The sequence below is a fragment of the Flavobacterium sp. GSP27 genome, assembly GCF_003970395.1.
Lineage (GTDB): Bacteria > Bacteroidota > Bacteroidia > Flavobacteriales > Flavobacteriaceae > Flavobacterium.
Genome location: NZ_RYDP01000012.1, coordinates 1 through 54254 on the forward strand (window position 1 = coordinate 1; position 54254 = coordinate 54254).

A 54254-nucleotide genomic window follows, 5' to 3' on the forward strand; every position below is an offset into this window, starting at 1 on the left:
AAAGGAGCAAAAAACTATAGTTTTCTACTCCTTTTTATTAACAATTAATTTTTAAAAAGACTTTTTCAGTGCCCTCTTATTTCAGCGCCGTTTTTCTTTTTAATAACCAGAAAAAAAAATGTTTAACACCGTTGGGGATAAATCATCGGCATTCGTTAACCATAGCTTAAACTCCTTTCGAATCCCAGCTTGTTAAAATTGATTTCATTTGTAGCAACTACTACAGCATGAAAACAACACTACTGCTATTATCCGATACGGAATTACAAACAAGATTGCAGCACCAGGATCAGCTTGCCTTTGGCATCTTATTTGACCGTTATTGGAAAAGATTGTATACCTATGCTTTTAAAATCTACAAAGAGGAAGCCATTTGCGAAGATATTGTTCAGGAAATATTTATTAGTCTCTGGGAAAAATCAGCCAATACATTTATTGAAAATTTAGAAGGTTATTTACTCCGAGCCGTCAAATACAAAGTTGCCAATCACATTCGGGATTTAAAATTTGATTCCGGGCATCTTGAAATACTTCAAAACATCCCGAATCCTTCCGGAACCGACAAGCATTTAGTATACCAAGAATTTGAATCCGAAATTTTTAAGCAAATAAAGAAACTCCCTCCCAGAAGCCAAGAAGTCATAATCCTGAGCCGATTGGAACATTACACCAATATTGAAATTGCCCAAAAATTAAACATTTCAGTCCGCACCGTAGAAAAGCACATCAGTGATGGATTGAAATTGCTTAAAATGAAGATTGACCCCTGCCAATTCTCGATTTTTATTACGGGAATGTTGCTGCAATGTTAATCCACGCCCACTTCTGTTACCAAATCTTTAAGACTGAATTTCCCACTACGTAAAAACAATACCAGCGGGTACTTATAGTAAAAAGACCCGTTTTGCAAAAAGAAGACTTCCTCACATTAGCCCAAAAATATGTTCAAAATAAATGCACGCTATCCGAAAAAGAGGCTGTAGAAACCTTCTTCTTTAAACAAACAGAGAAAGAACAAAACATCATAATCTTTTCTTTAACCCAAGAGAAAAGAAATGCAATCCTGCATAAAATAAATACTACCATTAACAAGCCCAAAGGAAAGCTGCAAAAACGCTATTCGAATATAGGCAAAATAGCTGCCATTGCACTTCTTTTTATCGGAATTTCTTTCGTAATAACCCAATCTACCAGTACAAATCGCATCACACAATCCGCTACCAAAGGGGAAATAAAAACACTCTTTTTGCCTGATGGCAGTCAGCTGGTTTTAAATGGCAACAGCAGCGTTACTTACGCAACCAATTTCAAAAACAACCGAAAACTAGACCTTAAAGGAGAAGCTTATTTCAAAGTAGTTCGCAATCCAAAAAGTCCTTTTACAGTAGAAACCCCTCAATTCAAAATCAAAGTTTTAGGAACTTCTTTTACCATTAGCGCGTATGAAAATTACCCCAATACCATCCGTGTGCTATCCGGAAAAGTAACCGTGAATTCTAAAGAAAATCCCAATCACAACGTATTGCTAACTAAAAATCAACAACTGCGTTTTCATACATCACAGCTTCCACTGCTCACAAACAATACCCGGGAAGATTTCTTGGCTTGGACTAAAAATATTATAGTACTCGAAAATACAAGCCTTGGCGAAACAGCCGCAATTTTGAAAAATAAATTTAATGTGACCATTCTTTTTGAGCATCCGGAATTAGAGGAACTTCGGATTACCGGAAAATTTAAAAACGAAAATATCACTACTATCCTCAACAGTATTGCCGAGGTAAAACAATTAGAAATTCACGTTCAAAACCAAAACACCATTTTTATACGAGAAAAACCAAAGAAGTAAATGCTGGAATTCGCTATTAAAACCAATACTTAAGTGGCATTCGAATTGAGATCCCATTAAAACAAAATAAATATTTAAAACCTATTAAAATGAATTTGAAAATCCAATTTCTTTTTTCCCTAAAATTAAAAAAATACCTGTACCTGTTCAGTTTCCTCTTCATATTTTCTGCAATGGCTGCAATGCCTTATACAACTATAACTACCGAGGAGAAAAATTTCTCTATCGACATCAAAGAAATCCAAATCAGGGAAGTCTTTGATATCTTAGAAAAAAAGACTCCTTACACCTTTGTTTTTGACGAAGCAATCGCCTCTTCAAAACAACGTTTGACTTTAGTGGTAAACAAGGAAAGCATACATACTATTTTAAATAAAATTACCGCCCAAACTGGCTTTCAATTTCGCCGCATCAACAATACCATTTCTGTAACCAAATCTCCTTCAATCCAGCAGCTCACCCGCGGCACAGTAAATGATTCTCAAGGCTTGCCTTTACCTGGAGCAAGCGTTTTAGAAAAAGGAACTACAAACAGCACCACAACTGATTTTGACGGAAAATTTAGTCTGACCACCTCCACGGCTAATGCGATTTTAGTAGTTTCCTATATGGGTTTTGATAACAAAGAAGTATCCGCAAATAATTCTGCGCCACTGGTAATCCGCTTAACAGCGAACACTAATGCGCTGAACGAGGTTGTGGTAACTGCTTTAGGAATTAAAAGACAGGAAAAACAATTGGGTTTTTCGCAACAAACTATCAATGCCGATAATCTGGCACAAACCGCTCCAAATAACTGGTCTTCAGGCCTAAAAGGAAAAGTGGCCGGTTTAAATATCGTTTCCTCAGGATCCGGGCCTCTAAATTCCCAACAAATTACCTTAAGAGGAAATAATTCGTTGAATCCCAATGGGAATAATGCCTTAATTATTGTAGATGGTGTTCCCCTAAACAGTAAAATAACCAGCTCAGGATCTGACAGTGCGTATATGGGCCGCGATTCTCCAGTTGATTTTGGTAACGGTATTTCAGACCTTAACCTTGATGATATCGAAAACGTAACAGTCTTAAAAGGACCCGGAGCCACTGCACTTTATGGAAGTCGTGCCGCAAATGGTGCGTTAATTATCACTACCAAATCCGGTAAAAAGAACAAAGGCCTTGGGATTAGCTATAATACAGGAGTCACTTTTGACGTCATTCAACGTTGGCCAGATTACCAATATGAATATGGTCAGGGTACCGGAAAATCATTTGATCGAAATGGAAATCCGTATTATTCCTATTTAAGTTCTGCCGATGGAAACAATACGGGTTCCACCAGTAGCGCCTGGGGACCAAAATTTGACGGACAATCCTATTTTCAATACGATCCCGTAACGCAGACTCAAGGAACCGAAAGAACACCTTGGATTCCCTACAAGAATAATATTAAAGATTTCTGGCGTACCGGAATTACTATAAACAACAACCTCACGCTTCAAGGCGGGGACAAAAATGGTTCCATGAGAATGTCTATTGGTCATTCTAAAAATGAATGGATCATGCCTAATACCGGATTTGAAAGAATAACAGCCTCTGTGAATGCGGATTATAAAATATCGGATAAAATTAAAATTGCTTCGGTGATCAATTACAACAACAGAGACAGTGACAATTTACCGAGTACCGGTTACAATAATGGCTCTATCGCCTACTTTACGATTTTCCAAAATCCAAATGTAGATCTCGATTGGTACCGCCCTATTTGGAGACAAGGTCAAAACCAAATCCAACAGCTGCAACCCTTCAGTAGTTATATTGATAATCCCTATTTAATTGCCAATGAAGCTACAAATTCCTTAGCGAGTAACCAAATCGTGGGAAATCTGAACGCCACAATCCAGTTGGCTCCCAATTTAGATCTTTTATTGAGAACTGCTTTAAACACCTACCATCAGGATCGGGAGCAAAAAAGGCCCTACAGTATCAATCGGTATGCTAAAGGATTTTTTAGAACACAGGATGTATTTATGCAGGAAGTAAATTCTGATTTTTTATTGACTTACAAGAATAAGCTGTCAAACGATTTTTCCTTTTCTGCGTCAGCAGGTGGAAATGCGATGAGCTATAAATACCAAAGAATGGATGCTGCTGTCGAAGGCTTAGTAGTTCCTGATGTTTATAAATTGGCAAATGGGATCAGCAATCCAATCATAAGTGTAAATGACAGTTATAAAAAAGTCAATAGCTTGTACGGACTGTTCTCCCTTTCTTTTAAAGATCAGATTTTCTTAGATGTTACGGGCAGAAACGACTGGTCCAGTACTTTACCAGTACAAAACAATTCTTTCTTTTACCCTTCTGTAAATACCAGTTTTATTCTTTCTGAAATATTCAACTTACCCAAATCACTGGAATATTTTAAATACCGATTGTCTCTTGCCCAAGTGGGTAATGATACTGATCCGTATAGAACCAGTAAATACTACGATCAATCTGCCTTTGCAAGTTCAGCAGTAGCGCCATCAACCTTGTATAATGCCAATTTTAAACCGGAAATCACCACCAGTATCGAAACCGGTTTTGAAGGGCGATTATTCAAAAACAGAATCAATTTTGACGCGACGGTCTATCAGACAACAACTAAAAACCAAATTATTTCTGTTCCCTTAGACATCACAACGGGATTCAGTTCCGGCATCATGAATTCTGGCGAAGTTCGAAATCGAGGAGTTGAACTCACCCTAACCGGAAAAATTGTCAATATGGATAAATTTAAGTGGTCAACCACTTTAACTTGGTCTAAAAACTGGAATCGCGTCATGGAACTTGCCGATGGTATTCAGGGACAACAAACTATTGGTTCAGGAGGTTCAGCCACATTGATTGCCAAAGAGGGTGGGACAACAACCGCAATATACGGCTACGGTTTTGTACGATCTCCTGACGGTCAGATTGTATATGACAATGCGGGTTTACCGGCCTATCCGGATGAAATTCAATACATAGGCGATGCCACTCCGGATTGGAGAGCCGGATTATACAACAGTTTTAAATTTGGAAACATAGGTTTAAATGTCATGTTGGGTGGTCAACTTGGCGGTATCATCTATTCCCAAACCCATCATAAACTATCTGAAATGGGTAAAATCAGATCTACCATAAAAGGACGCGAAGAAGGAGTGATTGTAGGCGAAGGAGTAGTATTAAATTCCGATGGTACGTATTCTCAAAACACTACTGAGGCACTGACTCCGGACTGGTACGCCAGGTATTACCGCAGAGCCAATGTCGAGTCCAACTCTTTTGAAGCTTCTTATGTAAAATTGAGAGAAGTAAGTCTGCAATACAGTTTCTCTCCAATATGGCTTAAGAATACCGGCATTACAAGTTTAGATGTATCGGTTTTTGGTCGAGACTTAGCGGTTCTTTCTGACTTTCCTATTTTCGATCCGGAAACGGCAGCCTTAAATGGAGATACTATTTTACCCGGTATCGAAATGGGTCAAATGCCCACTCCTGCTACCTATGGTTTTAATTTAAAAGTGAATTTCTAAACTATTATTTAAAGATGAAAAAGATACAAATTTTTACTGCAACTTTAGTTCTAATACTGCTAAACTTTGCTTGCACGGGCGATTTTAGCGAGCTCAATGAAGACCCTAACCGGATTGCCCAGATAAGTCCGGGAACATTAATTAATCCTATTATTTATGGTCTGGCTACACACAACGCGACTAGAAGTGCGGGTGTCACGTTCGATTTGATGCAGGTATCGCTCCCCTTTCCCAGCGTTTCCGGAGGGCTTCACCGTTATGATTTAAGTCAGGAAATAGGGTATTCGTCCTGGGCTAATTACTACAAATGGCTCAATAATATCAAGGAAATGAAAACTGCGGCGATACGGGCAGAAGATCGCAATTATGAAGCCATTGCACTGACTCTAAATGCTTGGGTGTATGCCAATCTTACGGATATTTTTGGACCGGTTCCCATGACCGAAGCTGTAAACGGTGAGGAAGGCAACCTTTATCCCGCATTTGATTCTCAGGAATTAATTTACACCACTATTTTAGCCGATTTAGAACGAGCAAATGCCCTTTATAATTCCGCTACACCTATGATTTATGCCAGTGACATCCTCTTTCAAAACAATGTCACGAAATGGAGAAAATTCACTAATTCCCTTCAAATGCGTTTGTTGTTGAGAATATCCAACCGTACCGAAACCAATTCTTTTCAAAAGTTGGCAACGATGATTCAAAATCCAACACAATACCCTGTTTTTGAAAACACATCCGAATCTGCCATCCTGAAAGTAACTGGGGTAACCCCTAATGTTTCTCCTTGGGGAAGACCGCAGGATTTTAGTTTAAACGTAAAAATAGCCTCTTTTTTTATAGACAATCTAAACACCATGGCCGATCCCCGAAGACCTGTTATTGCTGGTGTTGCAAGAGACTTGAACAATGTTTCCATAGGCTACAAAGGAATTCCCAGTGCCTATGCAGGAGCTGAATCTCAGTTTGCTTACAATGCTTCTACGTTTAATGCAACTCAGATAACCAATCCCATGAATATTTTCTTGATGACGTATGCCGAAGTAGCCTTTATAAAAGCCGAAATGGCGCAAAGAGGATTCACCACGGATGCCGAAACGCATTATAAAAAAGGAGTTCAGGCCGCCATGGAGCAATTGGGAGCCACAATACCCAGTACTTATTTTAATAATTCATTAGCAGCTTATGATGGTACTTTAGAAAAAATCATGCTTCAAAAATATTATGCCCTTTATTTTATCGATTACCAACAGTGGTTTGAATACCGCAGAACTGGATTCCCAATTCTTCCAAAAACGACTGCCATGGAAAATAATGGAATTATGCCTTCCCGTTTTTATTATCCAACGAGCATTCAAATCAACAACCAGCAAAATTACCTCAAAGCAGTTGAAATGTTGGGTACAGATGATATTAACACTAAAGTTTGGTGGGACAAATAAAATCTTAATTTAAAATAAATAAACAATGAAAAAATCAACATTCTCCATTTGTGCCTTGCTGTTTTCAATAGGAATTATGGCACAAACCAACGTTCAAGGTTGTGTTTTTGAAGACCACAATCAGAACGGCAAAAAAGAACGAAATGAAAAAGGAATTGCTAATGTTTCCGTAACCAATGGTCTGGAAGTGGTCCTTACCGATGAAAAAGGTAAATACATCCTGCCTATTAGCGACGATGCAATTATAGCCGTAATTAAACCCACCAATTATAAAGTAGGCGTGGATGAAAATAATCTGCCTCAGTTTTTTTACAATCACAAACCCAATGGCTCTCCTCAATTAAAATTCAAAGGAGTAGACCCCACGGGAAAATTGCCTAAATCAATCGATTTTGGTTTGGTTCCCCAACAGGAAAATCAAGAGTTCACAGCTCTTATTTTTGGTGATCCGCAACCTTATACCCAGGCTGAAGTTGACTTTTTTGCCAAAGGGATTGTAGCCGAAGTAGAAGGAATTAAAAATGTTCCTTTCGGATTGAGCCTAGGAGATCTAGTAGGAAATGACCTTGCTCTTTTTAATCCTTACATTAAAGCGGTACAAAAAGCGGGGATTCCGTGGTACAATTTATTGGGAAATCACGATCTTAATTTTGATGCCACCACAGATGAAATGGCCGATGAAACCTACGAAGCCCATTTTGGCCCAGCAAATTATGCCTTCAATTATGGTAAAGTCCATTTTATCGTCATGGATAATGTGCTCTATCCTGATCCCCGAAATCAAAAAGGATATTGGGGCGGTTTTACACCAAAACAGTTGCAGTTTATAGCCAATGATTTGAAATTGGTTTCAAAAGAACATTTAATAGTGCTGGCTTTTCATATTCCAATAAGTGAGCCTACCGATGAAGATACTTTCAGAGATGCAGATCGGGATCAGTTATTCGAGCTTTTAAAAGATTTCCCAAACACACTTTCTCTTTCTGCCCATACCCACATTCAACGCCAGGATTACTTTGACAAAACCGATGGCTGGTTACAGGAAAAACCACACCATCATTACAATGTTGGAACCACTTCCGGAGATTGGTATTCCGGAAAACTGAATTCTGAAGGCGTTCCGGTTTCGACCATGCGTGATGGAACACCAAAAGGATATGCCTTTATTAATTTTAAAGGAAATAAATACAGTCTGGATTATAAAGTGGCGGGCAAACCTAAAACCTATCAAATGGAAGTTTTTGCACCCAAAGTAGTGGAAAAAGGCCGTCCTACCCGATCCGGAATTTATGTGAATTTCTTTATGGGAAGTAAAAACGACAGCCTCGAATACCGTGTAGACCAAGGCGAATGGAAAGCAATGGACTATGTAAAGGAAATAGATCCTTCGTATGCCACTGAGGTTTATGAATGGGATCTAACCGAAGAATTAATTCCTGGTAGACGCTCGTCTAATCCTATAGAAAGCAAACATCTTTGGAAAGGAAAAATTCCTACGAATCTGGAAATAGGCGTACATACGATCGAGATTAAAGCCACAGATCAATTTGGAAAAACCTACACTGAAACAACTTCCTACCGCTTGGAGAATCAAAAATAAGTTTGTTTGTTTTTTATTTTTTAAAAGGCTCGCTAAAGATTTTAATCCAAGCGAGCTTTTTTTTATTCAAAATAAATAGGAGTACGCTGCACCCATATAACAGTACGGCACATTCCTTTTTCTGGATTTCAAACTAAAATCAACTTTTTTCTTTCAAAACAGTCTGAAATCATAGTCCTATACCAACGTATCACCATCCTTTCCGATATTGGAATGAAGTAAGTGAAGCTAGTTTATCGTTTTTCTTTAGCAACCGAGAAATTACACCAATTGAACCAAAAAATACCAAAACAACAACGTGATAAAAGATAGTGGTATTCCAAAACCAATCATCATACTGCTCAATCGAGGTTTTAAACCGTGCGTAGAAGCTAAAATACAAGCTGTAATCATTGGGGCCATAGCCGACTCTAAAATAGCAACTTGAATAATTTTAGAATGCTGCTGCAAAATCAACACATACAACACATAAATAAGAGCCGGGGTCAAAATTAATTTATACAAAAGGCCCAGTCCTAAAAACTTCCAGTGCTGGCTTTTCCGTTCAAAACGCAATTGCAAACCAACCGATAGCAAAGCCAAAGGAGTTACTGCACTTCCCATTTTTTGAAATAAAACTTGGATGTACTCATGGAAATCCACATTACAAACATTCATCAAACAGGCTACTAAAAAAGTTATAAAAGGTGGAAAAAACAGAATCTTCTTGGCAATTTGAACACCATTTGGACTTCCGGTAGAGTATACTGTTGCCACCAGAATCCCTAAGGTCGAAAGCACTACAAAAGAACCGGGCTGATCTACTAAAATAGCCGTTTTCAAACCTTCTTCACCGTATAATGCTTCAATTATTGGAAAACCTAAAAAAGATGTGTTCCCTAAACCAGCCGTGATAATTAAACACCCAGTGAGTTTCTTAGACCAGCCAAATTTGTTTCCTAAAAAACTAAAAAACAAATAGGAAACTACAAATCCAATCCAGGCTACCCCAATAGGGAATAACAATTCAGGACTCCAGTCTATTTTTGGAATATAATACAAGGCCAGAGCCGGAAGGCAAATATAAATAACAAGCTTATTTAACAGCTTGTAAACACTAATAACAGGGAATGCTTTTATATTTTGCAGCACAATACCGAGGAATAAAAAAACAAAAATCAAGATAAAATTATTCATAATGGTGCAAAGATATTGACAAATCCTTTATAAACTCAATTCAAAAAATAAAATTATTGATTTAGCTGTGCATCAAAAGCCTGATCACGATCAATTTGATATTTTATGCAAATCACCATTCATTCACCATCCTTTTTTATTAATTTTACTTTTAAAAAAAGCTGCTTTGTCAAATAAAAAACTACTTCATTCTGCCCTTAACGAAAAACCTGGGGTTTCTTCTCCTGAAGCTATCAGTGCTGCAGCGGTGGAACATATCCAGCAATTTAGAAAAATACAGCCTTCATCTAACGAACTCTTTAGCGGTATATTAGCGGGAAATATCACAGCTTTGAGTCGTGCCATTACGTTAGTAGAAAGTACAAACACCAACCATTTAGCGAAAGCCAATGAAGTCATAAATGCTTGTTTGCCTCACGCCAATAAATCCGTCAGAATAGGAATAACAGGGGTTCCCGGAGTAGGAAAAAGCACTTTTATTGAAGCCTTTGGTTTGCACTTGACCAGTTTAGGAAAGAAAGTAGCTGTTTTGGCAGTAGATCCGAGCAGTACCATTTCGCACGGAAGTATTTTAGGTGATAAAACCCGAATGGAGGAATTGGTTAAAGACAAAAATGCATACATCAGACCATCTGCTTCTGGGGAAACCCTAGGTGGAGTAGCCCGAAAAACCAGGGAAACCATCACGCTTTGTGAAGCCTGCGGTTTTGACACTATATTGATCGAAACGGTGGGTGTTGGTCAAAGTGAAACCGCAGTACACAGCATGGTAGATTTCTTTTTGTTGTTAAAAATTACCGGGGCTGGTGATGATTTACAAGGAATAAAACGCGGTATTATGGAAATGGCTGATGCTATCGTAATTAATAAAGCCGATGGAGACAATATCCGAAAAGCTCAATTAGCCAAACTGGAATTCAAGAGAGCTCTACATCTTTTTCCGGCTAAAAAATCAGGCTGGATCCCTACCACTTCTACCTGTAGCTCCATAAGTCACGAAGGAATCGCGGAAGTTTGGGAAACCATTCATAAATTTCTGGAACTTACTAAAGTCAATAATTATTTCTTTGAAAAACGGAAAGAACAAAACCAATATTGGATGTTAGAAACCATCAACGAACAATTAAAAACTAATTTTTACAATAATCCGGAAATTCAAGCATCAATGAATGCAACTAAAAAAGCGGTGCAAAATGATGAAATTTCACCCTTTGCAGCCGCTCAAAAATTATTAGAAACCTATTTTAAAAAATAGATTTACTCCTCGTAAAGTTTGATTTCTCTATCGTAAAACTCATTGGCAAGAACAATTAATCCTTCCATTTCTGCATTTAGTTCGCCTTCATCCAGATCTTCGGCTTCTTCGATAAATTCGACTTCATCATCTTTCAGATTGATAATAAATCGGGGATAATCCAAATGAATGATAAAAATATCTTCAGGAAAATCGGTGTTGTCGCCCAGTAAAAATTTTGGTAATTCCATGAATTTAATAGTTAAGTATTTATTGTTTTATTTATTCTCGCTTTGCATTACCAACTTTCTTGTCAATCTCGCAAAGCGAATATACAAAAATAAAGCGGCTGCCGTCAATCCTGCCAAAAGCCCGATCCAAATTCCAACTGCTTTTAGATTGGTATAGTTTCCCAGATAGTAGGAAATTGGAAAACCAATAACCCAATAGGACACAAAGGTAATATACATGGGGATTTTCACATCTTGCAAGCCACGTAAAGCACCAAGAACAACAACTTGAATTCCATCTGAAATTTGAAAAACAGCGGCTACTAACAGTAATTTTGATGTGATAGTGATAATTTCAGAATTATCAATCATTTGAGCCGAATCAGACATATTCAAAAATAAATGTGGCAGGTATTGATGAAACGCCACAAAAATAATGGCAAAAAATGTTTCTAAAATTATAGCCAGTAAAAAGATAGAACGGGCTACAACAATCAATTCTTTGTAATCATTCATTCCCTTGGTATGACTCACGCGGATCATGGCGGCAACACTCAATCCCATAGCGACCATAAATGTTGATGATGACAGGATGAGGGCTATTTGATTGGCGGCCTGACTGTTTTTTCCAATCGAACCTGAAAGCCAAATAGCAGCGGTAAACAATGCTACTTCAAACAGCATTTGCATGGCTGAAGGCAACCCAAGATTGATGATTTTTTTTAACACTGATTTTCGTATTTCCTTGAAACTGAAATTTTTGAAATATCGTTTTAATGCTGCATTTCTTTTTATTAAATAATGCATAAAAACGACCATCATAATTCTTGAAATGACAGTTCCTAAAGCCGCCCCAAGAATACCTAATTTAGGAAAAATCCAAATGCCATAAATAAGAACATAGTTAAAAAAAATATGCACCACATTAGCCATAAGTATGGCATACATAGAATATTTAGTTTTTGCTAAACCATCCGCAAATTGTTTGTATCCTTGGTATATTATTACCGGAATCAAAGAAAAAGCAACCCAGTCAATGTACGGAGCAGCCATGTCAGCCACTTCTTTGGGTTGGTGCATCAAGTACATAATTTGTTTGGACAAAACGGTCAGAATAAATAAAGCGACTCCAAGAACTGTACATAAAAGCAATCCATGGTGAAAAATAGAACGGATTTTATCCTCCTCTTTTTCCGCATCAGCTTCTGCAACTAAAGGAGTAATTGCTGTTGAAAATCCTATTCCTATCGATAACGCAATAAAGATGAAACTGTTTCCCAGTGATACCGCCGCCAGCTCCGTAGACCCTAATTTTCCTACCATGAAATTGTCAACAATCCCTATTAAGGTATGTCCCAACATTCCTAAAATTATGGGATACGCTAATCTTATATTATAAGAAAACTCTTTGAAGTATTGGGAGAAATTCACTTTTTGCTTTTTTGATGGCAAATATAATTAGAAGCTTTCAATTGCATCACTACTATTTGATATATATCACTACTTTTTTAGTGAAACAGGCTGCAAGTTATAAATTCTATAACAAAACGAAATAATTGTATAACTTTTTCAGCATTGGTACTGTTACTTTTGATATGTTGTTTTGGGGGCAGTTTAACCTACAAAACAGAATATAAATTTAAAAAATACAATTATGAAAATCACAGAAAAAATGAAAATCGCATTTGCATGTACCATCGTAATGATGTTTGCAAATAATGTACAAGCTCAAGAAACAACCAAAGTAGAGCACTATGATCAAGGATTCCGTTTAGGAGTTGGTGTAAATGGTGGATATTCCGTAAATGATCCATACAAATTAACTTTAGGAGCCGATGCCAGATTACAATATGATTTATCAAAACGATATTCTGTAACCGTAACAACTGGTTTCAACAACTTATTTGTAAGTAAAGCTAACGGATCTGATCTAGGGTTTATTCCGGCAAAAGCAGGTTTTAAAGCTTTTATATGGGACGATCAATTTTATGTAATGGGAGAAGCCGGTGCTGCTTTTGCAGTGACTAACGGTTATAATGAAACCTCATTAATCGTAGCGCCAAGTATTGGTTACGCTACAAAATACATTGATATCTCTTTGCGATATGAGCACTATTCTGATTTTCCTAGAGTGAATAACAATGGAACTCTAGGAGAAGGTGTAGGACAAGTTGGCGTTCGTGTGGCTTATGGTTTCAAACTATAATGTTATTTTGCATTCGGTTAAAAACTGCAAACTTCCCGAATCAGGCTACACTTAACGATGTATCCATGCCTTGCAAACAAATCAAAACCCGAACCTGTTGTGCGCATGCATCACATCCTGCAACTCGCTCCATTTTGCCAATCACTTTAAAATCATTGGGATTTATAGATTTCATAACAAATAATTTATCTTTGCAACTCAAATGTAACAAACTATAAGGATTAATCCTGATGAATATCAGGAGCATATTCCAGCTATTCGTTGCAATCTTTTATTATTTTAAAGGAAAATAATAAAAGGATTTCCACTATTATCTGGGCTAGGCGGTTGTTTTCAAAACACATACAATGGAAAAATTCACACTCGAATTACTGTTTCAAATTATCGGCATTGGTTCCGCATCAGGACTTGTTTACAAAGACAATTCGCTACTGATTATTGGCGACAACAGCGGCTTTCTTTACGAATATCACATCGATTCCAAGGATTTAAAACGCTATCCGCTACTGGAAAATCCTACAGAGAACACGCCAAAAAAAGACAAAGCTGATTTTGAAGCCATAACCCATTTTGAAGACAGCGTGTATGTTTTTGGCTCCGGTTCCACCGAAAAAAGAAACAAAATAATTCAAATCAACTCCAGCCATAAAAGAGTAACTGCCACAAATGATATCACTAATTTATATGCAGCGCTGCAAAGTTTCGGGGAAATAAAAGCCGAAGATTTCAACATTGAAGGTGCCATCTACAATGGCAAAAGTTGGTTTTTAGTGAATCGTGGCAACGGAAGCGCCAATAAGAATGTCCTTTTTACCATCGAAGGAAAAAACCTCACTACTGATTTCGCTATTCTTTCAAACAACTACAAACTCCCAAAAATACAAGGAGTACGAAGTAGTTTTACCGATGCCGTTTTAGTCGACAACAGCATTTATTTTTTGGCCACAGCCGAAGATACCAAATCTACTTATGAGGATGGCGAAATTTTAGGAAGTCTTATTGGAAGCATCAACCTGACAACCATGAAAATCGATTTCACACAAAAAATTAGCAGCACCCATAAATTCGAGGGGTTGACTTTATACGCCAATTCAAAAGAAAAAATAGAATTCCTGCTCTGTGAAGACAAAGATACCGAGGTTTTAGAAACCGAAATTTACAAACTGACATTGGACAAAAAATAAAGTCCATTTGATTAAAAAATGTTCGTTCCTGTCAAAATAACAGAACGTTAAATTTAGATTAAATAGAAAATCAAAATAGATTTCAAATGTAAAACGGACTACTTTTACAGTAAACTTAGCCTTTTATTGGCCTAAAATAATTCTCCAAATGACAGATTTAAAAAATAAAAATGCCCTGATCACCGGCGCAGGAAAAGGAATTGGTAAAGCAATCGCTTTGGCCCTAGCCAAAGAAGGTGTTAATGTAATTTTGATTGCCAGAACACAGGATGAAATAGACAGCGTAGCGGCAAAAGTGCGTTCGTTGCGCGTAAAAGCACTTGCAATAACTGCTGATGTTGCTGATATCAACTCGGTAAACGCTGCCGTTGAGCAAGCATTGGCTGAATTTGGAACCATTGATATTCTAATCAACAATGCCGGTATAGCCGCTTTTGGAAAATTTTTAGAATTAGAACCTACGGATTGGGAACGCATCATTCAGGTAAACTTAATGGGAACCTATTATGTAACTCGCGCCGTTTTACCCAATATGATCGAAAGACAAACCGGGGACATCATCAACATTTCTTCCACAGCCGGATTAAGTGGCAATGCATTGACAAGCGCTTACAGTGCCTCAAAATTTGCCGTTTTAGGATTAACGGAATCGTTGATGCAGGAAGTGCGTAAACACAATATTCGTGTAACGGCCTTAACCCCAAGTACGGTTGCCACGGAAATGGCCAAAGATTTAAAACTGACCGACGGGAATCCGGAAAAAGTCATGCAAGCAGAAGATATGGCAGAGTTAATCATCGCACAACTCAAACTTAACCGACGCGTTTTCATTAAAAACAGCAGTATCTGGTCTACAAATCCTTAAAAGTAGTCGGAAGTCATAAGTCTTAAAGTCGAATGACCAATATCTAGTAAAAAAAAAGCATTAAGGGATTAAGAAAATTAAGCGTTTAACTTAATGAACTTAATCCCTTAATGGTTTTTAATCTTTTGCTTATATGACTTATATGTTTAAAAACTAATTAAACCAAAGTTGTAACAAATTCCATTCGGACACTACCGTCTTCATCAATTTTTGTCAAATTGATTTTTTGTAATGTATTTACTAATTCCGGATTCCAGGGGGTTTTTACTTTCACATAGTTTTCCGTAAACCCGTGAATATAACCTTCTTTATTTTCACTTTCAAACAAAACGGTTCTATTGCTTCCCAATTGACTTTCGTAAAAAGCACGGCGTTTTTTGACGGATAAACTGCGCATCATTTTACTGCGTTTGGCCCGAACATTAGCAGGAACAATACCTGCCATGGTTGCTGCCTCAGTATTATCACGTTCAGAATAGGTAAAAACGTGCAAATACGAAATATCCATATCATTCACGAAATGATAGGTTTCCAGGAAATGCTCGTCTGTTTCTCCAGGGAAACCCACAATCACATCCACGCCAATGCAAGCATGCGGCATCACTTCCCGAATTTTATTTACCCTTTCAGTATAAATTTCACGTTGGTACCGACGCTTCATTAATTTCAAAATATCATTGCTTCCAGACTGCAACGGAATATGAAAATGCGGCACAAAAGTTCTGCTTTTTGATACAAATTCAATCGTTTCATTTTTCAATAAATTCGGTTCAATAGAGGATATTCGCAATCTTTCTATTCCTTCTACTTTGTCTAATTCCCGAACCAATTCCAGGAAAGTATGTTCGTGTTTTTTATTACCAAATTCCCCTTTTCCGTAATCACCAATATTTACGCCGGTAAGCACAATTTCCTTGATGTTTTGTTTCGAAATTTCGGCTGCATTTTTCAATACATTTTCCAGTTCATCACTTCTGGAAATCCCTCTTGCTAATGGAATTGTGCAATAAGTACATTTGTAATCACAACCGTCCTGTACTTTCAAAAACGCACGGGTTCTATCCCCAATCGAGTAACTTCCCACATAAAAATCAGCTTCGGAAATCTCGCAGGAGTGTACTTCACCAAAATCATTTTTGGACAAATCATTGATATAATCGGTCAATTTAAACTTTTCGGTAGCACCAAGAACTAAATCCACACCATCAACAGCCGCTAATTCTTCCGGTTTCAATTGCGCATAACAACCCACCGCCGCTACAAAGGCTTTATTGTTCAATTTCATCGCTTTTCGCACAACTTGCTTGAACTGCTTATCCGCGTTTTCCGTAACGGAACACGTATTAATCACATACATATCAGCCACTTCCTCAAAACCTACCCGATCAAAACCCTCGTCTTGCAGGGTACGGGCAATTGTTGACGTTTCTGAAAAATTCAGTTTACAACCTAGTGTATAAAAAGCAACTTTTTTTCTGTTTTCCATAAGATAACTCAATTAATGAAATCGTTGTCAAAAAATTAAGAGTGCAAATTTACGAACAATATTCTGGAAAATGAAATCAATAATTTTCTATATACTAGCATCGTGAAGTAGACTACTTTAGACTCAAAAGATGAAAAAAATAATTTTAATTATATTCCTTTTTAATGCAATTCAAGCAAATGCTCAAAACATTGTTGAATGGCATGATAAGTACCAAATGCAGCTTTCCGATTTTCAATCTAGCGCTACTCAAATTGGGAATATAAAATCAATAGTATTCATAACGCTTCCAGTCCTGATTTTGCGTTTCAAATGAGCAATATTGAGTTCCTGTTTACCAAGGATTTTAATTCAAAAGTGCTACGGCATCCATTATTGCAATTAAAACTAATACAGCAAACCATTTAGTGAATTTTGCTCAGTATGAATTTAATTTATCTGTACTCTATGCATAAAATTGCTAAAATAAATTTACAACCCAAAAGGAATTTTTTCTGACACCACCTTTTACAAGTGCTTTTTAACGCCGTTCAGAAACAATACAAGAAGGAATATGCAATTGCTTCAAAAACTACTGAACTGAGACAAAAAGAGAAAAGCTTTTAGAAATTCGAACAGGTCTCCTACAAAGATTACAACAATACCTTGATTTTTATATTAGTTGTAAAACTCCTAAAAAAAATCTTAGTTCAATATAAACCGTCTTACCACCTCAGCCACTCCATGATTATTATTTGATGCCACGATAAAATCTCCTCTGTGTCTTAATTCAGGATCCACATTATCCACCCAAATACCCAATCCAGCATATTCAATCATGGTTAAATCATTCCCTGCATTTCCAACAGCAATAATTTCACTTTGCAGAATATTTAATTTTTTGGCTAAAAATTCAATACTGGCTCCTTTATCAATTCCATTTTGTGCTACTTCCAGAAAAAACGGCTTAGACATGCTGACACTTAGATGCGGCATAGCGATTTTCAGGTCTTTTTCTACTTCTTTAAGATAACTTGGCTCTTGCAATAAAATACATTTTACAGCTGAAGACTGCACTTCCTCTTTAAAACTCACCACTTTATTATGGGCTAAACCGGTAATTTCCTTTTCAATTTCTATGTATTCAGAATCCGTTTCACTTACAATTTTACCATTAATATAGGTAATAATATGTGTCTTACTTTTTATACTATAATCGTACAATTCATGGATTTGCTTTTGTGTCAACATTTGCTCAAAAATAATTTTATCTTCCTTTAAATCGGTAATTACTGCCCCGTTGTAGGATATCATGTAGGAATTATCCAATTGTAGCTCTTTGGCGTAGGCAATCATTGCAGGTGTAGGTCGCCCAGAAGCCAGAATAACATAAACCCCTAATTCCTGCGCCTTAGCCAACATCCCTTTATTCTCGTCTGAAATGGTATGATCATCGTTCAACAATGTGTCGTCCATGTCCAAAACCAACATTTTATATTTCATTTTTATTTTTTAAACGTAGTAGTTTCAATTACTGCGGATTCACAAATTACTTTTTCAATTTGATTGAATTCTGACGATTGTCAAAAATTTGAAGAATACGAATTTTCATTTCAGAATGAATTTTATAAATAATTTTATACGTTAGAATAATCATTCTTCTGTATGGTTCTCCCAAGAATTCATCAAGTTGATATTGTTCCACAAAATGAATATTTTTACTTTGAATTACAATATCTCTGATACCATTTCTCGCTCCTTGAAGAGATTTTAATTTAATCAATTCAACTATTAATTTTAAATCGGCTTTCGCTTCATTATACTAAAGTATGGTAATTGGCTTTTGCATATTACCATTTCTCCATTTCTTTCTCTAAATCCTCAATAGTTGTATGTTTTTCTGATAAAATTCATCTATCAGCTTCTTTATAAACTGTATAACAGCTATAGTATGAGCAACAAATTTCTGGTCTAAAACAGATTTAAACACTATTATTTTCTCAGTTTACGTTCATGATCGATGTGAAGTAATCAATCCATCAATTCTATTTTTTTTCGCAGTTATATCCGTCTTATAGCCGTATTTGAATAGCAAATATACTAATTTAAATACTCATTCTGAATTCTTCAATAACGGGGTTTACTTTTGCAAACTCGGTTTCCTGAACAAACAATTCAACCGCTAAATCTGAATTTCCAAATCCTCCCAATCGAGCCGATTGTATATTGTTTTTCACTACTACATTTACACCAATCGCTTCGATTTTTTCTTGTAACGCCATTGCTAAAATTTCACTTCCCGAAAACACTTTCATTAATCCCATTTTACTCTTTATTTAATTGTTTAGCTCCGCAAAGTTTCCAACTTTGAGGATGCGTTAAAGGTCTCCTGACCTTATTATTTATAATTTAATAGTTTCCCTATTTTATTTTGATTAGCTCCGCAAAATTCCCAACTTTGAGGATGCGTTAAAGATCTCCTGACCTTATTATTTTTAATGTAATATCTGTTCTTAGCTCCGCAAAATTTCCAACTTTGAGGATGCGTTAAAGGTCTCCTGACCTTATTATTTTCAATGTAATATCTGTTCTTAGCTCCGCAAAGTTTCCAACTTTGAGGATGCGTTAAAGGTCTCCTGACCTTATTATTTTCAATGTAATATCTGTTCTTAGCCCCGCAAAATTTCCAACTTTGAGGATGCGTTAAAGATCTCCTGACCTTAATATTTATAATCTAATAGTTTTCCCTATTTTATTTTGACCTCGTTACCAAATAAAATTATTCGTTATTGAAGACGGTTTTAAAACATCTATTATTGGATTGTCAACTTTTGTAATTGCTATGATTCCTTCATCATTCACATAATTTGATGCACTTGAATAGCAATAATGTGACGCTTTAATAACTATTCCCGCTCGTATTGGGTTCATGTGGATATAATCTAATTTAGACCACATAAATTTTTCAGAAAAGATTTCTTCGGGATGGCTGCCATATTGCCAAAACTGATATTTTTCATTACGCGTATGACTTTTACAAGCAAATTCAAATCGTTTTAACATCCAGTCTGCGCGACTTTCTGGTCCGTTTTCTATTTTATTCAAAATAGTCTTTGCCGTAAACTTTTTGAAATCTCTAATCAAATCAGATAATTTACTTTCTTCGGATTGAATAATCAAATGAATATGATTGGACATAATTACAAATCCATACAAAATCATCCCTTTGTTTTTTATGCAAAAATCCAAGCTTTCAATAATGCAATCTTTGTAATTTTTTCTAGAAAACACATCTACCCAATCTACAACTGTTGCCGTAATAAAATGAGGTTTTGATTGGTCTCGGATAATGTAGCCTTCTTTCATATCATTATTATTTCAGTCTTACTCTAAACCACATCTCCTCATAATTAAAAATTTTGCGGAGCAAATAATGTAGCCTATTCTATTGTTATTATTTCAGTCTGAGACTGAACTACACCTCCTCAAAGTTAAAAACTTTGCGGAGCATAGACTGAACTACACCTCCTCAAAGTTAAAAACTTTGCGGAGCATAAGGAGTATAAATTATTTATTTTCTTCTAGCTATGGAAGTCATCTCCAACTTCAGGTTCTAAATCTTCCTCCTCTTCCTCTTCCTCTCCTCCATCAAAATCGAATTCAAAAGGCTCCACCAGCATTTTTTCAGCAAGAACCTCTATTCGCTCGGTGAATTGTTCCGACAAAATAATACGTTGAGTTTTGACAATGCTATTCGAAATACGCATGATTTTTGTCTCATGACGCAATTTCAAAATTGGATCTGCATCATCAAGAACAAGCATTTTTAATCGGTTTACATTATAACCAGCCGTAGTAAACATTTCACTTAGTTTATTTGGAGTCCCTATCAACACGTCAATTCCGCTGGAAATATAATTCTTATCGTATTCCATATCTCCTTTGTCATGAACACCATAGACTTCTAAATTAGAATACTTCCCATATTTTTCAAATAGGGATTCCATTTCCAATACTTTCGCTTTGTCTTCAACAATTATCAAAGCCCTTGGCGATTCTTCGGTTGCTCCTGTCAATCTCTGAATTACATTTAGCACGATTGTAGTTGATTTCCCGCTTCCTTTTGGTGCAATAATAATACAATCCGAACCACTTTTTAGTGTCGAAAATGTTTCTTTTTGAATTGCATTGGCCTCAGTCAAACCGTTTTCAATCAGGGCTTGTTGTAACGCTTGGTTTATTTTTTTTAGTTTCATTTATTTTAGATTGAAAGATTAAAAATTAAAAAATTAAAAGATTAAAGCTATTGCCTAATCATTAAATTTTTAAATCATTAAATTAATTTTATTTAGATGCGAATAACTTCACATCATTCTCAGAAATTTCGTTTCCGCCAAGGATAATCAAACGCTCCACTACATTTCGTAATTCCCGAATATTTCCTGTCCAATCATAATCCTGCAATAAATGAATCGCTGCTGAAGAGAATTTTTTTACCGCATTTCCTTGCTCCAAAGCAATTTTTTCGGCAAAATGAGCAATCAACATCGGGATATCATCCCGTCTTTCGTTCAATCCCGGAACTTTTATCAAAATCACGGCCAAACGATGGTATAAATCTTCCCGGAAACGTCCTTCGGCAATTTCGACTTTTAAATCTTTATTGGTTGCCGCGACTACACGAACATCGACTTTGATATCTTTGTCCGCTCCCACTCTGGTAATCATACTTTCCTGTAAAGCACGCAATACTTTAGCTTGCGCCGAAAGACTCATATCTCCAATTTCATCCAAGAAAATAGTGCCTTTATCTGCCGCTTCAAATTTTCCTGCGCGGTCTTTCACTGCGGAGGTAAACGCTCCTTTTACGTGACCAAATAATTCGCTTTCAATCAATTCCGATGGTATAGCCGCACAATTCACTTCGATTAAAGGGAAGTTAGCTCTCTCACTTTTTTCATGTAATTGATGTGCAACCAGTTCTTTTCCGGTACCGTTGGGTCCCGTAATTAAAACTCTGGCTTCGGTTTGGGCTACTTTCTCAATCATCACTTTAATGTGATTGATGGCGTCGCTTTCGCCAATCATTTCGTAGTTTTTGCTGACTTTTTTCTTCAGAAATTTGTTCTCTACTACAAGTTGTTTTTTGTCCAAAGCATTTCGAACTGTATTCAACAATCGGTTTAAATCGGGCGGTTTTGAGATGTAATCAAAGGCTCCCAAACGCATTGTATTGATAGCCGTTTCCATATCGCCATGACCAGAAATCATCACCATAGGAATTTCGGGCTTGATTTTTTTTACAGCTTCCAGTACCTCAACACCATCCATTTTAGGCATTTTGATGTCGCACAAAACCAAATCGTAATCGTTATTTTTTATTTTTTCAAGACCTGCAAGACCATCTTCGGCTTCTTCCACCTGATAAGTATCATTTTCTTCCGAAAGTATTTTTGTAAGTACTCTTCGAATGGCGGCCTCATCTTCTATGATTAGTATTTTTGACATCTCTTTTCTTTATTGGGTTAATCAGTTAACCAAATAACCGATTAAACTTCTATTAGTATTTCAACCATTTATATAATTCCCTCCAAGTGGGTTTCTTGCCATACATTAGTATTCCTATTCGGTATATTTTTGCGGCAAACCAAACTACAGAAAAGAAGGTGCCAAATAGCAGCGTTACTGAAATGGCGATTTGCCACAAAGGTACGCCAAACGGAATTCGCATCAGCATAACAATTGGTGATGTAAGCGGAATCATTGAAAAAATAACGGCAATTGTTCCGTGTGGATCATTGATAACCGTAAAAAAACCAACGTAAACACTCAGCATCAATGGCATAATGATAGGTAAAAGGAATTGTTGTGAGTCCGTCTGATTGTCTACTGCGGCACCAATGGCTGCGTAAAACGAACTGTACAAAAAATAACCGCCGATGAAATAAATCACGAATCCAATCAAGATATTTGCAATGGGCAGATTCCATAATTCCTTAATATACATTTGGGCAGTTCCAGTCATTTCCTGCTGTGCAGCTTGCATCAATTCAGGCGAAACACTGGAGCTTGGACCCACATTTACCCCAAAAAAGACTGAGGCTGCAAACATTAATGAGAGTCCAATGATAGCCCAAATAAGGAACTGCAGCAATCCGGCTAGCGCAGTTCCAATGATTTTGCCCATCATCAGTTGAAACGGTTTGACCGAGGATATAATAATCTCTACAATTCGGCTGGTTTTCTCTTCGATCACACTTCGCATCACCATGTTTCCGTAGATGATTATGAACATCATTATGAGGTATCCAAATGCGCCACCAATCCCAATTTTGATTTCGTTAAGTCCTTTGACACTCTCTTCACCCGATGCTTTTGTCAAACTAATATTGACTTGGGCCTGGGCTTTTTTTATGGCAAGCGTATCTAAATGTGCTTTTTCTAAATTGTTTTTAGTCAATTTATTGGCAATCACATCCTGAACTTTTTCTATAAAGGAAATACTGGGACTGTTGTTTGAAATAAACTGTATTTTATTTTCGAAATCCTTTGTGTGTTCTGACTTTGGAATATATAATAGTCCTTCATAGCGCTCGTCAGCGATGCTGTCTTTCAAAAATTTTAAATCTACAAGAGATAAATCGAGGTATTTGTACTGGCTGTTTTTGTTTTTAAGTATAAATTCTTTAACGAACAAACCTGATTCATCATGAATGGCGATGCGTTTGGTATCCGCTTTCATGGAACTTAAATAGCCTATAAATGCTGCTATCCCAACAAATAACAACGGACTTAAAAAAGTCATTACAACAAAAGATTTATTACGCACTTTAGTAATAAATTCTCTTTTTATGATTAATGAAATGATACTCATTTTTTAGACTGCTTAAATTTTTAAATTGCTTAGATTTTTTTAGAACAATTAGATTAGGAAACTGTAAAAAGTCTGACAATCTAAGAAGTCTGACCATCTATTGTGTTACTGTTTGAATGAAAATATCATTTACACTTGGAATTTTTTCTACAAAATGTGTTACTTGTCCACATTGCGTGAGGATATTCAATAATTCATTTGGCGTAGCATTTCCGAGTTGGATTTCCAGTTTTAACTCGTTATTCAGTGATTTAAAATGTGCCGGAGCAACGCTAAATTTCTGTGTAATAGCAGACATCAATCCCGTTGCATTATCCGATAAAATACCCACTTCAAAACTATTGGTTTTAAATTGTCTTTTAACATCGTCCAGTTTTCCTTCAATCAGTTTATCTGATTTGTGAATCAAAGCGATGTGATCACATAATTCTTCTACGCTTTCCATGCGGTGTGTCGAAAAAATTATGGTGGCTCCTTCTTCTCGCAACGCCAGAATTTCTTCTTTGATAATAGTAGCATTCACGGGATCAAAACCAGAAAAAGGTTCATCAAATATCAATAGTTTTGGTTTGTGCAACACACACACGACGAACTGAATTTTCTGAGCCATTCCCTTAGAAAGTTCTTGGATTTTCTTGTTCCACCAGCCTTGTATTTCAAACTTTTCAAACCAATACTCCAGTTGTTTTTTGGCTTCAGCTTTAGAAAGCCCTTTCATCTGAGCTAAATACAAGCATTGTTCTCCTACTTTCATCGTGTTGTACAAGCCTCTTTCTTCCGGTAAATATCCTATATATTGAACGTGTTTGGGTTGCAGTTTTTCGCCATCAAGAATAATTTCGCCACTGTCCGGTAATGTAATTTGGTTTATTATTCGGATAAGTGATGTTTTTCCGGCTCCGTTTGGACCTAAAAGTCCGTAGATACTTCCTTTAGGAACCGTTAATGAAACCTGGTTAAGCGCAACATAATCACCGTATTGCTTGACAACTTTATTCACTTCAAGAATATTACTCATGCTTATTTTTTAATTGGTGTAAAAGTAAATAATTAGTACCAAAATACTAAGAATTGTTTCCTATATGTAGCATTTAATATTCAGCGGTCATCTATGTTATCGCTTTGTATTTATTGCTGTTTGTATGCAAACAAATTGTTAATGGTGATTTCATAAAAAACCCATCCTTATTATAACAAGGATGGGTAATGTATTTTTTTTATCGAATCGATAACTCGAGTCTAACTTTTTTTTTATGAAAACATGTCTTTTACTTTCTCAAAAAAGGATTTGTCTGATTTTTCCGGATTTGGAATAAAATTCTCATCCGTAAGATTTTTTTCGAAAAACTGTTTTTGATCTTTATCCAGCGTTTTTGGCGTCCAAACATTGACATGAACCAGTAAATCGCCGTTTCCATACCCATTGATACTCGGAATTCCTTTTCCTTTTAATCTCAAAATTTTACCGGATTGGATTCCTTCTTCTAGTTTGATTCTCACTTTTCCGTTTATAGCTTCAATGTCTTTGGAAATTCCTAGAACTGCTTCAGCAAAACTAATGTATAAATCGTAGTGTAAATTCTCTCCTTCGCGTTTCAAGAATTCATGCTCTAACTCTTCAATTGCCACAATTAAATCTCCCGGAATACTGTTTCCCGGAGCATCGTTCCCTTTATTAGACACTTTCAACTGCATACCATCTACCACACCCGCAGGTATTTTTATAGAAACCGTTTCATCTTCAAGAATCATTCCTTGTGCGTCTGCTTCGGCTGGTTTTTTATCTAGAATTTGTCCGGAACCACCACAGGTAGGACAGGTAGAAGCCGATTGCATTCTGCCCAAAATGGTATTCGTAACCCGCATTACTTGTCCTTGACCGTTACAGGTTGAACACGTTTTATAACTAACTCCAGGGGCCTGAACTTTACGTTTTACTTTTACTTTTTTCTCCACGCCGTTGGCAATTTCCTCCAACGTCAATTTTACTTTGATGCGCAGGTTGCTTCCTTTAGCGCGACGAACACCGCCTCCACCGCTGTTGAAACCACCAAAACCGCCACCAAAAATATCCCCAAACTGACTGAAAATATCATCCATATTCATGCCACCGTGACCACCTCCGCCACTGAAACCACCCGATCCATCAAAAGCTTGATGGCCGTATTGGTCGTATTTGGCTTTTTTCTGAGGGTCGCTCAATACTTCGTAAGCTTCAGCAGCTAGTTTGAATTTATCTTCTGCCGATTTGTCTCCTGGATTTTTGTCAGGATGGTACTGTAAAGCGTTTTTTCTATATGCTTTTTTAATTTCAGCAGCATCAGCACTTTTAGAAATGCCTAATATTTCGTAAAAATCTTTTTTCATTTTTATTTTTTTATACAGTACAGACGCAATGTATCTCGTCTTTGTCTATTTAATTAAGACGCAATAAATCGCATCTCTACTGACCGATAACCACTTTTGGAAAACGAATGATCTTGTCTCCTAATTTATATCCTTTTTCAAGAACATCAACAATTTTCCCCTTCATCTTTGGAGCTGGAATCTGAGTAATTGCCTCTGCAAAATCCGCATCAAAAACATCTCCAGCTTTAACCTCAACTTGCTCTAATCCTTTAGAAATCAAAGTGCTTTTTAATTTCTCATGAATAAGCTCCACTCCCTTTGTCAACAATTCGTCATCCGATTTGTTTATTTCAACCAAAGCCCTGTCAAAATCATCCAATACAGGCAGCATCGCTAATAACACTTCTTGATTAGCCGTTTTGAATAATTCAATACGCTCTTTGGTTGTTCTGCGTTTGTAATTTTCAAATTCAGCAAATAAGCGTAAATATTTATCTTTCTCTTTAGCTAAGTCTTGCGTTAATTGCTCTTCTACACTTAATTCCTCAACAATGATTTGCTCTTCATTGGCATTATTTTCTAATGTCACCTCCTCTAATTCTTGATCGATTTCTGTATTTTCGGTAGTCATAGTACTCGTATTTTTAAAAATATTCTTAAACTTCATTTTTATTCTTTTTGGGATTGCAAAAGTACTGCCAATTCTTTTAAAATGTCAAATTGTCATCTTTTTATTGATTTCGCTTTTCTTTTCAATATAACACCTGAGTACTCAAAATTTTAAGATTATTTTAAGATTATCTTGCTATTGTTTCTTTAGCTTTGTTAAAATTTTTTATTTAGAACACTTTTAGAAAGTAAAAACTCACGATTTTATTCTAAACAATTATTAATTCACCATTACCTAATAGTAAAAAAAAGCTTCGTGTACTAAAAACGAAGCTTTTTTTATGTGTTTAAATTAAGACCGTAACAAATCTTGTTTTAGACTCTCAAAATCCACTGTACGCTGTTCCCCCGATATTAAATTTTTGAGCACAAACGTATCCGACGCTATTTCCTGTTCTCCTGCAATTACGGCAAAAGGAATTCCTCGTTTGTCGGCATGCTGAAACTGCTTGGCCACTTTAGCATTATCCGGATACAATTCCACTTTAATTCCTGCAGCTCTAAGCTTCTGAATGGCTTGCAATCCATAAAAAGCTTCAGCATCACCATAATTAATAAACAATGCTTTTGAAGTTGCTGTTACGGTTTCCGGAAACAAATTCAATTCTTCAATCACCAGGTAAATGCGGTCCAGTCCAAAAGAAATCCCCACACCACTCATGTTTTTCAATCCAAAAATTCCGGTCAAATCATCGTATCGTCCGCCGCCGCCAATGGAGCCCATTGCAACAGCTTTTGGCGGCGCCACTTCAAAAATGGCACCGGTATAATAATTCAATCCCCTAGCCAGAGTTACATCCAGGTCTAAAGTCGAATTGCTCAAACCTAATTTCATCACATTATCACAAATGAAACGCAATTCTTCCACGCCTTTCATTCCTTCCTCTGACTCAGCAAGCAAGACTGAAAGTTGGCTTATTTTTTCAGAAATGGTTCCTGTAAAATGGAATAACGGCTGGACTTTCAGAATTGCTGCTGCTGAAATTCCTTTCTCCATCATTTCTTTTTTGACCCCGTCTTCGCCAATTTTGTCCAGTTTATCGAGTGCCACTGTGAAATCGATCAGTTTATCCGATGCTCCAATCACGTCTGCAATACCGGATAATATTTTTCGGTTATTGATTTTGATGGTTACCCCTTCTAATCCCAAAGCTGAAAAAACAGTGTCATATAATTGCACTAATTCTACTTCTTGCCACAATGATTTAGACCCTACCACATCCGCATCACATTGAAAAAACTCTCTGAAACGGCCTTTTTGGGGGCGATCCGCTCTCCAAACGGGTTGGATTTGGTATCTTTTGAACGGGAATTCAATCTCGTTTTGGTGCTGTACCACATACCGGGCAAATGGAACGGTTAAGTCATACCGCAACGCTTTCTCCGAAATGCTCGCTGTCAGTTTTGTACTGTCTTTATTTTCGAGATGCGTGGCATTGGCTTTCGCCAAATAGTCTCCGGAATTCAAAATCTTAAAAATCAAACGGTCGCCTTCTTCTCCGTATTTTCCCATTAGGGTTTCGGAATTTTCAAATGAAGGGGTTTCTATGGGTTGAAAACCAAATTTCTCGAAATTGTTTTTTATGATTTGGATGATATAGTGCCGTTTTGCCACCTCGGTTGGTGAGAAATCTCTGGTTCCTTTTGGAATACTAGGTTTTGATGCCATTTTAATTAATTACAAATTACGAAATACGAATTACAAAAAACAAAATCGATTTCTTCAAAATCGTAATGGCTACATTGAAAATCCTAATTCTCTCTGCAAATATCCTGATTTTTAAATAAAAAAAATTAGAAATTTCCAATTATCTCAAATTCCTTCTTTTGGTCTTTGTTATCAGAAACTCGTTTCAAAAAATCTTTAAGCTCATTCGTTAAAGGCAGTTGATTTTGAGTGTTCCAAAAGGTTGCCGAATAAGGAAATTTAGCTTTAAAAACATCTTTGTCAACAGCAAAATTGGATTCTACTTTTTCATTAGTAACAGAATTGGTTGTAAAATAATCCATTGTTAAGTTGTATTTAAATGACCCATCGCTATTTTTATCAGCTAATACTTCTACCTGTGCATTCAGTTTTGCTAAATTGAGATAGTATTTATTTACTGTACTGTTTTTATTGTAGGTGACGAGTTTTTCGTATCGTGTGGTCCTATATTGCGTACTTGAAAGCTTAAATTTTTTAAAAGGTATTACTTCAGGATTATCATAGATTGACACAAAAAATTCGACAATTGCGTAATCATTTCTATTAATAATAAAATACCCTTTACTAATTTGCCCCCAAACATTTTTTTGTTTGGCTTCAAATAAAAATTTTCTAAAATCAAAATCATTATAATCCACCTCGGTAAAAATATTTTGATCCAACGCTGGATAGAATCCACCAAAAAACTCTGTAAAATCTGGAAAGGCAAAATCAATCTGCTTCTTTTTTTCAAAAAAACTAGTTTTCCTCATATTTAAAACTTCGATCTCACTAAAATTTTTGGGAAATGAATTTTTACCTCTTTTGGCGTGAATATCCTGCAACACGACGATGCTGTTGCCTTTTTTGAGTACATTTCTTAAAAAGAAGTTTGAAGTATACTTTGCACTATAATTGTCGACCATTTTATCATATACTTTTTTGATAAACGATTCATTATTAGCCACAACAACCTCCTTTAGTTCAAAGGCTTTGGCTTCCATAAAAATGGTGTCGTGCCTTTCTATTCTTTCAAAAGTAGTTTTCAGAGAATTATAGCCCAGCAAATTAAAATTAATTTCATTACGGCCAGAAATAAATACAAATAATCCTTCTTGATTTGTTGTAGAATTATCTTTATCATTATAAATACTAACGTTTTCTAAAGGTACTTTTGTTGTTTTATCAGCAATCATTTTAGTGATTTTAAAATTCTGGGAGTGACCAATATTGCTACAAAAAAGAATACAGAAAAAGGCGAAAAAAATATTATTCATTTCAAATAATTATAAATTAAAAATTTCAAAAAAATATATTTCCTAAAAATGGAAATTTAAATTTTTCTCACACCAAATATATTGATTCAAAATAAATATTCTGTCTTCGAAAGCTTAATTTGTAACAAAAATTGTAATTTCGTGTCAAACGTATATGATGTTAAAATTATTCAAAGAAAATATTCGGATTGCATTTGGTTCCATCCGAACGCAATTGTTGCGAACGGTGCTTACGGTGATGATTATCGCTATTGGGATCACGGCTTTAGTCAGTATTCTTACGGTTGTTTCGGCACTTGAAAACACTATTTCCTCAGATTTTGCCTCCATGGGAGCCAATACCTTCAACATTAAACAGTACGAAAACACCACTCGAAATCGTGGCGGGGACGAGCGAGAAATCATTAATCCCATCATTTCTTATCCGGAGGCTGTGGCTTTCAAGAAAAAATACAACTACCCATTTACAGAAACGTCGCTTTCCTTTACCGCGACATCTGCCGCCGAAGTAAAATATGAGGCAACAAAAACGGATCCCGAAAATGCGATCCTCGGAGTTGACGAATTTTTCATAACGAATTCCGGATTAGCAACCAGTTCCGGTCGCAATTTTACAGGATTTGACATTGACAACAATGCGTATGTATGTGTTGTAGGGTCTGATTTTGAAAAAGGATTGCTGAAAGACGTAAATCCCATTGATAAAACAATATCCATCCGAGGAGCTAAATTTAAGGTCATAGGAGTTTTGAAAGAGAAAGGATCCACGTTTGGGAACAGTCAGGATTTACGGGTTTTGATTCCAATTCAACTAGCGCGCTCCTTGTTTACGGCACCCAACATCAATTATACAGTGAGTGTCATGGTGGGCAAAAAAGAATTACTGGAACAAGCCCTGGACAACGCCACAAGTACGATGCGCCGGGTTCGTAAATTGAGTCCCGTAGAAGACAGTAATTTTGGCGTCGTGCGCAGCGATGACTTGATCAACCGAATTTTAGGAATCACAAAATACCTGGGACTGGCATCCTGGCTTATAGGCATCATCACCGTGCTGGGATCTTCGATAGCCCTGATGAATATCATGATCGTCTCCGTTACGGAACGCACCCGGGAAATTGGAGTCCGTAAAGCCTTGGGAGCCAAGAAAACGACAATCGCCATTCAGTTTTTTATAGAAACATTACTGATAGGCCAAATGGGCGGATTAGTAGGCATTATTTTTGGAATCCTAATCGGATTTGGTATTGCCACAGCCATGGACTTTGCCTTTGTAATTCCGTGGGGCGCTATCATGGCGGCTTTTATTACCAGTTTCATTGTAGCGATTGCTTCCGGTTTATATCCCGCAATCAAAGCGGCGGTCCTGGATCCCATTGAAGCCTTGCGTTATGAGTAGATTACAGTGGTCAGTGGTCAGTCTCTAAAACTTTTGAAAAACTGATCCGTTTTCAACTTATAAATACTAATTACTTATTTCTCCTTTAATCATCCGGTCATTCCCGTAAATATCTTTTCGTAATTCGATGTTTTTGAAATTCATTTTTTCGAGTAAATCGACCATTTCTTTGCCTAAATACTGATTAATTTCAAAATACAACTTTCCGTTTGGCAGCAGATTTTTTTGAGCCAGTTTGGTTATTTTTTTATAAAAAATCAATGCGTCATTATCTTCTACAAAAAGTGCCAGATGCGGTTCATAGTCCAATACATTTTTCTTAATTTCCTCTTTTTCTAAATTGCGAACATACGGCGGGTTAGAAACAATAACATCAAATTCCTGAAGTAAATCTTCAGTTTCAAGAATGTTCTGATTGATAAAAGTAATATTTACAGCATTATTGTGGGCGTTATTGTGGGCTGTAGCCAACGCTTTTTCAGACACATCAATTGCAAAAACCTGCGCATTCGGAATGTGTTTTGCCAATGAAACAGCAATACAACCACTTCCCGTGCCTATGTCAAGAATCTTTAAATCTTTGAATTTTTCAATCTTTAAATTATTTCTAATAATCCATGCGACTAGTTCTTCGGTTTCGGGTCTTGGAATCAATACATTTTCATTGACTTCAAAATCCAATCCGTAAAAACTCGTTTTGCCTAAAAGATATTGTATCGGGATTTCCTGTTTTAATTGTGCCAAAATCGAATTCCAAACTACCCTTTCCGTTTCCGAAAAAACCAAATCAGGATGCAAGGCCAGATCTATTCTTTTCAGTTGATGCTTTTCTTCTGCTATTAAATAGAAAAAACTCTCTGCTTCTCCGGCATCATAAATTGGAGTCAGTTCTTGAATAAATTGGGTTCTGTAATCTCTAATTTTAACGGAACTGTTTTTCATTTAAAATTCATGATTTATAATTTTTTGAGCATCCATATCGGACAACTGGTATGACCAGTGCTTCCCATGGGCGACTCAAGGTATTCAAAACCTACTTTCTTATACAGTTTCTGGGCATCAAGCATAAATGGCATGGTTTCAAGATAACAATTTTCAAAACCAAAATCCTTGGCACTTTCTAAACACTGAGCCATCATCTGACTTCCAAGTCCAAGACCTCTGGTTTCCGGCAGGAAATACATTTTTTGAAGTTCACAAATGGTTTCTGCTTCATTTTCAAGTGGGGCAACCCCGGCAGAACCTATAATTTTCCCATCCTTTTCCACCACATAATAAACCGATTTTGGCTTATTATACTCCTCATACATTAAATCCAAATACGGATCTTCATACGCCGTTCCTACTTTTGGAATCTTTAATTCGTCAAAAACTGCTCGTATCAATGCTGCAACTGCGAGATTGTCTTCTTTTTTTATTTTTCTAATGCGGTACTTTTCCATTTTTTTTCAGAAACTAATTTTAGCCACAAAAGTATCAATTGTTTGTTGTTATTCTCTAAAGTTTTTAAAACTAATCCTGCCTCAATCCCAAGTTTGGGTACCTGATTGGGGCTACACGCAAAAATCACTACTTTTGTAGAGTGAAAATACATGAAAAATACATCAAACGGTGCGTCGAGCTGGCCAAAAATGGTCTGGGAACCACCTATCCAAATCCGTTAGTAGGCAGTGTAATTGTTTGTGACGGCAACATCATTGGCGAAGGCTGGCATCAAAAAGCAGGAGAACCGCACGCAGAAGTCCTTGCAATAAATTCCGTAAAAGACAAATCGCTGCTGAATAAAGCAACTATTTACGTGAGTTTAGAGCCCTGCAGTCATTTTGGCAAAACACCGCCCTGTTGTGATTTGATTATCAAAAATAAAATTCCAAATGTAGTTATAGGCACTGTTGACCCCAATATAAAAGTGGCAGGAAACGGAATCAAAAAGCTCATGGAAGCCGGAGTACACGTAACCCTAGGCGTTCTGGAAGACGAATGCCAGGAGCTCAACAAAAGGTTTTTTACCTTTCACGAAAAGAAAAGACCGTATATTATCTTGAAATGGGCACAAAGTCAAGATGGTTTTATTGCGCCAAAAGAAAAATCAGAAAAAAAACCGGTCTGGATCACCACTATTTATTCCAGACAACTGGTTCATAAATGGCGCACCGAGGAGCAAGCCATTCTGGTGGGAACACAAACTGTTATTGATGATAACCCAAACCTCAATGCGCGCGATTGGTATGGAAACAATCCCATTCGGGTGGTTTTAGATCAAAACAACCGCATCCCAAAAGACAGTCACATCTTTGACAATCACGTTAAAACTATCCTTTTTTCCGGATTTAAAACGGGTGTTGAAAAAGAAAATACTATCTTTGAGTGCATCGATTTTGAAAAAAACACAGCTGAACACTTGGCTCAATCCCTGTACAAACATCAAATTCAATCCGTTATCATTGAAGGCGGAAGGCAAACGCTGCAAACTTTTATCGATGCTAATCTTTGGGACGAAGCTCGAATATTTGTTGGAAATATCCAATTTAAAACTGGAATCAAGGCGCCTATTCTTGTTCAAAAACAGTTCACAAAACAATGCATAGGTTCAGACGAACTTCTAATTCACAGAAACCATGATTAACACTATCATTTTTGATTTTGGAGATGTTTTTATCAACTTAGACAAACAAGCCACCGTTACTGCGTTCCAGAAATTAGGCCTGAAGGAATGGAATGCTGATTTAGACCATTTGAACATCCAGTTTGAAACCGGAAAAATTTCCCGTGAAAATTTCCTTTTGGGCATTCAAAAACATCTTCCAAATGCCACCACCAAAGAAATTCTAGCCGCTTGGAATGCCATACTCCTCGATTTCCCGTTGTATCGATTGGAATTCCTGCAAATGCTTTCGCAAAAATACCGCTTGTTTTTATTATCCAATACGGATGCTATTCATATAGAAACGTTCGAACGCAAAAACGGGATTTCTTTTTACAGGGATTTTTACCAATGCTTTGAGAAAGTCTATTTTTCATTTGAGCTAGGCTTAAGAAAACCAAATCCTGACGCTTTTCATCATTTGATAAGCAACCATGAATTAGCGCCCAAGCGAACGTTATTTGTCGATGATAAAAAAGAAAATACAGATGTCGCACTCGCATTGGGATTTGAAGTTTGGAATTTACAAGTAGGCACAGAAGATGTCATCCATTTACTGGACAAAAAAATAATTTGAAAGAACCGCTTCAAGTAATATCAAATTTCAAATTTCACTCCTTTTTTTAATTTCAATTGAAAGACACATACAACACCATTGCATTTTCTTCAGAGGAACTGCTATTCAAAGAAAAAAACAGCAAATTTTTTGGCTATGCCTATCCCATTCAATCGGAGGACGAAGTAAAGCCGCTCATCGATATTTTGCGGAAGCAACATCCTCATGCAGGACATTTTTGCTATGCCTATCAAATTGGCACCAGCACAATGGCCTATAGAGCAAACGATGACGGAGAACCAAGCCATAGTGCCGGTATGCCTATTTACGGACAAATTCAGTCGTTTTCAGTCACTAATATCCTGTTAGTCGTAGTTCGGGTTTTTGGCGGCGTGAAGTTAGGCGTTGGCGGCTTGATTACTGCCTATAAAACCACGGCACAACTGATTCTGGAAAGCTGTGCCATTATAGAGAAAACAATCGATTGTCATTTTAGCCTCGCCTTTGAGTACCAAAATATGAATAAAGTAATGCGGGTCATCAAGGAACAAAAATTGGAAATTGTATCTCAGGAAATGGAAATAAGTGCGATCACTACCCTTCCGATAGGTAAAATCGAGCTAAAAACCCGAAAAAAAAATGCCGAAAAACTATTCGACACTTTCAATTCGATGTTTGAAATCGGTATAAAACGACTCTAATTCCCATTCAATATTGCTTCTTTTGTACTTTATTCGATTGTTTTTAACAATTCTAAAATATACGCTGGAGGAGCCATTGGACGACCTGTTTTTAAGGAGACAAAAACCAAAATAAATTGAGCCGTTGTTAATAACTCATCAGATTCATTATAAATAGCACAATCAAATTCTATCTTCACCGAAGTCTGGCTTTTGAAAATCGTATGAACCGTTAACAACTCATCATAGCGCGCTGATTTTTTATAATTAATATTCATAGAAACAATAGGCAGCGCAATTCCGCTTTGCTCCATATTTTTATAAGAGATCCCTTTGTTTCTAAGCCATTCCACCCTTCCTATCTCAAAATAAGGAATGTAATTCCCATGGTATACAACTCCCATTTGGTCCGTTTCCGAGTATCGCACCCGAACTTCTATTTGATGATCTTTCATTACTTATGTATTAAAAAAATTTAAATTTAAAAAAGCGCCTTACAACAATAATTCGGGAAATTAGTGCCCTATATATTTTTTTTTACAGAAATTTGTTCACATATTTGTTACCCCAATAAATAATCACACAACCTCTTTTTTTTAGTAAGATAAAAATTACCAATTAAAAATAATTTAATAGAATATATGAACAAAACTGCTCAATCAGTATGGGAAAACTGTTTGTCTTTCATAAAAGACAACATCCAAGACCAAGCGTACAAAACTTGGTTCGAACCAATCAAATCAGTTGAACTTACCGATAACGCATTATATATTCAGGTACCTAGTAAATTTTTCTACGAATGGCTCGAGGAGCACTATGTCAAATTGTTAAAAGTGGCCCTTACTAAAGAACTTGGAAAAAATGCTAAGTTACTTTATAAAATCAGAATGGAAAACACTTACGGCAATAAACAACCGTTTACGGAACAGTTGCCAAGCGCCAATAGAGTTCCTATGAAGCCGCAAGAAGTAGATGCACCTTTTAAAAACTTAAACCCCGAATTAAGAAATCCATTTGTAATTCCAGGCATCCGAAATTTAAAAATCGAATCACAGCTGAATGCAAATTATAGTTTTGACAACTTTTTAGAAGGGGATTCAAATCGATTGGCTCGTTCTGCAGGTATGGCTGTTGCCAATAAACCGGGTGGAACTTCGTTCAATCCGTTATTAATTTTTGGTGGTGTTGGTCTTGGAAAAACGCATTTGGCGCATGCCATTGGGGTAGAAATAAAAGACAAATACCCTGAAAAAACCGTTTTATACATTTCGGCTGAAATTTTTACCCAACAATACATCGACTCGGTTAAGAAAAATAACCGAAATGATTTCATCCATTTCTATCAATTAATTGATGTTTTAATTATTGATGACGTGCAATTTCTTTCCGGAAAGTCAGGAACTCAGGATGTGTTTTTTCACATATTCAACTATTTACATCAAAACGGCAAACAGGTCATCCTAACTTCGGACAAGGCGCCTGTTGACATGCAAGATATTGAACAACGGTTACTTTCGCGTTTCAAATGGGGATTGAGTGCTGAATTGCACCAACCGGATTATGAAACCAGAATTTCCATCCTAAAAAACATATTGTACAGAGACGGCGTTGAAATTCCGGACGAAATCATCGAATACGTAGCGCGTAATATCAAATCGAATGTAAGGGAATTAGAAGGAGCCATTATATCATTGATTGCACAATCGTCTTTTAATAAAAAAGAAGTAACGCTGGAACTGGCTAAAAGTGTCGTTGAAAAATTTGTAAAAAATGTAAAACGAGAAATTTCTATTGATTACATTCAAAAAATTGTTTCGGAGTATTTCCAGCTGGATTTAGAAACACTGCAATCCAAAACCAGAAAAAGACACGTGGTGCAAGCCCGACAACTGGCGATGTTTTTTGCAAAAAAATTCACAAAAGCCTCTTTGGCAAATATTGGTTCCCAAATTGGAGATCGCGATCATGCTACAGTATTACACGCTTGCAAAACCGTTGATAATTTAGTGGCTACGGACAAACAATTCAAAAAATTTGTGGAAGACATCAATAAAAAATTAACGCTATAGACACCTTATGTCCATAAAAATTTTAATGGTTTGTTTGGGAAACATTTGTCGTTCCCCATTGGCTGAAGGCCTATTAGCTTCTAAGCTTCCAAAGAACAAATTCTCAGTGGATTCGGCAGGAACTGGATCCTGGCACATTGGCCATTCGCCAGACGAACGCTCTATTGCAGTTGCAAAAATAAACAAAATCAACATTTCAAATCAAAAAGGAAGGCAATTCAGCAGTGCTGATTTCGACACATTTGATTATATCTATGTCATGGATAATTCCAATTATGAGGATGTAGTGCAGCTTGCGGAGCACCCGAAACAAATAGAAAAAGTACAACTGATTTTGAATGAATTATTTCCAAACGAAAAAGTAGATGTCCCTGATCCATATTTTGGTTTGCCTAATGGATTTGAAATTGTGTACAACATGCTGGATGAAGCGTGTACGGTTCTTGCACAAAAGCTAATCGCCAAACACACCTAGTTTTTTCGGATAAAATTATTTTGGAGATCCTAACAATATACTGATCATACTATAAACACACTATTTTAAGGAACATAAATCACACCTATGAAACCAAACGCTGTTTTAGGAAAACTCTATCTAATCCCTACCACAATGGGCGATTGCGATCCTATGGATGTTTTGCCGCAAACCATAAAAAGAAGTATTGACCTCCTTGATTATTATATTGTAGAAAACGACAAAACAGCCCGCAAATCGATCAAAGGTGTTAGTCCTGAGAAGAAACAATCTGAGTTAAAACTTTTTGTTTTAAACAAACACACTGAAACCAAAGAACATTTAGACTTTATACAACCATTGCTGGAAGGGCAAAATATGGGCTTAATGAGCGAAGCAGGCTGTCCCGGAGTGGCTGATCCTGGTGCTGTGATTGTCAAATTAGCCCATGAAAAAGGCATTCAGGTTGTTCCTTTGGTTGGCCCTTCTTCCATCCTTTTGGCCATGATGGCTTCCGGAATGAACGGACAAAGCTTTACGTTTCATGGCTATTTGCCTATTGAAAAAGACGAAAAAAAAGCCAGTTTCAAAACCTTGGAAAGAGTTTCTTTTGAAAAAAATCAATCTCAGATTTTCATAGAAACGCCGTATCGCAACAACAAATTATTGGAAGATTTAGTACAAACACTGCATCCCGAAACACACTTGTGCATTGCTGCGGATATCACTTTACCTACCGAATATATCAAGACTAAGAAAATTGCGGCCTGGAAAAAAGAAACCATCGACTTGCACAAACGACCGACTATTTTTATCATCCACAAAATGTAAATTCAAACTTCTTTTCCTTTTACTAAAAAGGTAAACCAGATCCGTTAACAAAGTTACAATTCAATAAAACAACAGAATACGCTGAATTGTTGGACTTAATAAAACAACACCTCTAATCATTAATTCTAATTATAAAACCCTATTTTTATGATTAGAATTAATGATTTTTTTAGGAGTAAACTTCCAAATAGCAGCACGAGTATATTTATTGTTATGAAGTTCCCATAGTACGCGATCATTACACCCCAAATTGGGCGATTATAGAAAAAGCATGCACTCCAAAAACAAAAATGATTACAACACACACGCGGGAGAAACTGTTGAATCGCCGTGTGATGGAGTCGTCCTTTGGCAAATCGTTTCAATATATTATTATTTTATTATGCATGCATACTATTTAATTTTGCTATATTTACCATTAAAACATAAAAAACATGAGTTATACAGATAAAATGTTACGGGACGATGCTCTTAAAGGCAAAGTGATTGTAGTCACCGGAGGCGGAAGTGGTTTAGGAAAAGCGATGACTCACTATTTCTTGGAATTAGGTGCGCAAGTCGCCATCACCTCCAGGGATTTAGAAAAACTAAAAAAAACCGCTGCGGAGCTGGAAACGCTAACTGGCGGAACCTGCCTTCCTATTCAATGTGACGTACGTCATTATAGTGAAGTCGAAAACATGCTGCAAGAGGTTTTGAACACTTTTGGCAAAGTGGATGTCCTGCTTAATAACGCCGCCGGAAATTTCATTTCCCCCACAGAAAGACTCTCTGCTAATGCTTTTGACACCGTGATTGATATTGTTTTGAAAGGGACAAAAAACTGCACCCTTGCTTTTGGGAAACATTGGATTGACACCAAACAAAAATCAGCAACCATTTTAAACATCGTAACAACGTATGCCTGGACCGGTTCTGCTTATGTGGTGCCTAGTGCGACAGCAAAAGCAGGTGTCCTGGCAATGACGCGCAGTCTTGCTGTAGAATGGGCAAAATACGGAATCCGTTCTAATGCAATTGCACCGGGACCTTTTCCGACTAAAGGCGCATGGGACCGTTTACTACCCGGTGACTTAGCCGAGAAATTTGATATGGCAAAAAAAGTGCCATTGAAACGCGTGGGAGACCATCAGGAATTGGCTAATTTAGCGGCTTATCTGGTCTCTGATTTTTCAGCGTATGTCAATGGTGAAGTGGTGGTGATTGATGGTGGTGAGTGGCTGAAAGGCGCCGGACAATTCAATCTGTTAGAAGCGATACCGGAAGCACTTTGGGATCAGCTGGAGCTGTTGATTAAAGCAAAGAAAAATAAATAATCCAATACCCAACTCGGAACCAATTAAGTCCAAAGTTTAAACATCATAAAGTCAAATATGAAACTCTCTGGATGAAGATTGTTTTAATTGCAATTTTCATCCGTACGAGTGATCTTGATTTTGGGCGATCGTATGGGAAGTAATAAATTTGGAATTAAAAACGGTTCTCGAAACACGTCGCTCCGAGTGCGAAGCGTATTGAGAAGTTCACAATAATTATTGTTCTGTTAAATAAGGAACCGCAGCAACTTCCTCGTGTTTATCTAATATTTCATACGCTGAATTCATACTTTTAAATTCAGGCACAATCTTTTTCATTTGCGTCACAATAGCCTTATTTCCGAACCTGCTGGCAATACAAATTAATTCATCAATATCTGCATGTAATGCTTCAAACTCTTCTTGAATTTCCTGCGCAATCATAATTTTAGCATGGTGTGTGGGTATCGACTTAGACGTGTCATTGAGCAATTCCTCGTATAATTTTTCCCCGGGACGCAACCCTACAATTTGTATTTTAATGTCTTTATCCGGAATAAATCCCGCTAACTTAATCATCTTTCGAGCCAAATCAATAATTTTAACCGGTTTCCCCATGTCAAAAATATAAATCTCCCCTCCGTTCCCCATCGCACCCGCTTCCAGCACTAGTTGACACGCCTCTGGTATGGTCATAAAATAACGGATGATGTCCTTGTGGGTGATGGTCAGCGGCCCTCCTTCGGCAATTTGTTTTGTAAACAAAGGCACTACAGATCCATTGGATCCCAAAACATTACCAAAACGCGTCGTAATGAACTTTGTAGCTTCCTCCCCGTTCTCAATCTGATCCCTGAGTTGCAAGGACTGCACGTATTTTTCGGCGATCCGTTTGCTGGCTCCCATGACATTACTTGGGTTTACCGCTTTATCGGTAGAGACCATCACAAACTTTTTGACTTTGTACAAACAAGACAAATCAGCCAGAATTTTAGTTCCTTCAATATTGGTGAATATAGCCTGACAGGGATTTTCTTCCATCAGCGGCACATGTTTATAAGCTGCAGCATGATAAACAACCTGCGGACGGTAGGCTTTAAAGATTTCATCCATAGCCTGTCTGTTTCTGACATCTCCAATTACCGTGCATATTTTTACTGTGGTACTGATGTTTTCGGTTTCCAGTTTTAAATGATGCAATGGGGTCTCCGCCTGATCCAGAATAATAATTTTCTTAGGATTAAACACCAATATTTGTCGGACGATTTCGCTTCCTATAGAACCTGCTGCACCAGTAATCAAAACTACCTTATCCTTTAATTGTTTCGATATGGCTTTATTGTCCAGCACTATTGGTTTTCGCTCCAACAAATCTTCAATTTGTATGGTTTTTACTTTTTGGGAAATTTCCTTTTGATTTTCCCAATCGGAGATCAGCGGAACGGTAAATACCTTATAATTATACTCCAGACACTGGTCTACGATCACAATCTGTTCTTCTTTAGACAAACTTTTATCCGCTATAATGACACTTTCGGCACCTATAGAACGCATTAGTGTAGGCAACTTTTTCTTTTGGATTAAAATAGGCAAATCCAGCATGCGCTTAGATGCGTTTTGATTGTTCTTATCTACAAACCCGACTATTTTAAAGCGGGATGGTGTTTCAAATTTCAGCGCATTCGCTACCGAAATCGCATTGGCATCGGTTCCATAAATTATGGTTCGTATCAATTTACTGTCGTTCTTTTCTGAAAAATATAACTCAAACGTTTGCTTCACGACCACTCGGTATAAAAACAGGCCACAAAAAGAAAGTACAATATTGATAAAAAGGGCTGTATTTAAGAATGCTTTTTGTTTAAAAAAAATTTGGAAAAGAAAATTAAAAATAAAAAAAACAATCAGTACGGACATTTGTGAAAATAACAACTTGACCGCATCAATATTAGAAGAGTGCCTAATGATCCCGGAATAGGTTCTGAAAAGCCAAAAGAAAAACAAATTAGTCGCAAAAAAACCAGCAATTAAAATTGTGCTGTGGTCGGTAATAATATAATCCATTCCTGTTCCTTTAAAGATCAGAAAAGTAAACACAAAGGAGGTGGTAAGCACCATAAGATCAATTAATACGATGATCCATCGGGGCAAATAACCTAAATTATGCATGTTCAGCCTTCGGTTTATTCTTGAAAAAAATTTAGAATTAAATCGGGTTGCATTTCTGTTGGTTTCCGGGTTCAAAATTGATTGGTTTTAGGTTATGCGCTTTAAACGATATTCACGTCAAATATATGAAATAAAACATTTTCTTACACGCACTATTTTTTTTAAGCCGAACAAAAAGACTATTCCTTGTGTGTCATCAATAAAAACAGAGGTGTTTTGTCTGGATAGATGTTAGAGGAAGGAGACCAAAGAACTGTGTTCAAACGGCTTAAGTAAATCACATAAGAAATCTTTTTTAACACAGATTACACCAATTTTCACAGATTATTTTTTGAATGGGAAGAGGAAACTCAGTAACAACTATTATATACTGTCGTGTATTGAAAATAGAGGTGTTTTGTCTGGATAGATGTTAGAGGAAGGAGACCAAAAAGCTGTTTTTGAACGGCTTAAGTAAATCACATAAGAAATCTTTTTTAACACAGATTACACCAATTTTCACAGATTATTTTTTGAATGGGAAGAGGAAACTCAGTAACAACTATTATATACTGTCGTGTATTAAAAATAGAGGTGTTTTGTCTGGATAGATGTTAGAGGAAGGAGACCAAAGAACTGTGTTCAAACGGCTTAAGTAAATCACATAAAAAATCTTTTTTAACACAGATTACACCAATTTTCACAGATTATTTTTTGAATGGGAAGAGGAAACTCAGTAACAACTATTATATACTGTCGTGTATTAAAAATAAACAAAATGACGCAACAGATTGATATTAAATTACTTTTTACAATAATGCTCCTTTTGACTTTATGACGTTTAAACTTTCGACTTCCTTATTTCATCTATTTTCGCTGTGCCAAAATTATTCGGAAATTTTGTTTTTGGACTGTAGCTATAACTACCCGTACTGCATCATTTGTCTAAATACTGCGCCCGAAATGCTTACAACTTATGCTTCAGCAATCCCAAAAGGTATTCTCCGTAACCTGATTTTCTCAAAGGCTCGGCTAGATCTTTCAATTGTTGCTCACTAATGAAACCCTGTCTCCACGCAATTTCTTCAATACAGCCCACTTTCAATCCTTGACGCTCTTCAATAACCTGAACAAATTGTCCCGCCTGCATTAAGCTATTAAAAGTACCGGTATCTAGCCAGGCCGTACCTCTGCTTAAAATTCCTACTTTCAAAGCCCCTTTTTCCAAGTACACTTTATTTACATCAGTAATTTCATATTCCCCTCTAGCACTTGGCTTGATATTCTTGGCAATTTCCACTACTGAATTATCATAAAAATACAAACCGGGTACCGCATAATTTGATTTGGGTTCTAACGGTTTCTCTTCAATAGAAAGCGCTTTAAAATCAGCATCAAATTCGACTACACCGTATCGTTCCGGGTCTGAAACATGATACGCAAATACGACCCCACCTTTAGGATTGGTATTGGATTGCAACAATTCATCCATATTGGATCCAAAGAAAATATTATCCCCTAAAACCAAAGCTACGCTGTCTTTCCCTATAAATTCTTCTCCAATAACAAAAGCTTGCGCTAATCCATTAGGAATGGCCTGCTCCGCATAACTAAATTGACAACCAATTGAAGACCCATCGCCTAATAATTTTTTGAAATTAGGCAAATCATGAGGAGTTGAAATAATTAATATTTCATTGATTCCCGCCATCATCAAAGTAGACAATGGATAATAAATCATGGGTTTGTCATAAACCGGCATCATTTGTTTGCTCATGGCCAGTGTTAACGGATGTAAACGGGTCCCGGAACCTCCGGCTAATATAATTCCTTTCATATATTTTTTATTTTTTTGCCACAAAGGCACTAAATTTCACAGGTATAATTTTTAATCTAAAATAATTTATTTTTTTAACTAATACCTTACAAAGGAAGTTTTTTCTATAGTTAAATCTACATCAGTTAAAAAAACGGACAACTGATCACTAATTATACTGCTTCTCGTAATAATTTGCATACTCCCCCGAAGTAATATTATTCAGCCAGGTTGGATTTTCCAAATACCAATTTACGGTCCTTTCCAATCCTTGTTCAAAAGTAACCGATGGTTTCCATCCCAATTCTCTGTTTATCTTACTGGCATCAATAGCATAACGCAAATCATGTCCGGGACGGTCTTTTACGTACGAAATTAATTGTTCCGAAGTTCCGGACTCCCTTCCTAATTTCTCATCCATTATTTTGCAAAGCAATTTAACCAAATCAATATTTTGCCATTCGTTAAATCCACCAATATTATACGTATCATGGTTAACTCCTTCATGAAAAACCAAATCAATAGCTACCGCATGATCTTCTACAAATAACCAATCTCGGGTATATTTCCCGTCACCATAAACGGGTAAGGGTTTGTTTTGAATGATATTATTGATGAATAATGGAATCAATTTTTCAGGAAAATGAAACGGCCCGTAATTATTGGAACAATTGGTCAACACATAAGGCAAGCCATACGTTTCTCCATACGCTCTGACAAAATGATCCGAACTGGCTTTTGAAGCCGAGTACGGAGAATTAGGATCATACGCAGTAGTCTCCGTAAACAATCCTTCGGCACCTAAACTGCCATAAACCTCATCGGTACTGATGTGGTAAAAACGTTTTCCTTCGTAATTGCCTTGCCAAGTAGCCTTAGCCGCATTCAATAAATTCATCGTTCCGATAACATTTGTTTTCACAAAAGACAACGGATCGGTTATAGAACGATCCACATGAGATTCGGCAGCTAAATGCAAAACACCATCAAATTGATGCTCCGCAAACAATTGATCAATGAATGGCGCATCAACGATATCTCCTTTTATAAAAGTATAGTTAGGCGCTTTTTCAATATCAACAATATTTTCGAGATTCCCAGCATACGTGAGTGCATCCAAATTAACAATTTGATATTGCGGATACTTCTTTACAAAAAGCCGTACGACATGGGACCCAATAAAACCGGCACCTCCGGTGATTAGTATTTTTTTCATTTTTAGATTTTATTTTTAATTCGTTTTAACAAAACTTCCCGAAATTTATTTTTTTCCCTGGCCTAGAGCGTGCGAAAAATAAAATTTAGTCAGTTTCTTTTTTGTTTCCCCTGTCCTAGAGAGTGCGGAAAATAAAATTTAGTTAGTTTCTTTTTTGTTTCTCCCTGTCCCTAAAGGGAGCAAAAAAGAAACACAAAATCCGATTTAAAATTAACAGGCTTTATTTAAATTACGTTTTGGATTTTCGGCTCCCTTTAGGGGTGGGACAAAACGGAAATTTCACACAACTCCTAACTCATAACCCACCTTTCATACAAACAGCTAAACTCTCTTTATAATCCGGAACAACAATACCATAAACTCGTTTAATCTTGCTTTTATCCAATAAAGAAAAAGCTGGACGTTTGGCAGGTGTAGGATAAGCCGCTGAGGGAATTCCTTTCACTTCACAAGTATACCCACCAATTTCCTGGATTGCCAGGACAAAGTCATACCAGCTGATTTCTCCTTCATTCGAATAATTATAGATTCCGGCAATCCAGTCTGGTGCTGTTACAATAGTCATCATAGCCTGAGCTAAATCGGCAGCATAAGTAGGCGAACCAATCTGATCGTTAACCACACTGATCGTATCTCGTTCTTGCAATAATCGTTGCATGGTTTTTACAAAATTGTTTCCAAATCTGCTATACACCCATGAAGTTCTAATGATAATTGCATCGGGATTTGCTTTCAAACAAGCTAACTCTCCCGCTCTTTTGGTTACTCCATACACATTAACAGGTTGCGTTAGGACCTCCTCGCTCAATGCGACAGCTGATGTCCCGTCAAAAACGTAATCAGTAGAAATATGAATTAGTTTTACAGAATGATCTTTCGTATATTGAGCAATAATGGCGACCGCTAAATGATTAACAATATCCGCTAATTCGTGTTCTGTTTCTGCTTTATCAACGGCTGTATAGGCACCACAATTTAATATAAAATCTGGAGTAATTTCTTCTAATTGACTTTGTAAAATCGACAAATTATCCAAGGACACTTGCGTTCTGTCTGCAAAAACCCATTCGAATTGGGAGTAATTATTAGACAATACCTTTAATTCCGAACCCAATTGCCCTTTGGCACCAATAACTAGTATTTTTTTCATTTTTATTTTTTCAACGCCAAAAACATTTGGCATAAAAGATTCCGGTTACCCTTTTATATTTAATAAACCACTGATCTACAAACTAACTTTATTTTTTAGCTAAAGCTTCAGAAATTTACCTTGCTAATCTGGCTTTCAAACGTAATGATTAAAATTAACTCAAAATCTAATTGACAACTTTTAACGGTAAATTTTTAAACAATGAAACATTTTTTAAGACTTTAGGCAGTCTTAAATGGAATCGATCGTTACCCTAGACTATTCTCACTTTTGTAAAACAATTTCCCAATTTTGTTAATATGCGAAAGCAAATCAACATTTGATATTTTTCGTTTTAGAGACAAATCTATTTTATAAGGGAGTAATAAATCATCTAATGCATTCTCTATTTCTAAAAACTCTGGAAAAGTTAATGAATTCTCGATGATCGTCAAATCAATATCAGAACCTGCTTTAAAATTCCCTTTAGCTCTAGAACCATAAATAACAACGCTATCAATTCCTTCATAGCTTGCAAAAACCTGATTTATTTTGTCTATATCTTTCTGTTTTAAGCCAAATTGTATCATTCTAAAATTCTTTCATTTTTTCTTTAAAAGAGACAAACAAATCGTAATACTGATTTAATATTCTGTCTCTAATATCGTTTGCTGTACTTACGTTATAAGTATGCGTAGATTGGTTTCTACTTTTTATCATTTCCATCCATTGTGCCCCATCCTGAATCAATCCTTTTTGAAAGGCTTCTCTTGTAGCATCTCTAGACCCTGTGATAGTCGTATTTCCCTGGTATTCAAAATAATCTTTCATTACATTCCAAGCCAACTCATGTGTAAATTCAAAAGCTTGAATAAGCCCTTGTTCTTCCAATTCATTCAAATTACCTTTCGCTATGAATTTCTGCAACTGTCCCAGTGCTTTCAGATAATTTCCAAAACGTTGTTTCCATCGAATATCTTCTTCCATATTTTAGTTCCATTTAAATTTTTTTTACTTTAATCGCCAAAAATATTTTAACTCTGTAACAAAAACTTTTCCGGAGCACTGCCACTGGTTAAACCAACAATCGTAATGCCCTTAACGTCTCTTTTGCAAACTTTACATGTAAAACCAAATTTTGATATAACCACAACTTTAAACCTAAAACCTAGCGCCCAAAACCTAACACCAATTTCAAAACTCCCAATCAATATCCTCAAAACTCGGCAAAACCAAATCCTTTTGAGAAACAATAACTTCATCAGGACTCACTTGCCAATCAATGGCCAAAGTAGGATCATCATACCGAATCCCTCTTTCGCTCTCCTTATGATACAATTGATCTACTTTGTATAGCACCGAAGCAGTTTCACTCAAAACCGAAAAACCATGGGCAAAACCGTGGGGAACCATCAATTGTTTTTTATTGGCTGCACTTAAAATCACACTAAAATGCTGTCCATAAGTTGCTGATTTTTTGCGTAAATCGACCGCCACATCAAGGATTTCTCCTTCAAGCACCCGCACCAATTTAGCTTGTGCAAAAGGATTAATCTGCAAATGCAATCCCCGAATCACCCCGCGTTTGGAGAAAGACTGATTGTCTTGTATAAATTGATAGGACATCCCATGTTCATGAAATTGAGCCTGATTGTAGGCCTCAAAAAAATAACCCCTCGAATCTTCAAAAACTGTTGGGGTAATAAGTACTAAATCTTTTATATTTGTTTTTTCAATGGTCATCTTGTAATTGTAATTTTATTTATTCTATCATTTAATTATAAGTAAGTCGAAAGTTTAAAAGTCGTAAAGTCAAAAGAATTAACTTTAAGTAAAACAGCTTTAAATCAAATTTTTACATGATTTTATCCTGATTTTAAAATACGACATTATACCAGGGTTATTACTTAATACAGAAAGCCAAACAACCACAATGGAATTTTATTTTGAAAACCATACTCAATATCGTCTGCGGCGATATAGGAATTTTCGATACCTTCAATTTGTTTCATCGACTTATCCTTTCCTCCAATTTCAAAAGAATATAAATCATTTACAAAAAAATCAGTTTTTTCGTGATGGCTCAACTTATTTTTATACCCCAATTGATTTGCAAAAAAGGTCTCTCTAGCCTTACCAATAGTAGCTTTTGAAGGAGAAAGTGTAAACATTAAATTTGTGTTTTCTAAATAAATCTTAGCTGGTTTTTGCAATTTCACACTTCCTTTAGCTTCTTTTTGCAAGTTAATGGTCAAACCTACTTCTTCCAAATAATGTAGATAAGTCATTAAAGTAGTTCTATTTATACCAATTTTATCACTTAAATTACTCACATTAGGTATAAAAGGAACCGATTCAGAGATTATAGCCAACAATTGTTTGATTTTTGGAACAAAGCCCAAATCAACACCTCGCAATAAAGGTAACTCAATTTTCATTGTGGGATATTCTTTTATATCATTACGAATCCTACTAAAACCAATAAAAGATTACAGTAGTTTATTTTCAATCGAATTTATTGCACTAAATGGAATTGCCGTAATAGAATTGCTCCTTTTTTGAACCAAGTCACCCCCATAAATCACATATCCCCCTTCTTTCTGAGCTAGTTTATTCCAATAAACAACTCCTTTAAAATAATCAATGGTTATTGTTTGCCCTGATTTTATCTCAATAGGAATTATATCCATCCCATTATCAATAATCAAGTCTATTTCTTTCCCTAAATTATCTCTCCAAAAATAAAGGTTATTGGTCTTGGCTTTATTAAATCTACTTTTAAGAAAATCAACAATAATCAAATTTTCAAAAAGCGCACCTCTAAATGGATGAACGTCAATTTGCTCACTATTTTGAATTCCCAATAAGGCAGACGCTAATCCCGTATCATAGAAATATAATTTAGGCATTTTTACAACTCTTTTGTTAAAATTAGAGTGATACGGTTGTAAACGGAACACTACAAAACTAGCTTCCAAAACACTAATCCAAGAACTAATCGTCTTTGTATCAACACCTATTTCTACCGCCAAACTATTCATATTCAACAACTGACCAATTCTACCAGCACATAATCGCAAGAATTTTTCAAAAACCACCAAATTGGTTATATTCTTAATCAGCCTAACGTCTCGCTCAATATATGTTCTAATATAATTTGAATACCACTGCGTAGTATCAACAGTGTCATTATATAACGAAGGATAGCAACCTTTAAAAATAGTCTGGCTAATAGTACGCTCCTTATCACCTATTTCGTGCAAAGTCAGTGGTAACAGATTAAGATAACCCACTCTTCCTGCTAAGCTCTGAGATATGCTTTCCTGCAACAAAAAATTATTTGAACCCGTTATAATAAATAAACCTTTTACAACTGATTCATCAAGGATTTGTTGCAAATAGGAAAAAATATCTGGAACTCTTTGCGCCTCATCAAATATTGCTCCATTGGGATAGTTTGACAAAAAGCCTCTTGGGTCTTCAATAGCAAACAAACGAATGTCGGGATTTTCAAAACTCACATACTCCTTGTCTTTAAAAATCCACCGTACCAAGGTAGTCTTACCAGACTGTCTCGGTCCAACCACGGCAACTGCTTTAAACTGCTTTGCCAAAGCTATAATTTCTTTTTCTGCTTCTCTACGTATCATTCTACAAATCTATACAATTACGGAATCAAATTCCATAATTGTATAGATTTTTTTAATCTGCGCCAATCTGCGTGAAATTTTTTTAACGCATCGGCGTGAAACTTTTCTATTTAAAACAATCAATATCAAATCGATATTCATCTTGAATTTCTCCTAACAAATAATCTCCCATGACCAATAATTTTGCTCCTTCCTTGAGTGCTTGAATACTACTTACGTACCCTTGAGGAATATAGAGAATATCAAGTGTTTCAGCATTTATTTATAATAAAAGAGAGTGATTTTAACCTTTTGGAAGGATTCTCCCAATTATCAATGGCAATCAATTCAATTTTAAAACTACCTTGTACAACAGAAAACCACCGTTGCTCTGTGCGGTGTCCTTACCACCCACGAACAAATGTGGTTTCGCTATTTTCTATGAGATAAATTCTTTTTATAGCCTTTGAATCAAAAGAATTATTAAATCGAAGGGTACCTCTAGTATCAGAATGATTTCCTCCTATAATTATTTTTGAAATTATTTTATTGGCAGTTGCAAATAGAACGTATTATTTGTCATCATAATGAAATCTACATTGAATAATAATACATTTTTGATCAATCCCTTTTGTTCCTTTTATGGAATAAACTAATCTATGTTCACCTGTAATTCTTCTTGACCAAAATCCTTTTAACCCAAACTTTAAAGGTTCTGGTTTTCCAATCCCTTTAAAACAATTTTGCTTAATTGATTTTATTAACTCTTTAATTTTATCAAGTACATCAGCATCATTTTCTATCCAATAGGTAAAATCTTCCCAACCATGACTTGTAAATTCGATATTCATATGAAGATAATATTTGTTTTTGTCGTTCTCGATAGCTGTCGGGAGGAATCGCCATTCTTCATTCCAGTTTGTGATTTAGAATCATTGCGATTTCATGATTTTGTAAATTCTATTAATCTAATGAATAGGGAATTGTTTCTCCTTCCTTTAGTTGACCAATAGATTCTTGAAGTCTATTCCTATTACTCTTGGTGGATAACAGATGCTCTGTTTCCAAAAGTGAATTATATTCTTGAATTGACATAATGACAACCGCTTCATTCTCTTTATTTCTAGGAACTACAATTACTTCCATCGATTGAGAAACATAATCAAAGTATTCTTTCATCCCTTTTCTTAATGCTGAAATTGTTATCGCTTTCATAATTTATTATTTTTTTTACAAATGTACAAAAAAATGTACTTAATATTGTACCACTTAACAATGTTTTATTTACGGGGATATCTGGATATTTTTACACGCCGATTTTCGCTGATCTAGCTCCACGCCGATTTTCGCAGATTCTTTAAAATCTTTAAAAAATCGGCGCTAATCTGCGCTTTTTTAATCTGCGCCAATCTGCGTGAAATTTTTATTTAGAAATTAGTTACGTTGTTTAAAAAAAGCATGGACAACTGCCGAAATCCGCTCCCTCTCCTCATTCGTCAAATTAGAACCGGAAGGCAGACACAACCCCTTTTCAAATAAAGTTTCAGCAACTGTACTACTATAGTATGGGTACTTCTCAAAAATAGGTTGCAAATGCATTGGTTTCCACAGAGGACGACATTCAATATTGGCTTGCTCGAAAGCCAACCGTAAAGCTTCTCTATTAATTCCTTTCACTGCATCAGGTTCCACCACAATGGAACTCAGCCAGTAATTAGCAAAATAATCATCATTTGGTGCTTCAAAAACGGTTACTGCTGCAATATCCTTGAATAAATCGACATAAAAAGCATGCATTTTTCTTCGCAAAGCCACATGGTCGTCTAAAACTTCCATTTGACCGCGGCCGATACCAGCACAAATAGTACTCATCCTGCAGTTACATCCTATCCACTGTACTGGTAATGCGGCGCATCATCTCTCGATCGTTCTTTTTTGCAAATCGATTACTGTTTTTTATTTTTCTCTTGCAAAACCTGTTTTGCATTCAATCCTGTTACAACTTTTTTACCTGTTCTAGCTTCCAATTCTTGGAGAGCTACTTTGGCTACATTGCCCCCCTGTTGAGCCACTTTTTGACTCTCTTCAAAACTTTTAGGATTTACGGCTTGCGAAATATCTTTGGTAGAAGCCTCCGCTAGCATATTCAAAATCAATTCTGTATTAGTCATATTGTCCCGCAGATTTTCCTTTTTCAATCCCTTCAAAATTTTATACTCTTTAGTAGTTTTATCCGACCAAGCTTTGGTAATAATATCGGTTAATGTTGCAAACTGAATTCCTTCTTTCAGCCCTTTGTTTTTCCATTCATCGGTCAGTTCTTTTCGGATTTCAATACTTTTCAGTCGTTGATTGATCCAACTTTCCGAATAACCCAATTGCAAATACTGTTCTAAGGCGCGATCGATCGTCAGTTCAGGATCTTGCATTTCATCCAAACGTTCTAATGCTATTTGTGCCAACCAAAGTTTAAAAGGTTCCGCTGTTGGTGAAGGTATCGATTGTATCAGTCTGAAAAGCTGCTCTGTATCTGCCACATCAGTTTTATAAAACTTTCCATCGGCAGATTGCATTTTCAGTTGTACGATATCCTCGTACAACTGGCTCCCTTCCTTGGACAACTTCTTTTTTAAATCCGTCCAATACCTTCTAGGGATTGTACTATCGGTTAGTACAAGAATAACATCCACTATAGAAAAATACCATTTCTCTTGTTCAGAATCCCAAAGGGTGCGCACTTTTTTTTCTTCAAATAACTGTAAAGCTTGGCGTTGTGTCATACTCTATATTTTTAAAAGTTTACTTTTACAAAGATCGTATATCCGTTATTTGCATACTTATCAACTTTCAGTTTCGAACTGACAATAGCTAACAGATAACTACAAACCGAAAAACCTTCTCACTACCCCGGCAATCCGCTCCCTGTCTACATTCGTCAAATTAGAACCGGAAGGCAGACACAACCCCTTTTCAAATAAAGTTTCAGCAACTGTACTTCCATAGTATGGGTACTTCTCAAAAATAGGCTGTAAATGCATTGGTTTCCATAAAGGACGACATTCAATATTAGCTTGTTCGAAAGCCAAACGCAAAGCTTCTCTATTAATTCCTTTCGCTGCATCAGGTTCCACCACAATGGAACTCAGCCAGTAATTAGCAAAACAATCATCTTTTGGAGCTTCAAAAACGGTTACTGTTGCAATATCCTTGAATAAATCAACATAAAAAGCATGCATTTTTCTTCTCAAAGCCACATGGTCGTCTAAAACTTCCATTTGACCGCGGCCGATACCAGCACAAATATTACTCATTCTATAATTATACCCTATTTCACTGTGTTGATAATGCGGAGCATCATCTCGCGATTGGGTCGCAAAAAACACAGCTCTGTCTTTCAACTCCTTCGTTCGAGTAACAATAGCACCACCTCCGGAAGTGGTAATGATTTTATTTCCATTAAAAGATAGAACTCCAATATCTCCGAAAGTACCGCATTTTTGTCCCCTATAACTGCTCCCTAATGCTTCCGCACTGTCTTCTAGAATTGGAATACCATATTTATCCGCTATTGTTCTAATTTCATCAATTTGATACGGCACACCATACAAATGCACTGCAATAATCGCTTTAGGCGTTTTTCCTGTAGCAATTCGGTCTACAATAGCTTCTTCTAAAGCAATCGGGCATAGATTCCAGGTGTCCGTTTCACTGTCAATAAAAACAGGAATTGCCCCTTGATACAATATAGGATTAGCCGAAGCCGAAAAAGTCATACTCTGACAAAGCACTTCATCACCTGCTTGAACTCCTAATAAAATCAGACCTAAATGTATCGCTGCCGTACCCGAACTTAAAGCTCCGACATGAGTTTCATTTCTTAAGTAATTTTCAAGGGCCTGCTCAAAAGCATCAACATGAGGTCCTCCAGTAGTAATCCAATGTGTTTCTAAAGCTTCTTGGATATACCGTTCTTCAAAACCACTTCGCTGAGACAATGATAAAAAAATTCGATTTTTACTCATTGAGTTTCCAATAATTGGCTTCGTAACGAACATCATCATCACTAACATTGTGCAATGGTAAAGTCGAAAACGATAATAGTTTCGAATGGGATTCTAGGGATTCAATAGCATTGGCATAACCAGCCGGAATATGCAGCATTTTACTTTCTGACGCTAATAAAGTAACGGTCTCAATTGTTAAATCTTTAGAAGGTTGCTCCCAGTCATCAATTTTTACATAATGAATCCTGAAAGAACCACTCAAACAATAAAAATTTTTGGAGTCTAATTTATGTCCTTGCCAAGCACGCACAGGATGCGCATCAGAATTACTGATAATATAAAATCGTTCAATGCCATTAAAACTAAAATCATTGACGTACGATACCGTACCGCGGTGATCCGAAAAATTTCCTCCTGTAATTATTGTGGGTTTCACGTATATAATATTTTGTCATTATAAAATAGTCCGGGTATCAGTTCGAGCGCAGTCAATCACCAAATACTTAAAAAATCGCTAACTCAGGTCCCGATACCTTCAAACTGAACCCTGAACACTCTTGTTACCACTCCTTTTCACCGTCCTTAAATAAAAAGCATAAAAAAACAACATTTGAAATTAAAAGGAGGACTGCCAGTGGCAGTCAGGTTAATAAATACAACCGTTTTTACGCTTTTGATTTGCAGGCTTGATTTTTTTGTTTCTTTTTTGATCAAGCAAAAAAGAAAAGAACATGT

The 54254-nt window shown here is 36.4% G+C and carries 52 protein-coding genes; 18 read left to right on the forward strand and 34 right to left on the reverse strand.

Going from position 1 to position 54254, the window contains the following annotated elements:
- The first annotated feature begins 227 nt into the window (after positions 1-227).
- The 5 genes from EKM05_RS10955 to EKM05_RS10975 all read left to right on the forward strand — a co-directional run bounded on the left by EKM05_RS10955 (position 228) and on the right by EKM05_RS10975 (position 8433).
- On the forward strand, positions 228-812 hold the full coding sequence (locus EKM05_RS10955; protein WP_126461145.1) for an RNA polymerase sigma factor: 585 nt from the start codon (positions 228-230) through the stop codon (positions 810-812).
- A gap of 92 nt (positions 813-904) precedes the next feature.
- Positions 905-1849 (forward strand): FecR family protein, encoded by a 945-nt coding sequence (locus EKM05_RS10960; RefSeq protein ID WP_126555210.1) that lies wholly within the window; start codon positions 905-907, stop codon positions 1847-1849.
- Positions 1850-1938: 89 nt separating this feature from the next.
- On the forward strand, positions 1939-5388 hold the full coding sequence (locus EKM05_RS10965) for a SusC/RagA family TonB-linked outer membrane protein (protein ID WP_126555213.1): 3450 nt from the start codon (positions 1939-1941) through the stop codon (positions 5386-5388).
- A 14-nt stretch (positions 5389-5402) separates the two neighbouring features.
- On the forward strand, positions 5403-6833 hold the full coding sequence (locus EKM05_RS10970; RefSeq protein WP_126555216.1) for a SusD/RagB family nutrient-binding outer membrane lipoprotein: 1431 nt from the start codon (positions 5403-5405) through the stop codon (positions 6831-6833).
- Between the two features lie 25 nt (positions 6834-6858).
- Positions 6859-8433 (forward strand): calcineurin-like phosphoesterase family protein, encoded by a 1575-nt coding sequence (locus EKM05_RS10975; RefSeq protein WP_126555219.1) that lies wholly within the window; start codon positions 6859-6861, stop codon positions 8431-8433.
- Positions 8434-8694: 261 nt separating this feature from the next.
- On the opposite strand, the gene EKM05_RS10980 is transcribed toward EKM05_RS10975, so the two are convergent.
- Entirely contained in the window at positions 8695-9609 is a 915-nt protein-coding gene (locus tag EKM05_RS10980; protein ID WP_126453692.1) for an AEC family transporter, read from the reverse strand.
- Between the two features lie 166 nt (positions 9610-9775).
- Here EKM05_RS10980 and meaB point away from each other — a divergent pair, with 166 nt between their 5' ends.
- Positions 9776-10864, forward strand: coding sequence for a methylmalonyl Co-A mutase-associated GTPase MeaB (meaB, locus tag EKM05_RS10985; protein WP_126555221.1), 1089 nt, complete (start codon positions 9776-9778; stop codon positions 10862-10864).
- A gap of 2 nt (positions 10865-10866) precedes the next feature.
- Here the strand turns inward: meaB and EKM05_RS10990 are convergent, their stop codons facing one another.
- Both EKM05_RS10990 and EKM05_RS10995 read right to left on the reverse strand, forming a co-directional pair.
- The gene (locus tag EKM05_RS10990) at positions 10867-11094 is read right to left on the reverse strand and encodes a hypothetical protein (protein WP_126453696.1); all 228 of its coding nucleotides are present in this window, start codon (positions 11092-11094) and stop codon (positions 10867-10869) included.
- 27 nt (positions 11095-11121) lie between these two features.
- Complete coding sequence (locus EKM05_RS10995) at positions 11122-12504, reverse strand: MATE family efflux transporter (protein ID WP_126555224.1); 1383 nt, start codon at positions 12502-12504, stop codon at positions 11122-11124.
- A 223-nt stretch (positions 12505-12727) separates the two neighbouring features.
- Here EKM05_RS10995 and EKM05_RS11000 point away from each other — a divergent pair, with 223 nt between their 5' ends.
- A complete protein-coding gene (locus tag EKM05_RS11000) occupies positions 12728-13279 on the forward strand; it encodes a hypothetical protein (RefSeq protein ID WP_126555227.1) in 552 nt (183 codons plus the stop codon).
- 40 nt (positions 13280-13319) lie between these two features.
- Here the strand turns inward: EKM05_RS11000 and EKM05_RS14780 are convergent, their stop codons facing one another.
- Entirely contained in the window at positions 13320-13454 is a 135-nt protein-coding gene (locus EKM05_RS14780; protein ID WP_255416375.1) for a hypothetical protein, read from the reverse strand.
- Between the two features lie 172 nt (positions 13455-13626).
- On the opposite strand from EKM05_RS14780, the gene EKM05_RS11005 reads away from it, so the two are divergent.
- Positions 13627-14463: a hypothetical protein gene (locus EKM05_RS11005; protein ID WP_126555229.1), complete on the forward strand. Its 837-nt coding sequence runs from the start codon at positions 13627-13629 to the stop codon at positions 14461-14463.
- 148 nt (positions 14464-14611) lie between these two features.
- Positions 14612-15328, forward strand: coding sequence for a 3-ketoacyl-ACP reductase (locus tag EKM05_RS11010; protein WP_126461175.1), 717 nt, complete (start codon positions 14612-14614; stop codon positions 15326-15328).
- A 157-nt stretch (positions 15329-15485) separates the two neighbouring features.
- Here the strand turns inward: EKM05_RS11010 and mtaB are convergent, their stop codons facing one another.
- A complete protein-coding gene (mtaB, locus tag EKM05_RS11015; RefSeq protein ID WP_126555231.1) occupies positions 15486-16814 on the reverse strand; it encodes a tRNA (N(6)-L-threonylcarbamoyladenosine(37)-C(2))-methylthiotransferase MtaB in 1329 nt (442 codons plus the stop codon).
- A 130-nt stretch (positions 16815-16944) separates the two neighbouring features.
- Here mtaB and EKM05_RS11020 point away from each other — a divergent pair, with 130 nt between their 5' ends.
- The gene (locus tag EKM05_RS11020; protein ID WP_126555233.1) at positions 16945-17130 is read left to right on the forward strand and encodes a hypothetical protein; all 186 of its coding nucleotides are present in this window, start codon (positions 16945-16947) and stop codon (positions 17128-17130) included.
- Between the two features lie 368 nt (positions 17131-17498).
- On the opposite strand, the gene EKM05_RS11025 is transcribed toward EKM05_RS11020, so the two are convergent.
- The 11 genes from EKM05_RS11025 to EKM05_RS11075 form a co-directional block, all read right to left on the reverse strand.
- Positions 17499-18296: a Cof-type HAD-IIB family hydrolase gene (locus tag EKM05_RS11025; protein WP_126555236.1), complete on the reverse strand. Its 798-nt coding sequence runs from the start codon at positions 18294-18296 to the stop codon at positions 17499-17501.
- A gap of 602 nt (positions 18297-18898) precedes the next feature.
- Entirely contained in the window at positions 18899-19117 is a 219-nt protein-coding gene (locus EKM05_RS11030) for a DUF2007 domain-containing protein (RefSeq protein WP_113633582.1), read from the reverse strand.
- Positions 19118-19559: 442 nt separating this feature from the next.
- Positions 19560-20159, reverse strand: a complete 600-nt coding sequence (locus EKM05_RS11035) for a transposase (protein WP_126555240.1) — start codon at positions 20157-20159, stop codon at positions 19560-19562.
- Positions 20160-20374: 215 nt separating this feature from the next.
- A complete protein-coding gene (locus EKM05_RS11040; protein WP_126461191.1) occupies positions 20375-21049 on the reverse strand; it encodes a DEAD/DEAH box helicase in 675 nt (224 codons plus the stop codon).
- An 88-nt stretch (positions 21050-21137) separates the two neighbouring features.
- Complete coding sequence (locus EKM05_RS11045; protein ID WP_126461194.1) at positions 21138-22301, reverse strand: sigma-54 dependent transcriptional regulator; 1164 nt, start codon at positions 22299-22301, stop codon at positions 21138-21140.
- A 52-nt stretch (positions 22302-22353) separates the two neighbouring features.
- Positions 22354-23667: an ABC transporter permease gene (locus tag EKM05_RS11050; RefSeq protein ID WP_126555242.1), complete on the reverse strand. Its 1314-nt coding sequence runs from the start codon at positions 23665-23667 to the stop codon at positions 22354-22356.
- A gap of 97 nt (positions 23668-23764) precedes the next feature.
- Entirely contained in the window at positions 23765-24685 is a 921-nt protein-coding gene (locus EKM05_RS11055; RefSeq protein ID WP_126555245.1) for an ABC transporter ATP-binding protein, read from the reverse strand.
- A 233-nt stretch (positions 24686-24918) separates the two neighbouring features.
- The gene (gene dnaJ, locus EKM05_RS11060; RefSeq protein WP_126453722.1) at positions 24919-26034 is read right to left on the reverse strand and encodes a molecular chaperone DnaJ; all 1116 of its coding nucleotides are present in this window, start codon (positions 26032-26034) and stop codon (positions 24919-24921) included.
- Positions 26035-26110: 76 nt separating this feature from the next.
- Positions 26111-26683, reverse strand: coding sequence for a nucleotide exchange factor GrpE (locus EKM05_RS11065; protein ID WP_126461203.1), 573 nt, complete (start codon positions 26681-26683; stop codon positions 26111-26113).
- A gap of 294 nt (positions 26684-26977) precedes the next feature.
- The gene (gene hisS / locus EKM05_RS11070; RefSeq protein ID WP_126461206.1) at positions 26978-28354 is read right to left on the reverse strand and encodes a histidine--tRNA ligase; all 1377 of its coding nucleotides are present in this window, start codon (positions 28352-28354) and stop codon (positions 26978-26980) included.
- A gap of 125 nt (positions 28355-28479) precedes the next feature.
- Positions 28480-29568, reverse strand: coding sequence for a hypothetical protein (locus EKM05_RS11075; protein WP_126555248.1), 1089 nt, complete (start codon positions 29566-29568; stop codon positions 28480-28482).
- A gap of 235 nt (positions 29569-29803) precedes the next feature.
- Here EKM05_RS11075 and EKM05_RS11080 point away from each other — a divergent pair, with 235 nt between their 5' ends.
- Positions 29804-31048: an ABC transporter permease gene (locus EKM05_RS11080; protein ID WP_199740681.1), complete on the forward strand. Its 1245-nt coding sequence runs from the start codon at positions 29804-29806 to the stop codon at positions 31046-31048.
- A gap of 66 nt (positions 31049-31114) precedes the next feature.
- Here EKM05_RS11080 and prmC read toward each other — a convergent pair whose 3' ends face one another.
- A complete protein-coding gene (prmC, locus tag EKM05_RS11085; protein ID WP_126555251.1) occupies positions 31115-31990 on the reverse strand; it encodes a peptide chain release factor N(5)-glutamine methyltransferase in 876 nt (291 codons plus the stop codon).
- Positions 31991-32004: 14 nt separating this feature from the next.
- Complete coding sequence (locus EKM05_RS11090; RefSeq protein WP_126461216.1) at positions 32005-32490, reverse strand: GNAT family N-acetyltransferase; 486 nt, start codon at positions 32488-32490, stop codon at positions 32005-32007.
- Between the two features lie 140 nt (positions 32491-32630).
- Here EKM05_RS11090 and ribD point away from each other — a divergent pair, with 140 nt between their 5' ends.
- The 3 genes from ribD to EKM05_RS11105 are packed head-to-tail and all read left to right on the forward strand — an operon-like array spanning position 32631 to position 34949.
- Positions 32631-33674, forward strand: coding sequence for a bifunctional diaminohydroxyphosphoribosylaminopyrimidine deaminase/5-amino-6-(5-phosphoribosylamino)uracil reductase RibD (gene ribD / locus EKM05_RS11095; protein ID WP_126555254.1), 1044 nt, complete (start codon positions 32631-32633; stop codon positions 33672-33674).
- Entirely contained in the window at positions 33667-34269 is a 603-nt protein-coding gene (locus EKM05_RS11100) for an HAD family phosphatase (RefSeq protein WP_126461222.1), read from the forward strand. Before ribD ends, EKM05_RS11100 begins: the two co-directional genes overlap by 8 nt.
- A 56-nt stretch (positions 34270-34325) precedes the next feature.
- Positions 34326-34949: a YigZ family protein gene (locus EKM05_RS11105; protein ID WP_126461225.1), complete on the forward strand. Its 624-nt coding sequence runs from the start codon at positions 34326-34328 to the stop codon at positions 34947-34949.
- A 29-nt stretch (positions 34950-34978) separates the two neighbouring features.
- Here EKM05_RS11105 and EKM05_RS11110 read toward each other — a convergent pair whose 3' ends face one another.
- A complete protein-coding gene (locus EKM05_RS11110; RefSeq protein WP_126461228.1) occupies positions 34979-35383 on the reverse strand; it encodes a thioesterase family protein in 405 nt (134 codons plus the stop codon).
- Positions 35384-35569: 186 nt separating this feature from the next.
- Between EKM05_RS11110 and dnaA the strand changes: the two genes are divergently transcribed.
- The 4 genes from dnaA (at position 35570) to EKM05_RS11130 (ending at position 39598) form a co-directional block, all read left to right on the forward strand.
- Complete coding sequence (gene dnaA / locus EKM05_RS11115; RefSeq protein WP_126461231.1) at positions 35570-36997, forward strand: chromosomal replication initiator protein DnaA; 1428 nt, start codon at positions 35570-35572, stop codon at positions 36995-36997.
- Positions 36998-37004: 7 nt separating this feature from the next.
- Positions 37005-37472: a low molecular weight protein-tyrosine-phosphatase gene (locus tag EKM05_RS11120; protein WP_126555257.1), complete on the forward strand. Its 468-nt coding sequence runs from the start codon at positions 37005-37007 to the stop codon at positions 37470-37472.
- A gap of 87 nt (positions 37473-37559) precedes the next feature.
- Complete coding sequence (locus EKM05_RS11125) at positions 37560-38282, forward strand: SAM-dependent methyltransferase (protein ID WP_126555260.1); 723 nt, start codon at positions 37560-37562, stop codon at positions 38280-38282.
- Between the two features lie 434 nt (positions 38283-38716).
- Positions 38717-39598 carry an SDR family oxidoreductase gene (locus tag EKM05_RS11130; protein WP_126461240.1) on the forward strand — a complete coding sequence of 294 codons (882 nt, stop codon included), beginning with the start codon at positions 38717-38719 and terminating at the stop codon, positions 39596-39598.
- 216 nt (positions 39599-39814) lie between these two features.
- Here EKM05_RS11130 and EKM05_RS11135 read toward each other — a convergent pair whose 3' ends face one another.
- From EKM05_RS11135 to EKM05_RS11210, 15 genes are all read right to left on the reverse strand, one after another.
- Positions 39815-41746, reverse strand: coding sequence for a nucleoside-diphosphate sugar epimerase/dehydratase (locus EKM05_RS11135; RefSeq protein WP_126461241.1), 1932 nt, complete (start codon positions 41744-41746; stop codon positions 39815-39817).
- A 946-nt stretch (positions 41747-42692) separates the two neighbouring features.
- Positions 42693-43562, reverse strand: a complete 870-nt coding sequence (gene rfbA, locus EKM05_RS11140; protein WP_126461242.1) for a glucose-1-phosphate thymidylyltransferase RfbA — start codon at positions 43560-43562, stop codon at positions 42693-42695.
- 148 nt (positions 43563-43710) lie between these two features.
- Positions 43711-44757 carry a dTDP-glucose 4,6-dehydratase gene (gene rfbB / locus EKM05_RS11145; RefSeq protein ID WP_126555263.1) on the reverse strand — a complete coding sequence of 349 codons (1047 nt, stop codon included), beginning with the start codon at positions 44755-44757 and terminating at the stop codon, positions 43711-43713.
- A 295-nt stretch (positions 44758-45052) separates the two neighbouring features.
- On the reverse strand, positions 45053-45907 hold the full coding sequence (rfbD, locus tag EKM05_RS11150; RefSeq protein WP_126555266.1) for a dTDP-4-dehydrorhamnose reductase: 855 nt from the start codon (positions 45905-45907) through the stop codon (positions 45053-45055).
- Between the two features lie 248 nt (positions 45908-46155).
- A complete protein-coding gene (locus EKM05_RS11155; protein ID WP_126555269.1) occupies positions 46156-46476 on the reverse strand; it encodes a nucleotidyltransferase domain-containing protein in 321 nt (106 codons plus the stop codon).
- Position 46477: 1 nt separating this feature from the next.
- Positions 46478-46873: a nucleotidyltransferase substrate binding protein gene (locus tag EKM05_RS11160; protein WP_126555272.1), complete on the reverse strand. Its 396-nt coding sequence runs from the start codon at positions 46871-46873 to the stop codon at positions 46478-46480.
- A gap of 207 nt (positions 46874-47080) precedes the next feature.
- On the reverse strand, positions 47081-47629 hold the full coding sequence (gene rfbC, locus EKM05_RS11165) for a dTDP-4-dehydrorhamnose 3,5-epimerase (RefSeq protein WP_126555274.1): 549 nt from the start codon (positions 47627-47629) through the stop codon (positions 47081-47083).
- A 164-nt stretch (positions 47630-47793) separates the two neighbouring features.
- Positions 47794-48324, reverse strand: a complete 531-nt coding sequence (locus EKM05_RS11170) for an ATP-binding protein (protein ID WP_126555276.1) — start codon at positions 48322-48324, stop codon at positions 47794-47796.
- Positions 48325-48375: 51 nt separating this feature from the next.
- Positions 48376-49536: an ATP-binding protein gene (locus tag EKM05_RS11175; protein WP_126555279.1), complete on the reverse strand. Its 1161-nt coding sequence runs from the start codon at positions 49534-49536 to the stop codon at positions 48376-48378.
- Positions 49537-50087: 551 nt separating this feature from the next.
- Positions 50088-50366 carry a Txe/YoeB family addiction module toxin gene (locus EKM05_RS11185; protein WP_126461268.1) on the reverse strand — a complete coding sequence of 93 codons (279 nt, stop codon included), beginning with the start codon at positions 50364-50366 and terminating at the stop codon, positions 50088-50090.
- A 112-nt stretch (positions 50367-50478) separates the two neighbouring features.
- Positions 50479-50730, reverse strand: a complete 252-nt coding sequence (locus EKM05_RS11190; RefSeq protein ID WP_126461271.1) for a type II toxin-antitoxin system Phd/YefM family antitoxin — start codon at positions 50728-50730, stop codon at positions 50479-50481.
- A 219-nt stretch (positions 50731-50949) separates the two neighbouring features.
- Positions 50950-51387, reverse strand: coding sequence for a DegT/DnrJ/EryC1/StrS family aminotransferase (locus EKM05_RS11195; protein WP_126555282.1), 438 nt, complete (start codon positions 51385-51387; stop codon positions 50950-50952).
- Positions 51388-51461: 74 nt separating this feature from the next.
- Positions 51462-52295, reverse strand: a complete 834-nt coding sequence (locus tag EKM05_RS11200; RefSeq protein WP_126555285.1) for a Bro-N domain-containing protein — start codon at positions 52293-52295, stop codon at positions 51462-51464.
- Positions 52296-52394: 99 nt separating this feature from the next.
- Positions 52395-53537, reverse strand: coding sequence for a DegT/DnrJ/EryC1/StrS aminotransferase family protein (locus tag EKM05_RS11205; RefSeq protein ID WP_126555286.1), 1143 nt, complete (start codon positions 53535-53537; stop codon positions 52395-52397).
- Positions 53530-53955 (reverse strand): WxcM-like domain-containing protein, encoded by a 426-nt coding sequence (locus EKM05_RS11210; protein WP_126555289.1) that lies wholly within the window; start codon positions 53953-53955, stop codon positions 53530-53532. The genes EKM05_RS11205 and EKM05_RS11210 overlap by 8 nt, the downstream gene beginning before the upstream one ends.
- Positions 53956-54254 lie beyond the last annotated feature (299 nt).

Bases quoted from the DNA above. Each gene is read 5' to 3' on its own strand.
- EKM05_RS10965 (WP_126555213.1), top strand. From the start codon at position 1,939: ATGAATTTGAAAATCCAATTTCTTTTTTCCCTAAAATTAAAAAAATAC.
- EKM05_RS11200 (WP_126555285.1), bottom strand. From the start codon at position 52,295: ATGACACAACGCCAAGCTTTACAGTTATTTGAAGAAAAAAAAGTGCGC.
- EKM05_RS11050 (WP_126555242.1), bottom strand. From the start codon at position 23,667: ATGAGTATCATTTCATTAATCATAAAAAGAGAATTTATTACTAAAGTG.
- EKM05_RS11190 (WP_126461271.1), bottom strand. From the start codon at position 50,730: ATGAAAGCGATAACAATTTCAGCATTAAGAAAAGGGATGAAAGAATAC.
- mtaB (WP_126555231.1), bottom strand. From the start codon at position 16,814: ATGGAAAACAGAAAAAAAGTTGCTTTTTATACACTAGGTTGTAAACTG.
- EKM05_RS14780 (WP_255416375.1), bottom strand. From the start codon at position 13,454: ATGAAATCTATAAATCCCAATGATTTTAAAGTGATTGGCAAAATGGAG.
- dnaA (WP_126461231.1), top strand. From the start codon at position 35,570: ATGAACAAAACTGCTCAATCAGTATGGGAAAACTGTTTGTCTTTCATA.
- EKM05_RS11030 (WP_113633582.1), bottom strand. From the start codon at position 19,117: ATGGGATTAATGAAAGTGTTTTCGGGAAGTGAAATTTTAGCAATGGCG.
- rfbC (WP_126555274.1), bottom strand. From the start codon at position 47,629: ATGACCATTGAAAAAACAAATATAAAAGATTTAGTACTTATTACCCCA.
- EKM05_RS11205 (WP_126555286.1), bottom strand. From the start codon at position 53,537: ATGAGTAAAAATCGAATTTTTTTATCATTGTCTCAGCGAAGTGGTTTT.
- EKM05_RS11170 (WP_126555276.1), bottom strand. From the start codon at position 48,324: ATGAAAATTGAGTTACCTTTATTGCGAGGTGTTGATTTGGGCTTTGTT.
- EKM05_RS11055 (WP_126555245.1), bottom strand. From the start codon at position 24,685: ATGAGTAATATTCTTGAAGTGAATAAAGTTGTCAAGCAATACGGTGAT.
- EKM05_RS11110 (WP_126461228.1), bottom strand. From the start codon at position 35,383: ATGAAAGATCATCAAATAGAAGTTCGGGTGCGATACTCGGAAACGGAC.
- rfbD (WP_126555266.1), bottom strand. From the start codon at position 45,907: ATGAAAAAAATACTAGTTATTGGTGCCAAAGGGCAATTGGGTTCGGAA.
- prmC (WP_126555251.1), bottom strand. From the start codon at position 31,990: ATGAAAAACAGTTCCGTTAAAATTAGAGATTACAGAACCCAATTTATT.
- EKM05_RS10970 (WP_126555216.1), top strand. From the start codon at position 5,403: ATGAAAAAGATACAAATTTTTACTGCAACTTTAGTTCTAATACTGCTA.
- EKM05_RS11045 (WP_126461194.1), bottom strand. From the start codon at position 22,301: ATGTCAAAAATACTAATCATAGAAGATGAGGCCGCCATTCGAAGAGTA.
- EKM05_RS10990 (WP_126453696.1), bottom strand. From the start codon at position 11,094: ATGGAATTACCAAAATTTTTACTGGGCGACAACACCGATTTTCCTGAA.
- EKM05_RS11120 (WP_126555257.1), top strand. From the start codon at position 37,005: ATGTCCATAAAAATTTTAATGGTTTGTTTGGGAAACATTTGTCGTTCC.
- EKM05_RS11005 (WP_126555229.1), top strand. From the start codon at position 13,627: ATGGAAAAATTCACACTCGAATTACTGTTTCAAATTATCGGCATTGGT.
- EKM05_RS11100 (WP_126461222.1), top strand. From the start codon at position 33,667: ATGATTAACACTATCATTTTTGATTTTGGAGATGTTTTTATCAACTTA.
- EKM05_RS11065 (WP_126461203.1), bottom strand. From the start codon at position 26,683: ATGAAGTTTAAGAATATTTTTAAAAATACGAGTACTATGACTACCGAA.
- EKM05_RS11090 (WP_126461216.1), bottom strand. From the start codon at position 32,490: ATGGAAAAGTACCGCATTAGAAAAATAAAAAAAGAAGACAATCTCGCA.
- EKM05_RS11025 (WP_126555236.1), bottom strand. From the start codon at position 18,296: ATGAAATATAAAATGTTGGTTTTGGACATGGACGACACATTGTTGAAC.
- EKM05_RS11020 (WP_126555233.1), top strand. From the start codon at position 16,945: ATGAAAAAAATAATTTTAATTATATTCCTTTTTAATGCAATTCAAGCA.
- EKM05_RS11040 (WP_126461191.1), bottom strand. From the start codon at position 21,049: ATGAAACTAAAAAAAATAAACCAAGCGTTACAACAAGCCCTGATTGAA.
- EKM05_RS11080 (WP_199740681.1), top strand. From the start codon at position 29,804: ATGATGTTAAAATTATTCAAAGAAAATATTCGGATTGCATTTGGTTCC.
- EKM05_RS11195 (WP_126555282.1), bottom strand. From the start codon at position 51,387: ATGAGTACTATTTGTGCTGGTATCGGCCGCGGTCAAATGGAAGTTTTA.
- hisS (WP_126461206.1), bottom strand. From the start codon at position 28,354: ATGGCATCAAAACCTAGTATTCCAAAAGGAACCAGAGATTTCTCACCA.
- EKM05_RS10955 (WP_126461145.1), top strand. From the start codon at position 228: ATGAAAACAACACTACTGCTATTATCCGATACGGAATTACAAACAAGA.
- EKM05_RS11000 (WP_126555227.1), top strand. From the start codon at position 12,728: ATGAAAATCACAGAAAAAATGAAAATCGCATTTGCATGTACCATCGTA.
- dnaJ (WP_126453722.1), bottom strand. From the start codon at position 26,034: ATGAAAAAAGATTTTTACGAAATATTAGGCATTTCTAAAAGTGCTGAT.
- EKM05_RS11160 (WP_126555272.1), bottom strand. From the start codon at position 46,873: ATGGAAGAAGATATTCGATGGAAACAACGTTTTGGAAATTATCTGAAA.
- EKM05_RS11125 (WP_126555260.1), top strand. From the start codon at position 37,560: ATGAAACCAAACGCTGTTTTAGGAAAACTCTATCTAATCCCTACCACA.
- EKM05_RS11175 (WP_126555279.1), bottom strand. From the start codon at position 49,536: ATGATACGTAGAGAAGCAGAAAAAGAAATTATAGCTTTGGCAAAGCAG.
- EKM05_RS11130 (WP_126461240.1), top strand. From the start codon at position 38,717: ATGAGTTATACAGATAAAATGTTACGGGACGATGCTCTTAAAGGCAAA.
- EKM05_RS11075 (WP_126555248.1), bottom strand. From the start codon at position 29,568: ATGATTGCTGATAAAACAACAAAAGTACCTTTAGAAAACGTTAGTATT.
- rfbB (WP_126555263.1), bottom strand. From the start codon at position 44,757: ATGAAAAAAATACTAATCACCGGAGGTGCCGGTTTTATTGGGTCCCAT.
- EKM05_RS11035 (WP_126555240.1), bottom strand. From the start codon at position 20,159: ATGAAAGAAGGCTACATTATCCGAGACCAATCAAAACCTCATTTTATT.
- rfbA (WP_126461242.1), bottom strand. From the start codon at position 43,562: ATGAAAGGAATTATATTAGCCGGAGGTTCCGGGACCCGTTTACATCCG.
- EKM05_RS11155 (WP_126555269.1), bottom strand. From the start codon at position 46,476: ATGATACAATTTGGCTTAAAACAGAAAGATATAGACAAAATAAATCAG.
- EKM05_RS11185 (WP_126461268.1), bottom strand. From the start codon at position 50,366: ATGAATATCGAATTTACAAGTCATGGTTGGGAAGATTTTACCTATTGG.
- EKM05_RS10980 (WP_126453692.1), bottom strand. From the start codon at position 9,609: ATGAATAATTTTATCTTGATTTTTGTTTTTTTATTCCTCGGTATTGTG.
- EKM05_RS11010 (WP_126461175.1), top strand. From the start codon at position 14,612: ATGACAGATTTAAAAAATAAAAATGCCCTGATCACCGGCGCAGGAAAA.
- EKM05_RS10975 (WP_126555219.1), top strand. From the start codon at position 6,859: ATGAAAAAATCAACATTCTCCATTTGTGCCTTGCTGTTTTCAATAGGA.
- EKM05_RS11135 (WP_126461241.1), bottom strand. From the start codon at position 41,746: ATGCATAATTTAGGTTATTTGCCCCGATGGATCATCGTATTAATTGAT.